This is a genomic window from Thiohalospira halophila DSM 15071 (assembly GCF_900112605.1).
Classification (GTDB): Bacteria; Pseudomonadota; Gammaproteobacteria; order Thiohalospirales; family Thiohalospiraceae; genus Thiohalospira; species Thiohalospira halophila.
In genome coordinates, this window is the sequence record NZ_FOMJ01000007.1 from 107,320 (window position 1) to 158,184 (window position 50,865).

54 protein-coding genes, 2 tRNA genes and 1 other RNA gene (1 of these 57 only partly in view) are annotated in these 50,865 nt (G+C 69.7%); 15 read left to right on the plus strand and 42 right to left on the minus strand.

Annotated elements, in window-relative coordinates:
• Both ffh and BM272_RS10535 read right to left on the minus strand, forming a co-directional pair.
• A protein-coding gene (gene ffh / locus BM272_RS10530) for a signal recognition particle protein (RefSeq protein ID WP_093428757.1) crosses the window boundary here: on the minus strand, positions 1–304 show its 5' end (the start). 1,049 nt of this gene lie to the left of the window's left edge; the window shows 304 of its 1,353 coding nt (coding positions 1–304); the start codon lies at positions 302–304; its stop codon lies beyond the left edge, outside the window.
• Between the two features lie 27 nt (positions 305–331).
• Complete coding sequence (locus tag BM272_RS10535) at positions 332–1,093, minus strand: 3',5'-cyclic-nucleotide phosphodiesterase (RefSeq protein ID WP_159433070.1); 762 nt, start codon at positions 1,091–1,093, stop codon at positions 332–334.
• A 162-nt stretch (positions 1,094–1,255) separates the two neighbouring features.
• Between BM272_RS10535 and BM272_RS10540 the strand changes: the two genes are divergently transcribed.
• From BM272_RS10540 to BM272_RS10550, 3 genes are all read left to right on the plus strand, one after another.
• On the plus strand, positions 1,256–2,056 hold the full coding sequence (locus BM272_RS10540; protein WP_093428759.1) for a cytochrome C assembly family protein: 801 nt from the start codon (positions 1,256–1,258) through the stop codon (positions 2,054–2,056).
• A gap of 3 nt (positions 2,057–2,059) precedes the next feature.
• A complete protein-coding gene (locus BM272_RS10545; RefSeq protein WP_093428760.1) occupies positions 2,060–3,331 on the plus strand; it encodes an HlyC/CorC family transporter in 1,272 nt (423 codons plus the stop codon).
• A gap of 83 nt (positions 3,332–3,414) precedes the next feature.
• Positions 3,415–3,855 carry a PilZ domain-containing protein gene (locus BM272_RS10550; protein WP_093428761.1) on the plus strand — a complete coding sequence of 147 codons (441 nt, stop codon included), beginning with the start codon at positions 3,415–3,417 and terminating at the stop codon, positions 3,853–3,855.
• On the opposite strand, the gene radA is transcribed toward BM272_RS10550, so the two are convergent.
• On the minus strand, positions 3,852–5,204 hold the full coding sequence (gene radA / locus BM272_RS10555) for a DNA repair protein RadA (RefSeq protein WP_093428762.1): 1,353 nt from the start codon (positions 5,202–5,204) through the stop codon (positions 3,852–3,854). The two genes, BM272_RS10550 and radA, sit on opposite strands and share 4 nt — an antisense overlap.
• 93 nt (positions 5,205–5,297) lie before the next feature.
• Between radA and BM272_RS10560 the strand changes: the two genes are divergently transcribed.
• Positions 5,298–5,729 carry an RrF2 family transcriptional regulator gene (locus BM272_RS10560; RefSeq protein WP_093428763.1) on the plus strand — a complete coding sequence of 144 codons (432 nt, stop codon included), beginning with the start codon at positions 5,298–5,300 and terminating at the stop codon, positions 5,727–5,729.
• Here the strand turns inward: BM272_RS10560 and BM272_RS10565 are convergent.
• The 11 genes from BM272_RS10565 to rnr form a co-directional block, all read right to left on the minus strand.
• Positions 5,726–6,532 (minus strand): NUDIX hydrolase, encoded by an 807-nt coding sequence (locus tag BM272_RS10565; protein WP_093428764.1) that lies wholly within the window; start codon positions 6,530–6,532, stop codon positions 5,726–5,728. The genes BM272_RS10560 and BM272_RS10565 overlap by 4 nt on opposite strands.
• Positions 6,529–6,837, minus strand: a complete 309-nt coding sequence (locus BM272_RS10570; RefSeq protein WP_093428765.1) for a BolA family protein — start codon at positions 6,835–6,837, stop codon at positions 6,529–6,531. Before BM272_RS10570 ends, BM272_RS10565 begins: the two co-directional genes overlap by 4 nt.
• An 81-nt stretch (positions 6,838–6,918) precedes the next feature.
• Complete coding sequence (gene alr, locus BM272_RS10575; protein WP_093428766.1) at positions 6,919–7,998, minus strand: alanine racemase; 1,080 nt, start codon at positions 7,996–7,998, stop codon at positions 6,919–6,921.
• Positions 7,995–9,380, minus strand: a complete 1,386-nt coding sequence (dnaB, locus tag BM272_RS10580; RefSeq protein ID WP_093428767.1) for a replicative DNA helicase — start codon at positions 9,378–9,380, stop codon at positions 7,995–7,997. Before dnaB ends, alr begins: the two co-directional genes overlap by 4 nt.
• 18 nt (positions 9,381–9,398) lie before the next feature.
• Positions 9,399–9,848, minus strand: a complete 450-nt coding sequence (gene rplI, locus BM272_RS10585) for a 50S ribosomal protein L9 (RefSeq protein ID WP_093428768.1) — start codon at positions 9,846–9,848, stop codon at positions 9,399–9,401.
• Between the two features lie 34 nt (positions 9,849–9,882).
• Complete coding sequence (locus BM272_RS10590; protein WP_093428769.1) at positions 9,883–10,803, minus strand: DUF2232 domain-containing protein; 921 nt, start codon at positions 10,801–10,803, stop codon at positions 9,883–9,885.
• 6 nt (positions 10,804–10,809) lie between these two features.
• Positions 10,810–11,040, minus strand: a complete 231-nt coding sequence (rpsR, locus tag BM272_RS10595) for a 30S ribosomal protein S18 (RefSeq protein WP_093428770.1) — start codon at positions 11,038–11,040, stop codon at positions 10,810–10,812.
• 16 nt (positions 11,041–11,056) lie between these two features.
• Positions 11,057–11,416 carry a primosomal replication protein N gene (gene priB / locus BM272_RS10600; RefSeq protein ID WP_093428771.1) on the minus strand — a complete coding sequence of 120 codons (360 nt, stop codon included), beginning with the start codon at positions 11,414–11,416 and terminating at the stop codon, positions 11,057–11,059.
• Between the two features lie 3 nt (positions 11,417–11,419).
• A complete protein-coding gene (rpsF, locus tag BM272_RS10605; protein ID WP_093428772.1) occupies positions 11,420–11,791 on the minus strand; it encodes a 30S ribosomal protein S6 in 372 nt (123 codons plus the stop codon).
• A 105-nt stretch (positions 11,792–11,896) separates the two neighbouring features.
• A complete protein-coding gene (rlmB, locus tag BM272_RS10610) occupies positions 11,897–12,613 on the minus strand; it encodes a 23S rRNA (guanosine(2251)-2'-O)-methyltransferase RlmB (RefSeq protein WP_093428773.1) in 717 nt (238 codons plus the stop codon).
• A complete protein-coding gene (gene rnr, locus BM272_RS10615) occupies positions 12,610–14,898 on the minus strand; it encodes a ribonuclease R (protein WP_093428774.1) in 2,289 nt (762 codons plus the stop codon). The genes rlmB and rnr overlap by 4 nt, the downstream gene beginning before the upstream one ends.
• A gap of 214 nt (positions 14,899–15,112) precedes the next feature.
• On the opposite strand from rnr, the gene BM272_RS10620 reads away from it, so the two are divergent.
• A tRNA-Leu gene (locus BM272_RS10620) sits at positions 15,113–15,199 on the plus strand.
• 104 nt (positions 15,200–15,303) lie between these two features.
• On the opposite strand, the gene BM272_RS10625 is transcribed toward BM272_RS10620, so the two are convergent.
• From BM272_RS10625 to htpG, 9 genes are all read right to left on the minus strand, one after another.
• Entirely contained in the window at positions 15,304–16,596 is a 1,293-nt protein-coding gene (locus tag BM272_RS10625; protein ID WP_093428775.1) for an adenylosuccinate synthase, read from the minus strand.
• Positions 16,597–16,623: 27 nt separating this feature from the next.
• A complete protein-coding gene (locus BM272_RS10630) occupies positions 16,624–17,811 on the minus strand; it encodes an ATP phosphoribosyltransferase regulatory subunit (RefSeq protein WP_093428776.1) in 1,188 nt (395 codons plus the stop codon).
• Between the two features lie 14 nt (positions 17,812–17,825).
• Positions 17,826–18,014 (minus strand): DUF2065 domain-containing protein, encoded by a 189-nt coding sequence (locus BM272_RS10635; RefSeq protein ID WP_093428777.1) that lies wholly within the window; start codon positions 18,012–18,014, stop codon positions 17,826–17,828.
• A 5-nt stretch (positions 18,015–18,019) separates the two neighbouring features.
• Positions 18,020–18,892 (minus strand): protease modulator HflC, encoded by an 873-nt coding sequence (gene hflC, locus BM272_RS10640; protein WP_093428778.1) that lies wholly within the window; start codon positions 18,890–18,892, stop codon positions 18,020–18,022.
• On the minus strand, positions 18,893–20,086 hold the full coding sequence (gene hflK, locus BM272_RS10645) for an FtsH protease activity modulator HflK (protein WP_093428814.1): 1,194 nt from the start codon (positions 20,084–20,086) through the stop codon (positions 18,893–18,895).
• 115 nt (positions 20,087–20,201) lie between these two features.
• Entirely contained in the window at positions 20,202–21,476 is a 1,275-nt protein-coding gene (hflX, locus tag BM272_RS10650; protein WP_093428779.1) for a ribosome rescue GTPase HflX, read from the minus strand.
• A 20-nt stretch (positions 21,477–21,496) separates the two neighbouring features.
• Positions 21,497–21,760: an RNA chaperone Hfq gene (gene hfq / locus BM272_RS10655; protein ID WP_093428780.1), complete on the minus strand. Its 264-nt coding sequence runs from the start codon at positions 21,758–21,760 to the stop codon at positions 21,497–21,499.
• Between the two features lie 137 nt (positions 21,761–21,897).
• Positions 21,898–22,806: a tRNA (adenosine(37)-N6)-dimethylallyltransferase MiaA gene (miaA, locus tag BM272_RS10660; RefSeq protein ID WP_093428815.1), complete on the minus strand. Its 909-nt coding sequence runs from the start codon at positions 22,804–22,806 to the stop codon at positions 21,898–21,900.
• Positions 22,807–22,873: 67 nt separating this feature from the next.
• Positions 22,874–24,796, minus strand: a complete 1,923-nt coding sequence (gene htpG, locus BM272_RS10665; RefSeq protein ID WP_093428781.1) for a molecular chaperone HtpG — start codon at positions 24,794–24,796, stop codon at positions 22,874–22,876.
• A gap of 169 nt (positions 24,797–24,965) precedes the next feature.
• Here htpG and BM272_RS10670 point away from each other — a divergent pair, with 169 nt between their 5' ends.
• Complete coding sequence (locus BM272_RS10670) at positions 24,966–26,597, plus strand: alpha-D-glucose phosphate-specific phosphoglucomutase (RefSeq protein WP_093428782.1); 1,632 nt, start codon at positions 24,966–24,968, stop codon at positions 26,595–26,597.
• A 21-nt stretch (positions 26,598–26,618) separates the two neighbouring features.
• Here BM272_RS10670 and BM272_RS10675 read toward each other — a convergent pair whose 3' ends face one another.
• Positions 26,619–27,422: a pyruvate, water dikinase regulatory protein gene (locus tag BM272_RS10675; protein WP_093428783.1), complete on the minus strand. Its 804-nt coding sequence runs from the start codon at positions 27,420–27,422 to the stop codon at positions 26,619–26,621.
• Positions 27,423–27,563: 141 nt separating this feature from the next.
• Here BM272_RS10675 and ppsA point away from each other — a divergent pair, with 141 nt between their 5' ends.
• Positions 27,564–29,909 (plus strand): phosphoenolpyruvate synthase, encoded by a 2,346-nt coding sequence (gene ppsA / locus BM272_RS10680; protein WP_093428816.1) that lies wholly within the window; start codon positions 27,564–27,566, stop codon positions 29,907–29,909.
• Between the two features lie 22 nt (positions 29,910–29,931).
• Here ppsA and BM272_RS10685 read toward each other — a convergent pair whose 3' ends face one another.
• Complete coding sequence (locus BM272_RS10685; protein ID WP_093428784.1) at positions 29,932–30,675, minus strand: Crp/Fnr family transcriptional regulator; 744 nt, start codon at positions 30,673–30,675, stop codon at positions 29,932–29,934.
• Positions 30,676–30,759: 84 nt separating this feature from the next.
• On the opposite strand from BM272_RS10685, the gene BM272_RS10690 reads away from it, so the two are divergent.
• Positions 30,760–31,485 carry a cyclic nucleotide-binding domain-containing protein gene (locus BM272_RS10690; protein ID WP_093428785.1) on the plus strand — a complete coding sequence of 242 codons (726 nt, stop codon included), beginning with the start codon at positions 30,760–30,762 and terminating at the stop codon, positions 31,483–31,485.
• 21 nt (positions 31,486–31,506) lie between these two features.
• On the opposite strand, the gene BM272_RS10695 is transcribed toward BM272_RS10690, so the two are convergent.
• Positions 31,507–31,908 carry a NifU family protein gene (locus tag BM272_RS10695; RefSeq protein WP_093428786.1) on the minus strand — a complete coding sequence of 134 codons (402 nt, stop codon included), beginning with the start codon at positions 31,906–31,908 and terminating at the stop codon, positions 31,507–31,509.
• Between the two features lie 134 nt (positions 31,909–32,042).
• Here BM272_RS10695 and BM272_RS10700 point away from each other — a divergent pair, with 134 nt between their 5' ends.
• Complete coding sequence (locus BM272_RS10700; RefSeq protein WP_093428787.1) at positions 32,043–32,879, plus strand: sulfurtransferase; 837 nt, start codon at positions 32,043–32,045, stop codon at positions 32,877–32,879.
• A 21-nt stretch (positions 32,880–32,900) separates the two neighbouring features.
• On the opposite strand, the gene BM272_RS10705 is transcribed toward BM272_RS10700, so the two are convergent.
• The 3 genes from BM272_RS10705 to orn form a co-directional block, all read right to left on the minus strand.
• The gene (locus BM272_RS10705; RefSeq protein ID WP_093428788.1) at positions 32,901–33,617 is read right to left on the minus strand and encodes an RNA polymerase sigma factor FliA; all 717 of its coding nucleotides are present in this window, start codon (positions 33,615–33,617) and stop codon (positions 32,901–32,903) included.
• Between the two features lie 90 nt (positions 33,618–33,707).
• Positions 33,708–33,899, minus strand: coding sequence for a uracil-DNA glycosylase (locus BM272_RS10710; RefSeq protein ID WP_093428789.1), 192 nt, complete (start codon positions 33,897–33,899; stop codon positions 33,708–33,710).
• A gap of 6 nt (positions 33,900–33,905) precedes the next feature.
• Positions 33,906–34,454 carry an oligoribonuclease gene (gene orn, locus BM272_RS10715; RefSeq protein ID WP_093428790.1) on the minus strand — a complete coding sequence of 183 codons (549 nt, stop codon included), beginning with the start codon at positions 34,452–34,454 and terminating at the stop codon, positions 33,906–33,908.
• Between the two features lie 81 nt (positions 34,455–34,535).
• Between orn and BM272_RS10720 the strand changes: the two genes are divergently transcribed.
• Entirely contained in the window at positions 34,536–34,919 is a 384-nt protein-coding gene (locus BM272_RS10720; RefSeq protein WP_093428791.1) for a hypothetical protein, read from the plus strand.
• A 3-nt stretch (positions 34,920–34,922) separates the two neighbouring features.
• Here BM272_RS10720 and motB read toward each other — a convergent pair whose 3' ends face one another.
• On the minus strand, positions 34,923–36,002 hold the full coding sequence (gene motB, locus BM272_RS10725) for a flagellar motor protein MotB (protein ID WP_093428792.1): 1,080 nt from the start codon (positions 36,000–36,002) through the stop codon (positions 34,923–34,925).
• A gap of 27 nt (positions 36,003–36,029) precedes the next feature.
• Positions 36,030–36,887 carry a flagellar motor stator protein MotA gene (gene motA / locus BM272_RS10730; protein ID WP_093428793.1) on the minus strand — a complete coding sequence of 286 codons (858 nt, stop codon included), beginning with the start codon at positions 36,885–36,887 and terminating at the stop codon, positions 36,030–36,032.
• A gap of 167 nt (positions 36,888–37,054) precedes the next feature.
• On the opposite strand from motA, the gene BM272_RS10735 reads away from it, so the two are divergent.
• Positions 37,055–38,707, plus strand: a complete 1,653-nt coding sequence (locus tag BM272_RS10735) for an HDOD domain-containing protein (protein WP_093428794.1) — start codon at positions 37,055–37,057, stop codon at positions 38,705–38,707.
• Here BM272_RS10735 and recR read toward each other — a convergent pair.
• The 4 genes from recR to ffs all read right to left on the minus strand — a co-directional run bounded on the left by recR (position 38,704) and on the right by ffs (position 41,865).
• Positions 38,704–39,300: a recombination mediator RecR gene (gene recR, locus BM272_RS10740; protein WP_093428795.1), complete on the minus strand. Its 597-nt coding sequence runs from the start codon at positions 39,298–39,300 to the stop codon at positions 38,704–38,706. The two genes, BM272_RS10735 and recR, sit on opposite strands and share 4 nt — an antisense overlap.
• Before the next feature lie 4 nt (positions 39,301–39,304).
• Positions 39,305–39,628: a YbaB/EbfC family nucleoid-associated protein gene (locus BM272_RS10745; protein ID WP_093428796.1), complete on the minus strand. Its 324-nt coding sequence runs from the start codon at positions 39,626–39,628 to the stop codon at positions 39,305–39,307.
• 5 nt (positions 39,629–39,633) lie between these two features.
• Positions 39,634–41,733 carry a DNA polymerase III subunit gamma/tau gene (gene dnaX, locus BM272_RS10750; protein WP_093428797.1) on the minus strand — a complete coding sequence of 700 codons (2,100 nt, stop codon included), beginning with the start codon at positions 41,731–41,733 and terminating at the stop codon, positions 39,634–39,636.
• A gap of 35 nt (positions 41,734–41,768) precedes the next feature.
• Positions 41,769–41,865: signal recognition particle sRNA small type (gene ffs / locus BM272_RS10755), an RNA gene on the minus strand.
• Between the two features lie 158 nt (positions 41,866–42,023).
• Here ffs and BM272_RS10760 point away from each other — a divergent pair.
• On the plus strand, positions 42,024–42,284 hold the full coding sequence (locus BM272_RS10760; protein WP_093428798.1) for a helix-turn-helix domain-containing protein: 261 nt from the start codon (positions 42,024–42,026) through the stop codon (positions 42,282–42,284).
• A 164-nt stretch (positions 42,285–42,448) separates the two neighbouring features.
• On the opposite strand, the gene BM272_RS10765 is transcribed toward BM272_RS10760, so the two are convergent.
• From BM272_RS10765 to BM272_RS10775, 3 genes are all read right to left on the minus strand, one after another.
• Positions 42,449–42,940, minus strand: coding sequence for an RES family NAD+ phosphorylase (locus tag BM272_RS10765; RefSeq protein WP_205407798.1), 492 nt, complete (start codon positions 42,938–42,940; stop codon positions 42,449–42,451).
• The gene (gene parS, locus BM272_RS10770) at positions 42,937–43,353 is read right to left on the minus strand and encodes a type II RES/Xre toxin-antitoxin system antitoxin (RefSeq protein WP_093428799.1); all 417 of its coding nucleotides are present in this window, start codon (positions 43,351–43,353) and stop codon (positions 42,937–42,939) included. Before parS ends, BM272_RS10765 begins: the two co-directional genes overlap by 4 nt.
• A gap of 332 nt (positions 43,354–43,685) precedes the next feature.
• Positions 43,686–43,773, minus strand: a tRNA-Ser gene (locus tag BM272_RS10775).
• A gap of 98 nt (positions 43,774–43,871) precedes the next feature.
• On the opposite strand from BM272_RS10775, the gene BM272_RS10780 reads away from it, so the two are divergent.
• From BM272_RS10780 to BM272_RS10790, 3 genes are all read left to right on the plus strand, one after another.
• Positions 43,872–44,747 (plus strand): diiron oxygenase, encoded by an 876-nt coding sequence (locus tag BM272_RS10780; protein ID WP_093428800.1) that lies wholly within the window; start codon positions 43,872–43,874, stop codon positions 44,745–44,747.
• A 75-nt stretch (positions 44,748–44,822) separates the two neighbouring features.
• Positions 44,823–46,244, plus strand: a complete 1,422-nt coding sequence (locus tag BM272_RS10785) for a DUF945 family protein (protein ID WP_093428801.1) — start codon at positions 44,823–44,825, stop codon at positions 46,242–46,244.
• Between the two features lie 6 nt (positions 46,245–46,250).
• A complete protein-coding gene (locus BM272_RS10790) occupies positions 46,251–47,147 on the plus strand; it encodes a CPBP family intramembrane glutamic endopeptidase (RefSeq protein WP_093428802.1) in 897 nt (298 codons plus the stop codon).
• Positions 47,148–47,151: 4 nt separating this feature from the next.
• Here the strand turns inward: BM272_RS10790 and BM272_RS10795 are convergent, their stop codons facing one another.
• The 4 genes from BM272_RS10795 to BM272_RS10810 all read right to left on the minus strand — a co-directional run.
• A complete protein-coding gene (locus BM272_RS10795) occupies positions 47,152–47,385 on the minus strand; it encodes an HP1242/YdcH family protein (RefSeq protein WP_093428803.1) in 234 nt (77 codons plus the stop codon).
• 73 nt (positions 47,386–47,458) lie between these two features.
• Entirely contained in the window at positions 47,459–48,451 is a 993-nt protein-coding gene (locus tag BM272_RS10800; RefSeq protein ID WP_093428804.1) for an LLM class flavin-dependent oxidoreductase, read from the minus strand.
• A 104-nt stretch (positions 48,452–48,555) separates the two neighbouring features.
• The gene (locus tag BM272_RS10805) at positions 48,556–50,520 is read right to left on the minus strand and encodes a copper-translocating P-type ATPase (protein ID WP_093428805.1); all 1,965 of its coding nucleotides are present in this window, start codon (positions 50,518–50,520) and stop codon (positions 48,556–48,558) included.
• Positions 50,521–50,652: 132 nt separating this feature from the next.
• On the minus strand, positions 50,653–50,865 hold a 213-nt coding region (locus BM272_RS10810; RefSeq protein WP_143613241.1), incomplete at its 5' end, for an integrase core domain-containing protein.

The following is a 50,865-nucleotide window of genomic DNA, read 5'->3' on the forward strand; positions in this document are numbered from 1 at the left end:
CCGCCGGCGGACGGGTGTTGAGGTTGAGCCCCTCGCCGTCGTCGCCCATGAGCCGGACCAGCTCCTCGCGGACGATCTTGATGAGCGCCTGGCCGGGAGTGAGGCTGGTGGAGACCTCCTCACCCAGGGCGCGGCTGCGGACGTGCTCGATGAAGTCCTTGACCACCGGGAGGGCGACATCCGCCTCCAGCAGCGCCATGCGCACCTCGCGCAGGGTGTCGCGGATGTTGTCCTCGGTGAGTCGACCCTGGCCGCGCAGGTCCTTGAGGGTCTTGTTGAGCCGTTCGGTAAGGCTGTCGAACATGCCGCCTCCGTGGGGTTGCGACTCGTATTATAGCGTCAGGCGGGTGCCGCTCGACAGGCCGTGCACCGTCCGATCCGGCAGGGCGGCCCGACACTCGGCGAGGATGCGGTCCTCGTCCCCGGGCTTGCGGTGGGAGATGTAGACCGGCGGGTGGTGCTCCAGGGCCGCCATGTCCGCCGCCAGCAGCCGGGGACAGTAGTGGCGGGCCAGTTCGCACAGCCCGGCATCCTCGTCGGCGAAGGCCGCTTCCACCAGCAGGGCATCGAGGCGCGGCCGGGCGTTCAGGGCCTCCCACAACCCGCCGTTCGTGGTGGTATCGCCGCTGAAGGCGAAGGCGCGCTCGCCGTCGTCCACCCAGTAGCCCTGGGTGGGCACCACGTGGTTCACGCCGATGGCCCTGACCTCGAGGCCGGCGATGGTCCGGCTCTCGCCCGGCTCCAGCGGCTCCAGGGAGAAGACGGGGCGCTCCGGCGGCAGGCGCGTGAAGTCGGGCCAGAGCACACCGTTGAAGAGGTGGTCGCGCAGGCCCTGGAGGGTCTCGCTGCGCCCGTAGACCGGGATGGTGCGCTGGATGCGGCCGTGGAGGCTGTCGGCCAGATAGGCGAGGTAGGCGGTGTGGTCCAGGTGGGTATGGGTGACGACGATGGCCTCGATGGCCTCCATGTCGGCCAACGTCAGCGCCTCCACGCCGGTGCCGGCATCGATGAGCAGGCGCCCGTTTACCCGGAAGGCGGTGGTCCGCTCCCCCGTGCCGATCCCGCCACCACAGCCCAGAACATCCAGCTCCATGTGCCCCTTCCCGGTTCTTGTTCCGACCTTTCGCGCAAGCATACTAGACCCCCGCCGCCCGGGGCCACGATCCCCGTTCCTCCCGGACGCAGGGGGCACTCTACCGCTTCAACACCCCACAAGGATGTGCGACCATCCGCGTTTTCAGGCATTGGAAGGCCCATGTTCACCACCGTCACCGGCCTGCTGGCCGTGGTGCTCTACCTGGCCACCGCCGTACTGCTCGTCCGCCGCCTGATCCGTGCCACCGGCGAACGGCTGGCCCTGCTGGCCCTGGGGCTCGCCGCGGTCGCCCTGCACGGCGCCGTCCTCGGGCAGGATCTCCTGGGCAGCGGGGCCCTCGACCTCTCCTTCTTTACCACCGTTTCTCTGGTGACCTGGCTCATGGCGGCGCTCATCCTGCTGGGCGCGCTCCGGGCGCCGCTGGAGAACCTGGGCGTGGGGGCGCTCCCCCTGGCGGCCCTGGGGCTGGGGCTGGAGCTCTCGCCGCTGGCGGACCAGCGCACCATGCCGGCGATGGACAGCGCCATGCAGGCGCACATCGTCCTCTCCCTGCTCGCCTTCAGCCTCCTGGCCATCGCGGCCTTCCAGGCGGCCCTGCTGGCCATCCAGGATCACTACCTGCGCGAGCGCCGGCCCGGGGGCTTCGTCCGGGCCCTGCCGCCGCTGGAGACCATGGAGCGCCTGCTCTTCCGGATCATCGCCCTGGGCTTCATCTTCCTCACCGCCGCCCTGCTGCTGGGCTGGGTGGCGCTGGACGATCTCTTCGCCCAGCACCTGGTCCACAAGACCGCGCTCTCCCTGGTGGCCTGGGCCGTCTTCGGCATCCTCCTCTGGGGTCGCTGGTACTTCGGCTGGCGGGGGCGCACGGCGGTGCGCTGGACCACCGGCGGGCTGACGGTGCTGCTGCTGGCCTACTTCGGCAGCAAGCTGGTACTCGAACTCATCCTCGGTATCGCCTGACTCGTGGACTCCATACCGACCTGGTTGCTCTTCGCCTCCCTGGGGCTGCTCATCGTCCTCTCGGGCTTCTTCTCCAGCTCCGAGACGGGGCTGATCAGCCTCAACCGCTACCGCCTGCGCCACCTGGCCGACGAGGGCCACGCCGGGGCCCGGCGGGCGAACCGTCTGCTCCAGCGTCCGGATCGTCTCATCGGCGTCATCCTCCTGGGCAACAACTTCGTCAATATCCTCGCCTCGTCGGTGGCGACCATCATCGCCATGCGGCTCATGGGCCAGGCGGGGATCGCCGTGGCCACCGGCCTGCTCACGCTGGTGATCCTCATATTCGCCGAGGTGACCCCCAAGACCCTGGCCGCGCTGCATCCCGAACGTATCGCCTTCCCGGCGAGCTGGGTCCTGGGCCCGCTGCTCCGGGTGCTCTACCCGCTGGTCTGGGTGGTCAATGCCATCTCCAACAACCTGCTGCGGCTGCTGGGCGTCTCCCCGGAGTCCAGCGGCGACCAGCCCCTCTCCCGGGAAGAGCTGCGCACGGTGGTGAACGAGGCCGGGGCCATGATCCCGCAGCGCCACCAGCGCATGCTGCTCTCCATCCTCGACCTGGAGAAGGTCACAGTGGAGGACATCATGATCCCCCGCAACGAGATGGTGGGCATCGACCTGGAAGAATCCTGGGAGGCCATCCTCGAACGGATCAGCCGCAGCCACCATACGCGGCTGCCGGTCTCGGAGGGGGGCGCGGAGAACATCATCGGCATCCTCCACCTGCGCAACCTCGCCCATCGCCTGGCGGCCGGCGACCTGGACCCGGAGAGCCTGCGCAAGCTGGTCCGGGCCCCCTACTTCGTCCCCGAGGCGACCCCGCTGCACACCCAGATGCTGAACTTCCAGCGCGAGCGCCGCCGCATCGGCCTGGTGGTGGACGAATACGGCGATATCCGCGGGCTGGTGACGCTGGAGGACATCCTCGAGGAGATCGTCGGCGAGTTCACCACCGACCCCGGCGAGACCATGCAGGAGGTCCATCCGCAGGAGGATGGCTCCTTCCTGGTGGAGGGCAGTGCCTACGTGCGGGACCTCAACCGGCTCATGCAGTGGGAACTGCCCACCGACGGACCCAAGACCCTCAACGGGCTCATCCTGGAACACATGGAGACCATCCCCGAGCCCGGCACCAGCTTCCGACTGGCCGGCTACCCGGTGGAGATCGTCCATGTGGGCACCAGCGCCGTGCGGACGGTGAAGATCATGCCCGACCTGCGGCGGCCGCCGGAGTGAGCGGACAGGGCCCGGCCCGCGTTCTCGCATCACCGGCCGGGTTGCTATGATGAGGGGGAGAGGATGACCAGCGGAAGGCGCCAATGACCAGCAACGACGACTCCAGCCAGACCGGGACCCCGGATCCCTCCGAGGGTTCCGGGCACGAAAAGCGCCACTTCACGCGTATCACCTTCGGTGGTCAGGCCACGGTGGACTGCCCCGGCGGCCCCTGCACCGGCCAGGTGGCCGACATCTCCCTCAAGGGTGCCCTGGTGCGCCGCCCCGGGGGCTGGCCCGGCCTGGTCGATCGCACGACCCCGGCGGAGCTGGACATCGAGCTGGAGAGCGGCCTGAGGCTCACGGCCTCTGCCCGGGTCTCCCATGTCCAGGGCGAACTCGCCGGCTTCGAGTTCGTCCAGCTCCCGCTGGAGACCGCCAGCGAGCTCCGGCGGCTGGTCGAATTCAACCTCGGGGACGAGGCGCTCCTGGAACGGGAACTCGCGGCCCTCGTCGAGAACCACGAGGCGGCGGACCGATCCTAGAGGGCGTCCAGCGCCTCGTGGAGGCGATCGACCCCCACCACCTCCAGCCCCGCCGGCGCCTGCTTCGGTGCATTGCCACGCGGCACGATGGCGCGGGTGAAGCCGTGGCGGGCCGCCTCCCGCAGTCGGTCGGGGCCGTTGGGCACCGGCCGGATCTCGCCGGCCAGACCCACCTCGCCGAAGGCCGCCAGGTCCGCCGGCAGGGCGCGGTCCCGCAGGCTGGAGAGCACGGCGAGGAGCACTGGCAGGTCCGCCGCCGTCTCGGTGACCCGCACCCCGCCGACCACATTCACGAACACATCCTGATCCCCGGTCATCACCCCGCCGTGGCGATGGAGCACCGCCAGGAGCATGGCCAGGCGATTGCCGTCCAGGCCCAGGGTCACGCGGCGCGGGTTGCCCAGCTGGCTCTCGTCCACCAGCGCCTGGACCTCCACCAGCAGCGGGCGGGTCCCCTCGCGGGTAACCAGGATGAGGCTGCCGGGGATGGGATCGCCGTGGCGGGAGAGGAAGATGGCCGACGGATTGCTGACCTCGCGCAGCCCGTGCTCGGTCATGGCGAAGATCCCCAGCTCGTTGGCGGCGCCGAAGCGGTTCTTCATGGCGCGGATCACGCGATAGGGGCCGGAGCCATCCCCCTCGAAGTAGAGTACTGCGTCCACCATGTGTTCCAGCACCCGGGGCCCGGCGAGCTGCCCCTCCTTGGTAACGTGGCCCACCAGGAAGAGCGCGGCCCCGGTCTCCTTGGCGAAGCGGACCAGGGCGGCAGCCGCCTCCCGCACCTGGGCCACGGAGCCGGGGGCCGAGGTCAGCGCCTCGGTGAAGATGGTCTGGATGGAGTCCACCACCAGGACCCCCGGGCGCTCGCCGCGCGCCGTCTCGGTGATGGCCTCCACCCGGGTCTCGGCCAGCAGCCGCACCGCATCGGCCTCCAGTCCCAGCCGCCGGGCACGGAGCCCCACCTGCTGCGGCGACTCCTCGCCGGTGACGTAGAGCACGGACTGCTCCCGGGCCAGGGAGGCCACGGTCTGAAGTAGGAGGGTGGACTTGCCGATCCCCGGATCACCGCCCAGCAGCGTCACCGAGCCGGGGACGAGCCCGCCGCCGAGGACATGGTCCAGCTCCGCCGAGCCGGTGGCCCAGCGCGGATTCTCCGCCCCCACCGCGACCTCCCCCAGGGCGGTGACCTGACCGTCGGCGCCGCCGGTCATCCCGCCGGTGCGGGTATCCCGGGTCTCCACCGTGGCGCTCAGGGTGTTCCAGGCCCCGCAGGCGGGGCACTGGCCGGCCCACTTGGGCGTCTGCCCGCCGCACTCGTTGCAGACGTAGAGGGTGCGGTTCTTCGCCATTCCATTTGCTCCGTGGGTGAACTTTCCGGCCCTTGTGGCATCCGAGAAGGGAATTACTACTCCAAGAACTCGGCAAGACCACTCCGGACTACCATGCAACTGACGCGCTACACCGACTACGCCGTGCGGGTCCTCATCCACCTCGCCCTCCACCGGGACCGGCTGGTCACCATCACCGAGGTGGCCGACGCCTACGACATCTCCCGCAACCACCTGGTCAAGGTGGTCCACGCCCTGGGTCAGCACGGTTTCGTGGCCACCTTCCGCGGCAAGCGGGGCGGCCTGAGGCTCGCCCTGGAGCCGGAGGCCATCGCCCTGAACGAGGTGGTCACGCAGCTGGAGGAGCGCCTCACCCCTGTCGATTGCCAGCACTGCCCCATCCAGGGTCAATGCGTCTTCGAAACGGCGCTGGAACGCGCCATGGCGGCCTTTATGGACACGCTGGCCGACTACACCCTCGCCGACCTGGTGGAGGGTCGGGCGGAGGATCTACGCCGGGCTCTGGAGCCGAAAGCGGCCAGCTAGGCCGCGGTGAACCCCTGGCGGCGCAGGATCCGCCGGGTCTCCCCGTCCACCGGCAGGTCGGCCAGCTCGGCCGGCGTGACCCAGCGAGCCTCGGCGGCGTCCGAGGCCGCCACGACCTCACCCTCGAGGTAATCGGCCGTGAGATCCACCACGACGTAGTGGAAACGAAGCCGACCCTGGTCGTCCCGCTCCATGAGGTCGAACGCGTGCACCGGGGCGCCGGCGCGGATGGTCAGCCCGGTCTCCTCGTGGATCTCGCGCTCCGCCGCCTCCTGCAGGCTCTCCCCCGCCTTGACCATGCCGCCGGGGATGGCCCAGAGGCCGGCCCGGGGCGGATGGGCGCGCCGCACCAGCAGTACCGACCCCTGATGCACCACCACGGCCGCGGCCGCCACTCGCGGCGCCTCCACCTCGGGCGCGGGGGAGGCGGCAGGGGCCGCTTCCGGCTCGGCGTCCACCGCACGCCCCTCCTCACGGACGTCCACGAGGGAGGGCGGCTCGGGCCGGGCCTCCGGGATCTCGAGCCCCTGCTCGCGCGCCCGCTCGAGGAGCGTGTGGGCGCTGCCATGGACGGCCCGGACCTCGACGTAGTCGTAGTAGCCCAGGCGGGTGCTCTCGTCGCGCCGGGGCTCGCCGACGTCGAGGAAGCCATCGTCTCCCAGCTGGCAGAGAGTCTCCACGATGGGCTGGAAGGCACCCAGCGCCTCCAGGGAATCGTCCGCCGGCCGGAACTCCCGCTCCCCGGCGATGGCCCGGGAGAGGGCCTCGATCACGGGATCCGGCTGCTCGCCCACCCCGCTCATGCCTTGCCGCCCCCCAGGCAGGGCGGCGAGGCGGGATCGGCCTCACCGCTCCATTCGGAGGGGGCGTGGGTGTGCAAGGCCAGGGCATGGAGCCCCTGCTCGAATTCCGCCGCCAGGGCGCGGTTCACGGCGCGGTGGCGCCCCACCCGGGACTCCCCTTCGAAACTCGGGGTCACGAGGGTCACCCGGAAGTGGGACTCCGCCCCCTCCGGTACGTTGTGCATATGGCTCTCGTCCTCCACCGCCAGGTACTCGGGCGCGAGTTCCTCGGTGAGGCGCTGTTCGATGCGCTGCTTGCGCGACATGGATGGTCCTCCCTTGCGTTAACCGGCGGGGCAAAAGATACGCGGCGCCGCAATCGAGGCACAAGCGTACCCTGCGTGGGGTCATGCGATGCTGTCGCGCGGCACCCGGCGGGTGACGCCGCACAGGAGCTCGTAGCCGATGGTGCCCGCCGCCGTGGCCACCCGCTCCACCGGCAGGCCGTCGCCCCAGAGGGTCACCGGGGCGCCCGGCTCCGCCGCCGGGTGACCGCGCAGGTCGACGGTGATCATGTCCATGGAGACCCGGCCGATGAGCGGCACCTCCACCCCGTCCACGAGCACCGGCGTCCCGCTGGGCGCGTGCCGCGGATAGCCGTCGCCGTAGCCGATGGCCACCACCCCCACCGGCATGGCCTCCGGGCAGGTCCAGGTGCCGCCGTAGCCCACGGCATCCCCGGCGGCCAGCCTGCGGACGGCTATGAGCCGGGAGTGCAGGGTCATCACCGGCACCAGCCCGTGGTCCCCCGCCACCTCCTCGGGGAAGGGCGAGACGCCGTAGAGCATGATCCCCGGGCGCAGAAGGCCCCGTCGAGCCCCGGGCCAGCCCAGGATCCCGGCCGAGTTGGCGATGGAGACCGCCCCGGGCTGTTCCAGCGTATCGAAGGCTCGAAGCTGGTTGGTGGTCGCCGGCTCACTCCGGTCATCGGCGCGCGCCAGGTGGGTCATCAGGCCCGGCTCCCCGGCCACGGCGGAGGCCGCCCGAAGCCGGTCCCGGACCGGCCCGACCTCCTCGGGGTGGAAGCCGATGCGGTGCATGCCGGTATCCACCTTCACCCAGGTGGTAAGCGGCCACTCCGGTCGCGCGACCTCCAGGGCGGTGAGCTGCCACGGGGCGTGGACCACCACGGCCAGCCCGAGAGCGGCGCAGCGCGGGATCTCGGCCGGCTCGAAGAAGCCCTCCAGCAGGAGAATGGGGGCATCAATACCGCCGGCCCGCAGCGCCTCCGCCTCCTCCACGGAGGCCACGCAGAGGCCGTCGGCGCCGGCGGCCACCAGCGCCCGGGCGGCCGTCACCGCGCCGTGGCCGTAGGCGTCGGCCTTGACCACCGCCCAGAGCGGCTCGGCGGGTGCCCGCGAGCGGGCCACGGCGAGGTTGTTCGCCAGCGCCCGGGTGTCGATGGCGGCGCGGACCGGGCGCGTCATCCCCAGCCGTCGCCGCCGTCGCGGACGTAGTTGCGAAAGCGCGTGAACTCGCCCTGGAAGACCAGCATGTCCTGGCCGGTGGGGCCGTTACGCTGCTTGCCGGTGATCACCTCGGCCAGCCCCTTGTATTCGCTGTCCTCGTTGTAGACCTCGTCGCGATAGATGAACAGGATGACGTCGGCATCCTGCTCGATGGCGCCGGACTCGCGCAGGTCGGACATTATCGGCCGCTTGTTGGTCCGCTGCTCCAGGGAGCGATTGAGCTGGGACAGCGCCATCACCGGCACGTTGAGCTCCCGCGCCAGCGCCTTGAGGCCACGACTGATCTCGGAGATCTCGTTGGTCCGGTTCTCGCGCGCGCCGTTGGGGGACTGCATGAGCTGGAGGTAGTCCACCACCACCAGCCCGAGGTCGCCCTTCTCCCGTTTCAGGCGGCGGCAGCGGGCGCGGAGGTCGGTGGGGGTCAGCGCCGGGGTGTCGTCGACGAAGATCGGCGCGCCCTGGAGCAGGCTCACGGCAGAGCTCAGGCGCGACCAGTCGGTATCGTCCAGCCGGCCGTTGCGCAGCCGGCCCTGCTCGATCTGCCCCAGGGAGGAGAGCAGGCGCATGGTGAGCTGGTCGGCGGACATCTCCATGGAGAAGACCGCCACCGGCCGCTGGTGCTTGATGGCCGCGGTCTCCGCGATGTTCATGGCGAAGGTGGTCTTGCCCATGGAGGGGCGGGCCGCGACGATGACCAGGTCCGACGCCTGAAGGCCGCCGGTCTTGTTGTCCAGGTCGGTAAAGCCGGTGGGCAGGCCGGTGTATTCGTCGTCCTGATCGATGAGCCGCTCGATGCGGTCCACCGTCTCCGACAGTAGCTCCGGCATGCCCCGGAAACCCTGGCGCCCCCGTGCACCGCGCTCGGCGATCTCGAAGACGTAACTCTCCGCCTCGTCCAGCAGGGTCTCGGTGGTACGACCTTCGGGATTGTAGGCGCTATCGGCGACCTGGGTGCCCACGTGGACCAGCTCCCGGAGGATGGAGCGGTCCCGGACGATCCGGGCGTAGGTCTGGATATTGGCCGCGCTGGGGGTATTGCGCGCCAGGGTACTGAGGTAGGCAAGGCCGCCCACCTCCTCGAGCTGGGCGCGGCGGTCCAGGGATTCGGAGACCGTGACCACGTCGAAGGGGGAATTCATTTCCGCCAGGTCCCGCACCGCCGAGAAGATCAGCTGGTGGTTGCGGCGGTAGAAGTCCCCCTCCGAGACCCGGTCGGCCACCTGGTCCCAGGCGTCGTTGTCCAGCATGAGGCCGCCGAGGACGGCCTGCTCCGCCTCATCGGAGTGGGGCGGGATGCGCAGGTCCCCGGCGTCGCGGTCGGCTGCGACGAGCTCGGCCATGTCGCCGACCCCGAGGCGTTACTCGGCCTCCACCACCAGGGTGACGGGCTGGACCACGTCGAAGTGCAGGTGGATCTCCACCTGGTACTCGCCGGTCTGGCGGATGGCACCCTCGGGGAAGACAACCTCCTTGCGCTCCACGTCGGCACCGGCCTCGGACAGGGCCTCAGCGACATCGGTGGCGGCGATGGAGCCGAAGAGCCTGCCCTCGTCGGCGGACTTGCGCCGCAGGGTGATGGGGCCCACCCCGGCAATGGCATCGGCCCGCTTCTGCGCCGCCTGACGGGCCTCCGCAGCCTGCCGCTCCAGCTCGGCGCGGCGCTCCTCGAACGCCTTGATATTATCCGGCGTGGCGCGGACCGCCTTGCCCTGCGGCACGAGGTAATTACGGCCGTAGCCGGGCTTGACCTTCACCTGGTCACCCAGGGTGCCCAGATTGCGGACATTATCGAGCAGGATCACTTCCATCGTTGCAACCTCCGATTCGGCGCGGACTCCGCGCTCAACCATCTTGAGGGCCGTCGCCCGACGGCGCCAGTCGCCGACGGACATCCAGCCACGTATCCAGAAAACCCAGCGCCGCCACCACCGGAATGGTGTACGGCACCAGGAGCAGCAGGGCATAGAGCAGGGCCAGCCACTGCCAGCCCAGCCCCCGCGCACCCGCCGTGCCATGGACCACTGCGATCCCCTGGAGCAGGTAGAGGACCACCAGCACCAGGGTGAGGTGGCCGGCGACCACACCGGCCCCGCCGGGCGCCACCGCGCCCCCCACCGCGATCGCCAGGGCCACCCAGGCCAGCCGATCGTCCAGCCGCAGGGAGTGGAACTCGGCCCGGAACCCCCCCGGCTTCTGCAGCATCGCCTGCAACCAGCGCGCCAGGAACAGCGTCAGTGCCAGACTCAGCGCGACCCCGGCACCCAGGGCCCCGGTCATCACCCCGGCCAGGGCCCGCATCGCCTCCTCGGCACTGGGGTCGAGGCCGCCGCCCTGCTGTTCCAGGGCGGAAAAGACCTGCTGTAGCTGCCCCTCCCACAGGGCCGCCGGATCGGCGACGAACGCATGAATGCCGAGGATGAGCAGCACCCCCAGACCCGCAGCGGTCATCACCGCCATGGGGAGGGAGACCGTTTGCCGCAGCACGCTGGCCACCAGCCAGGCCGGCAGCCAGATGGCGACGGCGAAGCCGACACCGATGGCGATCTCGCCAACCGCCGCCAGCCCCACCAGCATGGTCACGCCCGCAGCAATCGCGACCACTACCAGGCCGCTGGTCGGGCCGGCCACCAGGGTCATCAGGGCCACGGCGGCCCCGCTGACATAGCCCAGCGGGGCAAAGAAGAGCGCCGCGGCGGCCGCCGCCACCGCTACCAGGGCGGCCGAGAGATGGCCGCGCGTGATGTAGGCGGCGAGGGCCTTCACCGGTCCTCAGCCCTCGTGGTGGTCCGAGTAGGGCAGCAGCGCCAGGAAGCGGGCCCGCTTGATGGCGCGGGCGAGCTGGCGCTGGTACTTGGCGCTGGTGCCGGTGATCCGGCTGGGCACGATCTTGCCGGTCTCGGTGACGTAATTCTTCAGGGTGTTCACGTCCTTGTAGTCGATCTCCTTCACCCCCTCGGCGGTGAAGCGGCAATACTTGCGACGACGGAAGAACTGGGCCATGTCGAAACTCCTCGTTTCAGTTTTCCGGCGGCCCGCCGGTCTCGGCGGGGGCCGCCTGAATATCGATGGTGCGAGCGTGGAGGACCAGGCGGTAATCCCCCTGGCGGTATCCGGCGCGGCTCACAAAGCCCGTGACCCGCGCCTCGCCCCCCTCCTCCAGCTGGTCCACCGCCGCCTGGATCGCTTCGCCGGCGGCGATGACCTGGATGCGGAAGCGGACCTCGCGGGGCCGGTCGCCCTCTTCCTGAACGGAGTAGTGCTCCAGGCGGAAGCGGGCGATGGGGATGCCGGCGGGGTTGTACCGCCGCTCGGGGGCCTGAATGACCCGCCCCCCCACGCTCAGGTGGTTGTCGGGTGGCGGCGCGGCCGCGACCACGTCCTAGGCGTTCTCGCCCTCGCTGCTCCGCTCCCGGTCCTTCTCCTTCTCCTTTTCCTTCTCCTTGGCCATGGGGGAGGCCTCGGTAACGGCCTCGTCCCGGGAGAGGACCATGTGCCGGATCACGGCATCGTTGAAGCGGAAGGCGCCATAGAGCTCGTCGAGGGCGTCATTGCTGCACTCGATGTTGAGCAGGACGTAGTGGGCCTTGTGGATCTTGTTGATGGGATAGGCGAGCTGGCGCCGGCCCCAGTCCTCGTGGCGGTGAATGGCACCGCCGTCGGACTCGATGATGGACCGGTAGCGGTCCACCATGGCGGGGACCTGCTCGCTCTGGTCCGGGTGGACCAGGAAGACGACTTCGTAGTGACGCATGGGACCTCCTTACGGTTTGCGACAGCCGCGCCCGAAGGCGGCGGCAAGGGGTCTGGAAAAGCGCACCATTCTATGGGGTCAACGCCCCCTTGCCAAGGGCGAACTTCAGCGACGCTGGCGCACCGCCTCGAACAGGGCGACCCCGGCGGCCACGGAGACGTTGAGGCTCTCGGCCGCCCCCGCCATGGGGAGGTGCGCGACGGTATCGCAGGCCCGGCGAGTGAGGCGACGCAGCCCCTTCTCCTCGGCACCGAGGACGAGGACCAGGGGGCCCCGCAGGTCCACGTCCCACAGGGTGGACGCCCCCTCTCCGGCAAGGCCCACGGAGAAGAGCCCCATCTCCCCCAGCGCCTCCAGGCTCCGGGCGAGGTTGGTCACGGTATAGAAGGGGAGGCGCTCGGCGGCGCCCACGGCGACCTTGCGGACGGTGGGGGTCAGGCGGGCGGCGCGGTCGGCGGGGACGATGACCCCCTCGCAACCGGCGGCCTCGGCACTGCGCAGGCAGGCGCCGAGGTTGTGGGGATCCTGCACGCCGTCCAGGGCGAGCCAGAGGCCGCCACCGGCAGCGGCGGCCTCCAGCTGGGGCCAGCTACGGGCCACGGCGGCGCCGGAGGCGACCACCCCCTGGTGGCGACCGCCGCCGGCCAGCTCATCCAGACGTCGGCGGTCCACCTCCTCCACCGCGATCCCGGCGGCCCGGGCGGCGTCGACCAGCTCCCCCAGGCGGCGGTCCTTGCGGTTATCGGCCACCCAGAGGCCATCCACGGTGCCGGCCTCCAGCGCGGCGGCGACCGCATGGAGGCCGAACAGGCGCTCGCTCATTCCTCGTTCTTCTTGCCCTGGCCGCCCTTGCCGCTCCGGCGCCGGCCGGAGGGCGTCTTGTCCGCCGCCGGCTCGGCCAGTTCGAAGTCGATCTTGCGCTCGTCCAGGTCCACGCGGACCACCTTGACCTTCACGGTATCACCGAGGGCGTAGGTGCGGCCCGTGCGCTCACCGGTAAGACGGTGATGGGCAGCCTCGAAGTGGAAGTAGTCCTTGTCCAGGGCGGAGATGTGGAGCAGCCCGGTGACGTAGATGTCCTTGAGCTCGATGAAGAGCCCGAAGCCGGTCACGCCGGTGACCAGGCCCTCGTAGCTCTCGCCCACCTTGTCCTGGATGTACTCGCACTTCAGGGCATCCTCGGCGTCCCGGGTGGCCTCGTCCGCGCGGCGCTCGGTCATGGACGAGTGCTGACCGATGCGCTCCATGTCGGCCCGGGCATAGGGATAGTCGTTCCCGACGCCGCGCTTGAGCAGCTTGCCCAGGGCGTCGCGCACCGGCTTGCGCTGGCGCCACAGGAGATTGCGGATCCCGCGGTGGACGACCAGGTCCGGGTAGCGCCGGATGGGCGAGGTGAAGTGGGTATAGGCGTCGAAGCCGAGGCCGAAATGGCCCTGATTGTCCGGCGAATAGACCGCCTGGTTCATGCTGCGCAGGACCAGGGTCTGGATGAGGTGGAAGTCCTCCCGCCCCGCTGCCTGCTCCAGCAGCTTCGAGACGTGGTGGGCCTCCGGCTTGTCGCCCCCCTCCAGCTTGAGGCCGCGCTCGGCGAGGACCGTACGCAGATCGTCCAGCTTCTCCTTGCGCGGGCTCTCGTGGATCCGGTAGAGGGTCGGCAGGCGGTTCTTCTCCAGGAAGTCGGCGGCGCAGGTGTTCGCGGCCAGCATGAACTCCTCGATCATGCGGTGGGCGTCGGTACGCTCCACCGGGACGATGCGATCGATCTTGCGATTGTCGCCGAAGACGATCTTGGTCTCGGTGGTATCGAAGTCGATGGCACCCCGCTGCTGCCGGGCGGCATGCAGCGCCTGGTAGAGCCGATAGAGCTCGTCGATGTCCTTGACCACGTGGCGGTACTGGTCGCGGACCACCGGGTCGTTCTGCTGCACCATGCCCGCGACCTCGGTGTAGGTCAGCCGGGCATGGGAGCGCATGACCCCCTCCAGGAAGCGGTAGTCCAGGACCTCGCCGTCGCGATCGATCTCCACGGAGACCGCCATGCAGAGCCGGTCCACCTCGGGATTCAGCGAGCAGAGGCCGTTGGAGAGGACCTCCGGGAGCATGGGCACCACCCGATTGGGGAAATACACCGAGTTCCCGCGCTCCAGCGCCTCCGCGTCCAGAGCGGAGTCGGGCTGGACGTAGTGGGCGACGTCGGCGATGGCCACCACCATCCGCCAGCCGTTGCGGGTAGGCTCGCAGCAGACGGCGTCGTCGAAGTCCTTGGTGTCGGAGCCGTCGATGGTCACCAGCGGCATGTCCCGCAGGTCCTCGCGCCCCTCCTTGTCGGCCTCGGCCACCTCGGTGGAGAAGTGGCCGGCCTCGGCCTCCACCTCCGCGGGCCATTCGTAGGGGATGTCGTGGGCGCGCAGGGCGACATCCACCTCCATCCCCGGCCCCATGTGCTGGCCCAGGATCTCGACGACCTTGCCCAGCGGTTTGCGGTGGCGACTGGGCTGCTCGGTGATCTCCACGGTGACGATCTGGCCGTCGGTGGCGCCGTTCCACGACTCCGGCGCCACCAGGACCTCCTGGTTCAGCCGCCGGTTATCCGGCTCCACGACGCCGACACCACCCTCGTCGAAGAAGCGGCCCACCACCTGCTGGGTATTGCGCTCCAGCACCTCCACCACCATGCCCTCGGGGCGCCCGCGCCGGTCGACCCCGGTGACGGAGACGACGGCGCGATCACCGTGGAGGACCGGATGCATGGCCTTGGGGGAAAGGAAGACGTCGTCGCCCCCCTCGTCGGGGATGAGGAAGCCGAAGCCGTCTGCATGCCCGACGATCCGGCCCCGTTTGAGGTCCATGCGACTCACCAGGCCGTAATCGCCCTTGCGATTGCGGATGATCTGGCCATCGCGCTCCATGGCGCGCAGGCGGCGGCGCAGCGCCTCCAGCTGATCGTCGTCCTGGATGGACAGCGCCTCGGCGAGCTCCCCGTGGGGCATGGGTGCCCCGTGTTTATCCAGGACCTCCAAGATGAATTCCCGACTGGGAATGGGGTTCTCGTAGCGCTCGGCCTCGCGGTCGGCCTTGGGATCGCGGGGGGAATTATTCCGCGCCATGACGGCCTCCGTGAATGGCCGCGACAGACCGCGGGCGATGGGGGGCAGGGTTGACAGCTTGTTCGTTCATACGGGGAGTATACCGGCTCACCCCCCGGCCTGTCCCGCCCCTCGCTCTCCCGTCGGCAAGACCGAGGACCGCCGGCACTGGCGTTGACAGCGCCAACCCCGTCCGCTAGATTATTGCACTTGCAACGACGGCCCAGCCGTCCTTGCCGAGGTGGTGAAAGTGGTAGACACGCCAGCTTCAGGTGCTGGTGGGCGAAAGCCCGTGGAGGTTCAAGTCCTCTCCTCGGCACCAACACCGAAAGGCCCCGACCCGCAAGGGTTCGGGGCCTTTTTCGTGGGTACGCCGGGACAACCCCGACCGGGACGCAAATGCCCCCGGTCCCGCCGATTCCGGGCTCAGGCGTAGGGGTCGCGCAGGACGATGGTCTCCTCGCGCTCGGGACCCGTGGAGATGACATCGATGGGGGTCCCGGTGAGCTCCTCGATTCGCCGGAGGTAACGCTGGGCGTTGTCCGGCAGCTCGCCGAAGGCCTTCACCCCCTCGGTGGAGTCCGTCCAGCCGGGGAGCTCCTCGTAGATGGGCTCGCACCCCTCGTAGGCGTCCGCCCCCACCGGCGGGGTGGACTGCTCCACCCCGTTGCACCGATAGCCCGTGCAGATCCGGATGGTCTCCAGGCCGTCGAGGACATCGAGCTTGGTGATGCACAGGCCGGAGGTACTGTTGAGCAGGTTGGCGCGGCGCAGTGCCACGGCATCGAACCAGCCGCAGCGCCGGGCTCGCCCGGTAGTGGAGCCGAACTCGTGGCCCCGGGCCGCCAGGTGCTCGCCCATGGCGTCGTCCAGCTCCGTGGGGAAGGGCCCGGAACCCACTCGGGTGGTGTAGGCCTTGGTGATCCCCAGCACGTAGTCCAGGTGGAGCGGACCGACACCGGAGCCGGAAGCGGCGCCCCCGGCGGTGGTCGTTGACGAGGTCACGTAGGGATAGGTGCCGTGGTCGATGTCCAGCAGCGTCCCCTGGGCGCCCTCGAAGAGGACGCTCTGCCCCTCGCTCTGGAAGCCTTCCAGGATGGCCGGAACGTCGGCCACCATGGGCCGCAGCCGCTCGGCGTAAGCCAGCGCCTCGTCCAGGGTCTGCTGGAAATCCACCGTGGGCGCCTCGAAGTAGTTCTTCAGGACGAAGTTGTGGTAATCGAGGATGTCGGCGAGTTTGTCGGCGAAGCGCTCCTGGTGGAACAGCTCGCCCAGCCGCAGCCCGCGCCGACTAATCTTGTCCTCGTAGGCGGGGCCGATGCCCCGGCCGGTGGTCCCGATGGCCGATTTGCCCCGCGCCTTCTCCCGGGCGGCATCCAGCGCCGCGTGGTAGGGCAGCAGCAGCGGGCAGGCCTCGCTCACCCGCAGGCGCTCGGTGGCCGGTACATCCCGCGTCTCCAGCCGGTCGATCTCCTCCAGCAGGGCCTCGGGGGAGACCACCACGCCGTTGCCGATGAGGCAGAGGACGCCGGGACGAAGGATCCCAGAGGGGATCAGGTGGAGGACGGTCTTCTCCTCACCGATGACCAGGGTGTGGCCGGCATTGTTACCGCCCTGGAAGCGGACGACACCGCCCACCCGTTCCGTGAGCAGATCGACGATCTTGCCCTTGCCCTCGTCCCCCCACTGGGAGCCGACGACCACCACATTCTTGCCCATGTTCCGTTCCCTTGTCGTTGCGGTGGCCTACTCGGCGGCCACCGACTCGATTTCCCAGCCCGAATCGCGCTGGATCAGCGCACGGTCGCAGCCCATGGCAGCGGCGTCCCCGGCCTGGCCGGGCAGCTCGAACACCACGCGCTCGCCAGCGGCACGGAGCTCGGCGACGCGATGGACCAGGGCATCATCCTCGATGGCCGGGGCGAAGATCCCGCCCAGCGCCGCCGGCGGCCCCTGCAATGCGAGCAACTCCCGCAGGTCCGCGCTGAATCCGGTCGCCGGACGTGCCCTGCCGAAGACGCGACCGATGTCGTCGTACCGGCCACCCTGGGCCACGGACCGCCCCTGCTCCGGCAGGAAGGCAGCGAAGACGACCCCGGTGTGATAGTGGTAGCCCCGTAGCTCGCCGAGGTCGAAATGGAGGGTGACCTCGGGCAGGCGGCGTTCCAGCCCGTCAGCCACCGCTTCCAGGTGGTCGAGCGCCCCGGCGATGCCCTCACCGCCCCGTCCGAGCACCTCACGGGCACGAGCGAGGACGTCCCGGTAACCGTGGAGTTCCGGGAGCTCCAGGAACATCCGGCGTAGCTCGCCGGTCACCCCGGCCGCATCCAGGAGACCGGGCAGCTCGGGCATGGATTTGCGCTGCAAGGCGTCGAAGAGCGCCCGCTCGTCGGCCTCCGCCAGATCCGCCTCGGCGACGAGGCCACGGTAGATGCCGACGTGGCCGACATCCAGATGGAAGTCATCGATGCCCGTGGCCCGAAGGGTCTCCGCCATGAGGCCGATGACCTCGAGATCGCTCGCCGCCCCGGCATGCCCGAACAGCTCGGCCCCGACCTGCAGCGGCGCCCGGGAGCCGGCGAAGGACTCCGGCCGGGTCCGCAGGACCGTCCCGAGGTAGCACAACCGCTCCGGGACATCACGGCCCAGGCGGTGCGCATCCATCCGCGCCACCTGGGGCGTCATGTCGGCCCGCACCCCCATCATCCGGCCGGAGAGCTGGTCGGTCACCTTGAAGGTGTCCAGGTCCAGGTCGTTACCGGTCCCGGTGAGCAGGGAGTCCAGGTATTCGATGAAGGGGGGCATCACCAGGCGGTACCCCCAGCTGGCGTAGAGGTCCACCAGCTGGCGACGCATGGTTTCCAGTCGCGCCGCCTCCGGCGGCAACGCCTCTTCGATGCCCTCGGGGAGGAGCCAACGATCCGTGGGTTGCATGGGGAAATTCGCCGTCAGAGTCGAATGAACCAGACCAGCAGGGCGCCGACGGCCATGGCCGCCAGGCCGACCCCGCGCAGGGTGGCATCGCTGGTCCGGGAGATGCTTTCCACCGCCTGGCGGTAATTACGCGGACTCAGCGCCGGCAACAGGCCCTCAATGACCAGGACCAGCGCCAGCGCTGCCAGCAGATCCTCGGTCATGGACGCTACTGCCCGCCCCCGCTCTCGTTGAAGAAGCGGAAGAAGTCCGAACCCGGGTCGAGGACCATGAAGTTGTTGCCCTGGCGGAAGCTGCGCTGATAGGCCTCGAGGCTGCGGTAGAGCTTGTAGAAGTCCGCATCCTGGCCATACGCCTCGGCGAAGATGCTCGCCGCCCGGGCGTCACCGCGACCGCGGATCCGCTCGGCCTCGCGGAAGGCCTCGGCGAGGATGATGGTCCGCTTGCGGTCGGCCTCGGCGCGGATCCGCTCGGCGGCCTCCGCCCCCCGGGCGCGCAGGTCCTTGGCCACCCGCGCCCGCTCGGCACGCATGCGCTCGAACACCGAGCCGCTGACCTCCGGCGGGAGGTCGATGCGGCGGACGCGGACATCCTGGATGGCCACGCCGAAGATCTCGGCCTCGTCGTTGGCCCGCTCCTGCATCACCCGCATGATCTCGGTGCGCTCGCCGGAGACCACCTCCTGGATGGTCCGCTTGGCGAACTCCGAGAGCAGGCCGTCGTTGATGACCCGCTGCAGCCGCTGGGTGGCCTGCGCCTCGACACCACCGGTGGAACGGTAGTACTGGACCGGATCCACGATCCGCCACTTCACGTAGTAGTCGACGATGACGTTCTTCTTCTCGCTGGTCAAAAACTGCTGCGGCCGCGCATCCATGGTGAGGACACGGTTGTCGAACTTGCGCACGTTATTGACCAGCGGGGTCTTGAGGTGGAGGCCCGGCTCGTAGTCGGACTCCACGATCTCGCCCAGGCGGAAGAGCAGGGCGTGCTCGCGCTCATCCACCGTGAACAGGGAGAGGGAGACGACGATGAGGCCGATGACGACGACCACGCCGATGATGGATGTCAGGCGGCCCATTTAACGCACCTCCCGGCTACGCTGCTGGTTGGGGTTGCGCTGGCTGGTATTGCCGGAGCTCTCGTTCCCCGTGGGGAGCTTGGGCATGGAGGAGCCGAAGACGCTGCCCCCGCTGCCGGAACCGGAACCACCACTGCCCTGCATCATCTTCTCCAGGGGCAGATACATCAGGTTGCCGCTGCCCTCGACGTCGACCATGACCTTGCCGACCTTCGTCATGACCTCTTCCAGGGTCTCGATATAGAGCCGCTCCCGGGTGACCTCCGGTGCCATCTGGTACTCCTCGAGGATGGCGAGGAAGCGATCGCTCTCACCCTCGGCCTCGGCGATGCGCCGCTGGGCATAGCCCTCGGCCTCCTCGATACGGCGGGAGGCCGTACCCCGGGCCTCGGGGACCACGCCGTTGGCGTAGACCTCGGCCTCGTTGATGAGCCGCTGCTGGTCCTCGCGCGCCTTCACGGCGTCGGCAAAGGCATCCTGGACCTCGTTGGGCGGCTGGGCGCTCTGCATGTTGACGTTGGTCACCAGCAGCCCGGCGCCGTAATCATCCAGGCTCTTCTGCAGGAGTTCCGAGGCGCGCCGGGCGATCTCCGCCCGGCCGGTGGTGATGACCATGTCCAGGGTGCTCTTGCCGATGACCTCGCGGATGGCACTCTCCGCCGCCTGGCGCAGGGTCTCGTCGGGCTGGCGGACATTGAAGACGTAGGCCTGCGGGTCCCCCACCTGGTACTGGATGGAGAACTTGGCGTCCACGATGTTCTCGTCCTGGGTCAGGATGAGCGACTCGCTGGAACGGGTCCCGATCTCGATGTTGCGGATCTGGTCCACGTCCACCGTCTCCACCGCCTGGATGAAGCGCGGGTGCCAGTGCGGGCCGGGCTCCACAGTCTTGGCATAGGCGCCGAACTGGGTCACGACGCCGCGCTTGCCCTCATCGATGATGTAGATGCCGGACAGCGCCCAGACCACCACCACGGCCAGCGCGACCAGGCCGATAGTCCTGGGCGAGGCACTGGGGGCGTTCATCCCGCCCCCACTGCTGCCACCATCTCCTCCGCCCCCGAAGAGGCCGCGGAACTTGTTCTGGGCCTTGCGGATGACCTCGTCGAGGTCGGGCGGACCCTGATCGTTGCTGGGACTGCCCCAGGGGTCGCGGTCGCGTCCCCCGGAGCCGCCGGGCTCGTTCCACGCCATGTCGGACTCCATTGCGGTGTCGGTGCGGACTGGTTCATCCGAACCGACAGATTCTAGGTAGCCTGGCCCCGCACCGCAAGGCGGAACGCGGCCAGACCGGTAATCGAATCGGTATTCAGGCGCCGGTCTCCAGCCCCTCCTGACGACCCAGGCGCTCCAGCTCCCGCCGCGGGAGCTCCACGTCGAGCTGGAACCGGCCATCGTCATCCACCTGCTCACTGCGCACCACGCCCACCTCGTAGAGGCGGGAGCGCAGACGCCCCTGCTCCGGCCCCAGGGTAAAGGCACGATGGACCCGGTCGCCGGCCAGGCGTTCGGTAAGCGCTGCCCGCAGCGCCTCCAGACCGGCGCCCGTGGCCGCGCTCACCCGGACCCGCACGGGCCGGCCGGCATCGTCCCGCTCGATGGCGGGCCGGTCAGCCTCCGCCGGGGCCAGGTCGATCTTGTTGATGACCTCCAGCTGCGGCACCTCGTCCGCGCCGATCTCGTCCAGGACCTCGGCCACGTCGGCGCGGCGCTCGTCCTGCTCCGGGTCGGCGGCATCGATGACGTGGAGCAGCAGGGTGGACTGGCGCGTCTCCTGGAGGGTGGAGCGGAAGGCCGCCACCAGCTCGTGGGGGAGCTGGCGGATGAAGCCCACGGTATCCGCCACCACGGCCTCCGGCCCCTCGGGCAGATCCAGCTTGCGCAGGGTGGCGTCCAGGGTGGCGAAGAGCTGATCGGCGGTAAAGCCGCCGGCATCGGTAAGGGCGTTGAACAGGGTCGACTTGCCGGCGTTGGTATAGCCCACCAGGGAGACCACCGGCAGTTCCGCCCGCTGGCGCCCCCGACGGCCTTCCGCCCGCTGCCGGTCCACCTTCTCCAGCCGCCGTTCCAGCTGCTTGATCCGGTCGCCCAGCAGACGGCGGTCGGTCTCCAGCTGGGTCTCACCGGGCCCGCGTTGACCGATACCCCCCTTCTGCCGCTCCAGGTGGGTCCAGCCCCGCACCAGGCGCGTAGCCAGGTGTCGCAGCTGGGCCAGCTCCACCTGGAGCTTGCCCTCGTGGGAGCGGGCCCGCTGGGCGAAGATGTCCAGGATGAGGCCGGTGCGGTCGAGGACCCGGCAGGAAAGGGCCTGCTCGATGTTGCGCTCCTGGGCCGGCGAGAGGGCGTGATCCACCAGCACGAGCTCCACGGCATGGTCGACCACGAGTTCGCGGATCTCTTCCAGCTTGCCCGAACCGACAAAGTAGCGCGGATCGGGCTTGCGACGGCGGGCATGGATCTCGGCAACGGCCTCCGCCCCGGCGGAGCGGGCCAGCTCGGCAAATTCCTCGCTGGTATCCGGCTCCCCCTCCAGGATGACCTGTACGAGCAGGGCGCGCTCCCCGGCGCGCGGGCGCTCAAACAAGGGCGTCCCCCTGGGCGCGGTCAGGCATTGTCTTCCCCGACCTCGGCCTCCTCCTCACCCGGTGCACCGGTGTTGAGCTTCACCGCCCGGGCGGGGACGATGGTGGAGATGGCGTGCTTGTAGACCATCTGGCTCACGGTGTTGCGCAGCAGCACCACGAACTGGTCGAAGGACTCCACCTGGCCCTGGAGCTTGATGCCGTTGACCAGGTAGATGGAGACCGGCACCCGCTCCTTGCGCAGGGCGTTGAGGAAAGGATCTTGCAGCGCTTGGCCCTTACTCATTCTGACAGGCTCCGTGTTGTTGTTGAAATCGGGGTACTGAGGATGGACCACAGCTCGAGGTCGCGGTTCCATCGGGTCCACTTTCCGTGTGGCCCCTCCGATACTAGCACACTCCGTGCCGGCCAAATCGGTACTTCCTACGGGGTGGCGTCGGCGGCCATCCATTTCAAGGCCCGCTCCACCGCATCACCCGCCTCCGGGTCCAGCCAGTGGACATCGGGCTCCCGGCGCAACCAGGTAAGCTGGCGCCGAGCCAGCTGCCGCGTGGCCGCCACGCCCTGCTCCACCATGGTCGAATGGTCCACCTCGCCTTCAAGATAGGCCAGGACCTGGCGGTAGCCCACCATCCGGAGCACCGGGTGTTCGGGTCCCAGGTTCCCGCGAGAACGCAGTGCCGCCACCTCCTCCTCCAGGCCCGCCTCCAGCATGGCGTGGAACCGGGCCTCGATGCGCCGGTGCAACTCGGAACGTTCGCCGGGTGCCACTGCAATCTTTATCGGCGTCACCGGCAGCGGCTCGGCGGCGTTCTCGGCATACCAGGCCGACGGCGGCCGGCCCGTGGTCTCCAGGATCTCCAGGGCGCGCTGGATGCGCTGGGGGTCGTTGGGGTGGATGCGCCGTCCCGATTCCGGGTCGGCGGCCGCCAGGCGGGCGTGGAGGGCTCCCCAGCCCTGCTCCGCGGCCTCGGCCTCCAGCCGCTGGCGCACCTCGGGGTCCCCCGGTGGCAGGGGGTCGAGGCCGTGGAGCAGGGCCCGGAAGTAGAGCATGGTCCCGCCCACCAGCAGGGGACGCTGCCCCGCCGCCGCCACCTCGTCCATGGCCGCCAGGGCGTCACGCCGGAACTCGGCGGCGGAGTAACCCTCCGCCGGGTCGCGGATATCCAGCAGGCGATGGGGGGCCTCGGCCAGGGTGGCGGCATCCGGCTTGGCGGTGCCGACATCCAGGCCGCGATAGACCTGGGCGGAGTCGACGCTGATGATGGCGCCGACCCCGCGCCGGACCAGCTCCACCGCCAGCCCGGTCTTGCCGGAGGCGGTGGGCCCCATGAGGAAGAGGGGCCGCAGGGCCGGGTCGGTCTGCCAGGCCTGACGGCCTACCGACCCGGGACTGCCGCTACTGGCGGTCACCGGCCTGGTTACCCCCGCTCTGGAGCTCCATGAGCAGGGCGTTGAGCCGGCCCACGAAGCCGGCCGGCTCCTCCAGCTGCCCGCCCTCGGCCAGCACCGCCTGGTCGAACAGGACGTGGGTCCAGTCCTCGAAGCGCTTGCCCTCGGGCTCGTCCGCCAGCCGCTGCACCAGCGGATGGTCGGGATTGAGCTCGAGCCACGGCGGGGTCTGCGGGACCTCCTGGCCGGCGGCCTTGAGCATCCGCTCCAGGTTGGCGGAGAGCGCGTTCTCGTCGGCGACCAGGCAGGCGGGCGAGGTGGTCAGGCGGTGGCTGGCGCGCACCCCCTTCACCTGGCCCTCCAGGACCTTTTCCACGCGCTCGCCGACCTCGCCCAGCCGCTGCTGGGCCTCTTCCTTCTCCTGGGCCTCGTCGGTGTCGTCGTCGCCGAGGCCGCTGAGGTCGATGTCGCCCTTGGCAACGGAGACGAAGGGGATCTCCTTGTACTCGGTGAGGTGGGCCATGAGCCACTCGTCCACCCGGTCGGAGAGCAGCAGCACCTCCACGCCCTTCTTGCGGAAGACCTCCAGGTGGGGGCTGGCGGCGGCCGCGGCGTGGCTCTCGGCGGTGATGTAGTAGATGGACTGCTGCCCCTCGGGCATGCGCTGGATGTAGTCCTCCAGGGAGACGGTCTGCTCGGCGCCCTCCCCGTGGGTGGAGGCGAAGCGCATGAGCCCGGCCAGGCGCTCCTTGTTGGCGGTGTCCTCGCCGGGGCCCTCCTTCATCACCGGGCCGAACTGGCTCCAGAAGGTGGCGTAGTTCTCCGGCTCGTCCTTCGCCATGGACTCCAGACGGTCCAGGACGCGCTTCACCGCCCCGGCGCGGATGGATTCGGTGACCTTGCTGCTCTGCAGGATCTCCCGGGAGACGTTGAGCGGCAGGTCGGCGGAGTCCACCACGCCGCGGACGAAGCGCAGGTAGTGGGGCAGCAGCTGCTCGCTGTCCTCCAGGATGAAAACGCGGCGGACGTAGAGCTTGAGGCCGTGGCGCTGCTCCCGGTCCCAGAGGTCGAAGGGCGCGCGCTGGGGCAGATAGAGCAGCAGGGTATATTCGAGCTTGCCCTCCACTCGGGCGTGGATCCAGGTGAGCGGATCCTCGAAGTCGTGGGCCACGTGCTTGTAGAAGCCCTTGTACTCCTCCTCGCCGATCTCGTTGCGCGGCCGGGTCCACAGCGCCGAGGCCTGGTTCACCGTCTCCCACTCGTTGCGATCCGGCCCCTCCTCGCCCTGCTTCGGCATGCGGATGGGCAGGCCGATGTGGTCGGACCAGGTGCGGATGATGTGGCGCAGCCGCATGTCCTCCAGGAACTCGTCCTCGCCCTCGCGCAGGTGGAGGGTGATGCGGGTGCCGCGCTCGAGGCGGGTGATGTTATCCAGGGTGTATTCGCCCTCGCCGTCGCTCTCCCAGCGGACGCCGTGCTCGGCGCCCATGCCGGCGCGGCGGCTCTCCACCGTCACCCGGTCGGCGACGATGAAGGCGGAATAGAAGCCGACCCCGAACTGGCCGATGAGCTCGGCGTCCCGGGCCTGATCGCCGGTGAGCTGGTCGACGAAGGCGCGGGTCCCGGAACGGGCGATGGTGCCGATGTTCTCCACCACGTCGTCCCGGGACATGCCGATGCCGTTGTCGGCCACGCTGACGGTGCGCGCCTCGGGGTCGTAGTCCACCTCCACGCACAGCTCCTCGTCGCCCTCCCAGAGCGCCTCGTCGGAGATCGCCTCGAAGCGGAGCTTGTCGGCGGCGTCGGCGCCGTTGGAGATGAGCTCGCGCAGGAAGATCTCCTTGCTGGAGTAGAGCGAGTGGATCATCAGGTGGAGGAGCTGGCTCACCTCCGCCTGAAAGCTGTGGGTCTCCTGGTGTTCACCGGCCATGGTTCTCCCCGTGTCGGTCTTGTGGTTGGCGTGACGATTTCCGGCGGGGCGGGCGGACCGCCCCGGAACGTCGGCGATGTGGGGGCGGCCTCTCGGGAGTTCAACCCCTCTGACCCGACAGGCAGCCGCCTGCTAGGATGGAAGCATCATCAACGCCGAGGGAACGTCCATGGCCATCCAGACCGTCGCCACCCAGCCCTTCGACGACCAGAAGCCGGGGACCTCCGGCCTGCGCAAGCGCGTTACCCGCTTCCAGCAGCCGAATTATCTGGAGAACTTCGTTCAGTCCATCCTCGACGTCGGCGAGGGCCTGCGCGGGGGCACCCTGGTCCTCGGCGGCGACGGGCGCTACTACAACGAGACGGCCATCCAGACCATCCTGCGCATGGCCGCCGCCCACGGCGTGGGCCGGGTCCTGGTGGGGCGCGACGGCCTCCTCTCCACGCCGGCGGTATCCGCGATCATCCGCAAGCGCCGGGCCGACGGCGGCATCGTCCTCTCCGCCAGCCACAACCCCGGCGGGCCGGAGGGGGACTTCGGCATCAAGTTCAACACCGCCAACGGCGGGCCGGCGCCGGAGTCGGTCACCGAGGCCATCTACCAGCGCAGCCGCACCCTCGACGAATACCGGATCACCGACACCGGCGACATCGACCTCTCCCGGGAGGGGGCCGTGGAGATCCAGGGCACGACGGTGGAGGTCATCGACCCGGTGGCCGATTACGCCGCCCTCATGGAGGAGCTCTTCGACATGGAGGCCATCGCCGCCATGATCGCCGACGGCTTCCGCCTGCGCTTCGACGCCATGCACGCCATCACCGGCCCCTATGCCCGGCGGATCCTGGAGGAGCGGCTGGGCGCCCCGGCCGGCAGCGTGATCAATGCCGAACCGCTCCCCGACTTCGGCGGCGGCCACCCCGACCCCAACCTGGTCCATGCCCCGGAACTGGTGGCGCTCATGTACGGGCCCGACGCCCCGGACCTGGGCGCCGCCTCGGACGGCGACGGCGACCGCAACATGATCCTGGGCCCGGACTTCTTCGTGACCCCCTCGGACAGCCTGGCCTTCCTCGCCGCCAACGCCACCTGCGCCCCGGGCTACGCCGGCGGGATCCGCGGCATCGCCCGCTCCATGCCCACCAGCGCCGCCGCCGACCGGGTGGCCGAGGCGCTGGGCGTGCCCTGCTACGAGACCCCCACCGGCTGGAAGTTCTTCGGCAACCTCCTGGATGCCGACCGGGTCACCCTCTGCGGCGAGGAGAGCTTCGGCACCGGCTCCGCCCACGTCCGGGAGAAGGACGGCCTCTGGGCGGTACTCTTCTGGCTCAACATCCTGGCGGTGCGCCAGCGCGGCGTGGGCGACCTCCTGCGCGACCACTGGCAGCGCTTCGGCCGCAACGTCTACAGCCGCTACGACTACGAGGGGGTGGATGCCGAGGCCGCCGGTCGCATGGTCGAGGGCCTGCGCGGCCGTCTCGCCGACCTCCCGGGCCAGTCCTTCAACGGCCTGACGGTCACCGCCGCCGACGACTTCGCCTATACCGATCCCATCGACGGCAGCCGGGCGGAACACCAGGGGCTGCGGATCTTCTTCCAGGGGGGCGAGCGGCTGGTCTTCCGCCTCTCCGGCACCGGGACCGAGGGGGCGACCCTGCGGGTCTACCTGGAGGCCTTCGAGGGCAACCCCGAGCGCCAGGACCGACCCACCGCCGAGCTCCTGGCCCCGCTGACCGCCGCCGCCGAGGCCCTGGCCGGGATCCGCAGCCACACCGGCCGCGCGGAACCCGACGTCATCACCTGAGCCCGCTTAACCTGAGTCCGCCTATCCGCGCTGGAGGTGGGCGCGGATGCTGGCGGCGATCTCCTCCACCGACATGGGCGTGACGTCGACGCAGGGGATCCGTTCGCGCCGGAACAGCGACTCCACCTGGCGGACCTCCTGGCGGCACTGCCCCACGGAGGCGTAGCGGCTGCCCGGGCGGCGCTCCTCCCGGATGGCCGCCAGCCGGCGCGCCTCGATGGTCAGGCCGAAGACCCGGTCGCGATTGTCCCAAAGGACCGCGGGCAGGCGGTCGCTCTCCAGATCGTCGTCGGTGAAGGGGTAGTTGGCGGCGCGCAGCCCGTGCTGCAGGGCCAGGTAGAGGCTGGTGGGCGTCTTCCCCGCCCGGGAGACCCCGGCCAGGATGACATCGGCGTCGGCGTAGCTCTGGGTGCTGACACCGTCGTCGTGGCCCAGTGCGTAGTCCACCGCCCGGATCCGGCGATCGTAGGAGGCCGCATCGGAGACCCCGTGGGAGCGGCCCACCTCGGCGGCGGCCCCCTCGCCGAAGAGTTCCCGCGCCGGCCCGGCGAAGTGCTCGAAGAAGTCCAGCAGCGGCAGCCCCGCCTCGCGGAAGACGGCCCGGATGTCCTCGTCGAGCAGGGTGGCGAGGATCACCGGATGGCAGCCGCTATCCGCCGCCTCCCGCTGGATCCGGGCCACGGTGGCCCGCGCCGTGGCCGCATCCCGGACGAAGGGCAGGGTCACCCGGCGCGCCTCGATCCCCGGATACTGGCTGGTCAGCGCCCGCCCCAGGGTCTCGGCGGTAATGCCGGTGCCGTCGGAGACGTGAAAGATGCAGAACATGCACTCCTCCCGCGGGCTTGAGCGCCCGCCATCCGGGGGCCACTATAGCAGTCAGCAGGGGCGATCGCCCCGACCGTGGGCAGCACCAAGGAGGCAGCCGTGACCGACCGGGAATATGTAGTCCGCTTCGAGGACCTGGGGATGGGCGACGTGGAGCGGGTGGGGGGCAAGAACGCCTCCCTGGGCGAGATGATCAGCCAGCTCGGCGCCGCCGGCGTCCAGGTCCCCGAGGGCTTCGCCACCACGGCCACTGCCTACCGCGACTTCCTGGATACCAACGGCCTCACCGAGCGCATCCGCGAGGCGCTGGACGGGCTGGACACCAACGACACCCACGCCCTGGTGGAGACCGGTGAGCGCATCCGCGGCTGGATCATGGAGGCCCCCTTCCACCCGGAACTGGAGTCGGCGCTGAAGACCGCCTACGCCGAGCTCATGGGGCGCCACGACCACGACATCGAGCTGGCCGTGCGCTCCTCGGCCACCGCCGAGGACCTCCCCGACGCCTCCTTCGCCGGCCAGCAGGAGACCTACCTCAACGTCCGCGGCGAGGCCGACTTCCTCGCCGCCATCAAGGCGGTCTTCGCCTCCCTCTACAACGACCGCGCCATCTCCTACCGCGTCCACAAGGGCTTCGAGCACGGCCAGGTGGCCCTCTCCGCCGGCGTCCAGCGCATGGTGCGCAGCGACATCGGCGCCAGCGGCGTCATGTTCACCCTGGACACCGAATCGGGCTTCCGCGACGTGGTCTTCATCACCGGCGCCTGGGGCCTGGGGGAGACGGTGGTCCAGGGCTCGGTGAATCCCGACGAGTTCTACGTCCACAAGCCCACCCTGGCCGCCGGCCACTACCCCATCGTGCGGCGCTCCCTGGGGGAGAAGGCCATCCGCATGGTCTATCGCGACGAGGGCAATGACGACGAGGGCCACGCCACCCGCACCGAGGAGACGCCGGAGGCCGACCGCCAGCGCTTCTGCATCGATGACGAGGATGTGGCCAGCCTCGCCCGCCAGGCGATGACCATCGAGGAGCACTACGGCCGGCCCATGGACATCGAGTGGGGCAAGGACGGCCGCGACGGCCGGCTCTTCATCCTCCAGGCCCGCCCGGAGACGGTGAAGAGCCAGGACAGCGGCCAGTCCATCAAGCGCTACCACATGAAGGAGACCGGCGAGGCGCTCATCACCGGCCGCGCCATCGGCGGCGGCATCGGCGCCGGCCGGGTGCGGGTCATCGACACCCCCAAGGAGATGCACCGGGTCGAGCCCGGCGACATCCTGGTCACCGACATGACCGACCCCGACTGGGAGCCGGTGATGAAGCGGGCCTCGGCCATCGTCACCAACCGCGGCGGCCGCACCTGCCACGCCGCCATCATCGCCCGGGAGCTGGGGATCCCGGCGGTGGTGGGGGCCACCGGCGCCACCGACACCCTGCCGGACAGCAGCCCGGTCACCGTCTCCTGCGCCGAGGGGGATACCGGCTACGTCTACGCCGGGGAACTGGCCTTCGAGGTCTCCGAGGTGAGCCTGGAGAAGATGCCGGATCTGCCCTTCAAGGTAATGATGAACGTCGGCAACCCCGACCGCGCCTTCGACTTCCAGTTCCTCCCCAACCACGGCGTGGGCCTGGCGCGGCTGGAGTTCATCATCAACCGGATGATCGGGATCCACCCCAAGGCGCTGCTGAACCTCGCCGACCAGAGCCCGGCGGTGCAGGCGGAGATCGCCGAGCGCACCGCCGGCTACGAGGACGGCCCGGGCTTCTACGTGGACAAGCTGGCCGAGGGCATTGCCACCCTCGCCGCCGCCTTCTGGCCCAAGCCGGTCATCGTCCGGATGTCCGACTTCAAGTCCAACGAGTACGCCAACCTGCTGGGCGGCGAGGCCTACGAGCCGGACGAGGAGAATCCCATGCTCGGCTTCCGCGGGGCCTCGCGCTACGTCAGCGAGACCTTCCGCGACTGCTTCGAGCTGGAGGTGCGGGCGCTGAAGAAGGTCCGCGAGACCATGGGACTGACCAACGTCGAGGTGATGATCCCCTTCGTGCGGACGGTGGCCGAGGGCCAGGCGGTGGAGCGGCTACTGGCCGACAACGGCCTCAAGCGCGGGGAGAACGGGCTCAAGGTCATCATGATGTGCGAGATCCCGGCCAACGCCCTGCTCGCCGACGACTTCCTGGAGCACTTCGACGGCTTCTCCATCGGCTCCAACGACCTCACCCAGCTCACCCTGGGGCTGGACCGCGACTCCGGCCTGGTGGCGGAGTCCTTCGACGAGCGCAACCCGGCGGTGAAGCAGCTCCTGCACACCGCCATCCAGGCGGCCCGCGCGAAGGGCAAGTACATCGGGATCTGCGGCCAGGGCCCCTCGGACTACCCGGACCTGGCCAAGTGGCTCATGGACGAGGGGATCGAGAGCGTCTCCCTGAACCCCGACTCGGTGGTGGAGACCTGGCTCTACCTCGCCGGCGAGGGCAAGGGCTGAAGCCCCGGGCCCGGACGGGGGCTCAGTTGGCGTGGGTACCGGCCGCGTCCGACTCGTCCGGGTTGCCGGCGTCGGGGCGGGAGTCGGCCAGCCACTGCTCCAGCCGGGCGTAGTCCACCCGCGACCGGATCACGCCGCTGCTGTCGGGGTTCGGCGTGATGATCGCCCCCCGCCTGGCCAGCTCCCGGATCACCGCCTTGACCCCGGGCCGGGAGACGCCGGTATCGGTGCTGATCCGAGTCGGATCCAGGACGACCTCGGGGCCGACCCGCTCCCCCTGCTCCGGCCACTGGCGGACGATGGCGTAGGCCACCGCCCACCGGTCGCGCTGGGAGCGCAGGTCGGCGGCCAGCTCGTTGGCGGCCACCACCTTGTTGGAGAGCGACCGGATCACCCGGATGGTCAGCTCCGGCAGCTTGGTCACCGCGTCCATGAAGTCGTCGTTGGAGAAGACGACCACCTTCAGGGATTCCCGCGCCCGGATGGTGCCGGTCCGCCGCAGGTCGTGGAACAACCCCATCTCGCCGAACATCGATCCCGGTCCGACGGTGGCGATCACGTTCTCCTGCCCACCCTCGTCGGCGCGCAGGACCTCGGCCTCCCCGGCGAGGATGATGTAGACCCAGTGGGAGGTATCGCCCTCGTGGAAGACGACCTTGCCGGCATCGTAGATCCGGACCTTGCCATGTCGGGTGAGGAAGTCCGCCAGCTTGCGGCTGGGGCGCTCGGCCTCCCGGCCCGGGGAGGAATAGTCTTTCGGATTCATGGAATCAGAGTGTGAAGCCGTCGATGGAAAGCGGCAAGTCCGACACCCACACTGGGGGCGTTCCACTTCCACAAGGCCGCACCCATGGTCGCCAAAACCCAGAGCTCGCTGGCCAACGCCCGCTCCAGCCGCCTCAGCGACGAGGTCACCCGCTTCCTGACCCGGCACGGGCGCACCCGCCGCTTCCCCGCCGGGGCCGAGGTGGTGGGCGAGAACGAGCCGGCCACCACCGTCTTCGTCCTCCTGGACGGCGAGGCCGAGGTCCTCAAGGCCGTGGAGGGCAGCCAGCCCTCGGTGGTGGCGAACCTGGGGGTCGGCGCCATCTTCGGCGAGATGGGGCTCTTCCACGACCTGACCCGCACCGGCACCGTGCGCGCCGCCACGGAACTTACCGCCGTGGAGTTCGCCAATGACGACTTCCTGGACGCGGTGACCCAGCTACCGGAACTCACCTTCCGCCTCATGCGGTCGCTCTCCACCAAGGTGAGCAGCACCAACGAGATCCTGGCCGACAGCCACCGCGACCGCGCGCGCTGGGTGGTGGGCTACCACCTCCTGGCCGGCGGCGAGGGCCAGTCGTTCAAGCTGGATCTGCGGGCCCTGGCGGAGCAGAGCGGGATCCCGCGGGCGAGCCTGCGTTCGGTGGTGGACGAGCTGGCCGACAAGGGGGCCATCTCCCGCCTGGTCCATCGCGGTAACGGGGTCGTGGAGGTGGCGGTGGACCGGGAGCGACTCAATCGTCGCCTGGGCGCGGTCGTGCCGTCGGCGACCGACGACATCGCCGATCAACGGCGGGTGGTCAAGCGCTAGGCCGGATCGACGAATCGGGGTTCAGAAGACGTTCTCCACCCGGGCCACCCCGGGGACCGCCTCCACCACCATCCGCTCCACCACGTTGCGCAGGTCCAGCGGCGCGCTGGGGCAGCCCACGCACGCCCCCTTGAGGCGCACCCGGACCACCCGCTCCTCCACTGCCACCAGCTCCAGATCGCCGCCGTCGCGGTTCAGGATGAGCCGTGCCTGGTCGACGGCCTCGCGCACCGGCCCCTCCTCCGGCAGGGGATAGGCCTCGGCGTCGTGGCCCCAGCCGCCGGTGGCGCGGCTGCGCTCCGCCAGCGCCTGAGCCCGGGCCAGCTCGAAGGCGCGATCGGGATCCTCCTCCTCGATGGCGTCCAGCTCCTCCTCGGTATAGAAGCGCACCGCGCGGGTCCCGGATTCCTGCTCCTCGCTCATGATTCACCCTCTCGAAGGCCGCGCCGGCACTCTACACCGCCGTCGGACGACAGACCACCGACCACTAGCGGGGAAACACCGGAAGCCGCTAAGGTAGCGGCATCGCCGGACGCAGCAACAATGCAAGGAGACCCATGATGAATCGCGACCACCCCTGGATCATCTCTCCCGAGGAGCTGTCCCGCCGGCTGGAGGAAGGATCGGACCTCCGGGTCATCGACCTGGGCGATGCCGATACCTTCGCCCGGGGGCACATCCCCGGGTCGGTGCAGATCCCCTTCCAGGCCCTGGTCCACGGCGATGGCGTGGTCAAGGGGCTGCTGGCCGATGCGGCCGAGCTCTCCCGCCACCTGGAGGCGGCCGGGGTCACCCCGGAGACCACCATCATCGCCTGTGACGACGAGGGCGGTGGTCGCGCCTCCCGGCTGCTGTGGACCCTGGCCACCGCCGGCCACACCCGCGCCGCGCTGCTGGATGGCGGTCGCGATGCCTGGATCGCCGCCGGTCTGCCCACCAGCACCGAGCTGGCGACCCCCGAGGCGGGCCACTACCCCGTGCACTACACGGCGCGGGAGGAGACCGTGGCCACCCGGGACGAGATCCTGCGCCACCTGCGGGACCCCCACTACGCCCTCTGGGACGCGCGCTCGCCGGCGGAATTCAGTGGCGAGGACGTACGGGCCGCACGGGGCGGACACATCCCCGGGGCGATCAACCTGGAGTGGACCTGGCTCATGGACAATGCCCACGACCGGCGCCTGAAGGACGAGGCGACCATCCGGGAGAAGCTGGACTTCCTCGGCTTCACGCCGAACCGGTGCGTGGTCACCTACTGCCAGACCCACCACCGCTCGGCCCTGCCGTGGCTCGTCCTGAAATGGCTGGGATACCCGGAGGTGAAGGGCTATCCGGGCGCCTGGTCGGACTGGGGGAATGCGGAGACGACGCCGGTGGCCACCGGCTCCGCCTGAATCACCTACGCCTGAACCGCCTCAGGCCTTTGCCCCCCAGTCGGTGAGGCGGGCGCGCAGCCGCTTGTGCGCCTGGCTGAGGATCTGGCTGACCCGCGACTCGGTCACCCCCTGCACCTCCCCGATCTCGCGCAGGTTGAGCTCGTGGTCGTAATACATGGCCATGATCAGCCGTTCGCGCTCGGGGAGATTGCGGATGGCCTCGGCCAGCCCCTCGCGGAACGCCTCATCCTCCACCCCTTCCTGGGGCGTCGGCGTCTGGGCCGGCATGGCCTCGGTTATATCGCCGTCGGCGGAGAGGTCCTCCAGGCTGAAGACCCGGGCCGAGGAGGTCTCCCGCAGGAGCTGGTGGTACTCCTCCTGACTGACCCCGAGCTCGGCGACGATCTCCTCGTCGCGGGCATCCCGCCCCTCGCGCTGTTCCACGGTCTGGATGGCCTCAGCGAGATCGCGCGCCTTACGGTGGATCGACTTGGGCGCCCAGTCGTACCGGCGCAGCTCGTCGAGCATGGAGCCGCGGATCCGGATGGTGGCGTAGGTCTCGAAGGTGGCACCCTGGGTGGCGTCGTACTGCCGCGCGGCGTCCAGCAGCCCCATCATGCCGGCCTGGAGCAGGTCATCGAGCTGGACACTGGGCGGCAGCCGCCCCATGAGGTGATGCGCCAGGCGCTTTACCAGGGGGGCATAGCGCTCGACGAGGTCATCCTGCTGCCGGGCATTCTCGATCTGGGAATACATGGACTCCGTGGGCTCGCGGACAGCACTGCGACCGGGGTTCGTCAGGCGAGCATACACAAGGGCCGAGTTGGTGAAAAGCCGCTCAGGCCGTCAGCCTTTCCCCTCCCTGGGGGAGAAGTAGAGGCAGTCGTGACCGGAGGACTCGCGCACATCGAAGACCGGCAGGCGCCGGGACTTGAAGCCCAGGGCGCGGCAGCCGTAGGGGAAGCTCTCCTCCCAGGTGATGTAGTGGTGGCGGCACTTCCAGCAATCCGCCCGGTTAATGTCCTTATCGCGGTCCATGGGCCATCAGACCAGCGCCAGCAGGTTTTCCTTGTAGTAGGCCAGTTCGCGGATGGAGTCGCGGATGTCGTCCATGGCGCGATGGGAGCCGCCCTTGTCGAAGCGGTGATAGACATCCGGCGCCCACCGCCGCGCCAGCTCCTTGAGGGTGCTGACGTCCAGGTTGCGGTAGTGGAAGAAGGCCTCCAGCTCCGGCATGCAGCGGGCCAGGAAGCGGCGATCCTGGCAGATGCTGTTGCCGCACATGGGCGAGGTCCGCGGCGGCACGTACTGGCGCAGGAAGTCCAGGGTCCGCGCCTCGGCAGTGGCCTCGTCGATGTCACTGGTGCGAACGCGCTCGGTGAGGCCGGACTCGCCGTGCTGGTTGGTGTTCCACTCGTCCATGCCGGCGAGGATGGCGTCGCTCTGGTGGATGGCCAGCTCCGGCCCCTCGGCAAGGACGTTGAGCCTTCCATCGGTGACGATGGTGGCGATCTCGATGATGCAGTCGTTATCGGTATCGAGCCCGGTCATCTCCAGGTCGATCCAGATCAGATTCTCGGGGTCGGCCGCCATGGGGCGCCTCCTCCGTTGCAGCGATACGGGCAACTAGTGTATCAGGGAGATGGACCCCTGCGCCGCCATCGAGGTATCGCGATGCTGTCTCCACTCCCGTGGCCGATTCGCGCCCCGCGGCCCTGGCTGGCTGCCGCGGCGCTGTCCGTCCTGGCAGCGCCTGCCGGGGCCGATGCGCCGGACCCGGTCCACGGTCGCGACCTCCACGAACGCCACTGCATCGACTGCCATGCCGACATCATGGGCGGCGACCCCACGGCCATCTATGATCGGGAGAATCAGCGCATCGGCAGCCTCAACGAGCTGTATGAACAGGTCGGTCGGTGCCGGAACAGCTACGGCGAGGCGTGGCCCCGCTCCTGGGTGGAGGATGTGACCACCTGGCTCAACGGCCACTTCTACCACTTCGAACCCTTCGATCCCGTCCGGCAAGAGCGGAGCGACGGGGGAGTCGCAAGCGAGTAGGAGCTACTGGAGGGCGCGTCGCAGGCGGCGGTCGAGCTCTTCGGGATCGAACTCTTCATCGCCCCGGGTCGCGGCCTCGGACTCTGCCCCCGTCCGCGAACCGCTCTCGCCGGAGCCGCCCTGCGATGCGCCCTCATCGCCCTGCGCCGGAGTGTTATCGCGCTTGACCACTCCGCTCTGGCCATCGGCCGAACCGCCATCGAGCATGCCGGAGCCGATGTCATCGAGGAAGCTCTCGCCCTCCGGCTCTTCCAGCCGCCGGGACTGTACCTCGCGCGGGGTCACCAGCACGCTCACCCGGCGATTGGAGGGATCCAGGGGATAACGGTGGTTGTACAGCTCGCTGGCCGCCAGCCCGGTCACCCGCTCGATGTGGGTCTCCGGGAGACCGCCGTCGAGCAGCGCCCGGCGGGCGGCATTGGCGCGATCGCTGGAGAGTTCCCAGTTGGTGTAGTCCTCCTTGCTGCCGCTGTAGGGGGTGGCATCGGTATGGCCGGAGACCACCAGCTTGAAGGGGACCCGGGAGAGGGTCCGTCCCAGCGCCTCCAGGATGTCGCGGGCGTAGTAGCGCAGGCGATCGCCGCCGGCGGTGAACATGGGCCGGTCCGACTGGTCGATGACCTGGACCCGGAGGCCGTCCTCATCGATCTCCATGACGATCTGGTCCTCGAACTCCCGCAGGGACTCGTCCTGCTGGATCTTCTCCTGCATTCGGGCCATGAGGTCGGCCAGGCTCTGCTTCTGCTCCGACTCCTCGGTGGGCGAGGGCTCTTCCTGGGGATTGCGTTCCTGCACCTCGCCGCCCTCCCCGCGCGGGGCATCCATGGCACCGCCCATGTCGATAAGGGAGGTGCTCGCCCCGCCCGGCCCCTGGACGGCCGAAGGGTTCTGGAAGTGATCGGCGATGGCCTTCTTGCTCTCGAAGTCGGTGGTCTCGAGGATCCAGAGCAGGAGGAAGAGCGCCATCATGGCGGTGACGAAGTCGGCGTAGGCGACCTTCCAGGAGCCGCCGTGGTGGCCCCCCTCGACCTTTTTCGGCCGCTTGACGACGATGGGCCGAACGTTATTGTCGTTCTCCGCCATGGCTTACCGCCCGCGCCGCGGCACGAGCTAACCGCCCTCGCCGCGAAGGTGCTCTTCCAGTTCCACGAATCCGGGGCGGTGCGTATGGGCGATGGCCTTGCGGCCGAACTCCACGGCCACCTGGGGTCCGTAGCCATTGAGAGTGGAGAGGATGCACATCTTGGCGCACTGGAGGAACTGCCCCTCCTCCTCCGCCTGTTCCGTGAGAGCGTGGCCGATGGGGCCGACGTAGCCGTAAGCGAGCAGGATACCCAGGAAAGTCCCCACCAGCGCCGCCGCGATCTTGTGGCCGAGCATCTCCGGGCCGGCATCGATATAGCCCATGGTGATGATGACGCCGAGCACCGCCGCCACGATGCCGAAACCGGGAAGGCCGTCCCCCATGGTCGTCACCGCCTGACCGGGCTTGGTAGCCTCCTTTTCATGGGCCTCCAGCTCCACGTCCATGAGGTTCTCCATCTCGAAGGCATTCATGTTGCCCCCGACGATCATGCGCAGATAGTCGGCGATGAACTCCCGAACCTGCTCGTTCTTGTGGACGGTCGGATACTTGGCGAAGAGGTCGCTGTTCTCGGGATCCTCCACGTGGGGCTCCAGCGCCATGAGCCCCTCCTTGCGCGCCCGGGTGAATAGCTCGTACATGAGCGCCAGTAGCTCCATGTAGGCGGCCTTGTTATACGGCGACCCCTTGAGCAGCAACGGGAGCCCGCTGGCCACCCGCTTGATGACGTGGCCCGGATTGGCCACCACGAAGGCACCGATGGCAGCACCGCCGATGATGACGAACTCCGCCGGCTGGAAAAGTACCGAGAGCTTGCCCTGGGCCATCAGGTAACCGACGATGATGCTCGCCGTTACGGTAATGAGTCCGATGATGAGCTTCATGGCTGTTCGAGCTCCCTGGCGCGGGGGAGGCCCCGGCGCGGCTGCGGTAATGGGGACCATTATAGAGAGGAGCCCTACCGGGATCAGTACCCCGACGGGGATTTTTGACGCAGAATGGGCAGTGCGTCCCCTTTTTCGATGCCGCAAGGACGCTAGGGAGGCCGACAATGAGTGAGGCGGATACACTGCGGATGACCATCGCCCGGGCGGACATCGAGCAGTTCCCGGTGCTCGACCGCGCTGCCGACGAGCTGGATCGCCTCTTCGAACGGGATGACGACCATCTCGACCAGGGGGCGCTGGCGAATACCATCCTGCGCGACCCCGGCCTCACCCTCCATCTTCTCGTCAAGGTCAACGGGATCCCTCATCGCCACCTGGGCAGCCCCGTGGGCGCCGTCCAGCACGCCACCATGATGCTGGGGCTAGACCGCATGCGACGTCTGCACCAGGGGCGGCCGCGCCTGAGTGATGTCGCCACGCCCCAGGCCCATTCACGGCTGCTGGAGAGCTACAGCCGCGCCCACCATGCCGCCGTCCAGAGCGCCGGGTGGGCCGGCCGGCGGGCCGACATGAACCCCGGCGAGGTCTACGTCGCCGCCCTCCTCCACCGGCTGGGCTGGTTCTACCTCTGGCTGAACAAGCCGGAGCGCGCGGCAGCCGTCGCCACGGCCCTCTCCGCGACCCCCGACCGCCCGCCGGAGGAGATCGAGGCCGAGCAGCTCGGCTACCGCGTAACGGCGCTGACCCGGGACCTCCTGACCCGATGGGGATTGCCACCCTTCCTGGCCGAGAGTGTCGATCCCGACCGGGAAGCCGATCGGCGGATCCGCGGGATCCGGGTCGCCGACCGCCTGGCCTTCTCGGTGGACTGGAACTGGTACGACACCCCGATCTCGGCGCTGCTGTGGGAGGTCGCCGAGTTCCTCCAGATCCCCTACAGCCGGGCCGCCTCCATCGTCCACGGCGATGCCGCCCTGGCTGCGCGCGCCTGGCGCACCTACGGCGTCGTCCCGGACGCCGCCATGCTCCTGGATACCGGCCACCCGCGTGTGGTGGCGCCACCGCAGGAATCGGACCCGCTGCTGGAGGACCACGGTCTCAGCTCCACCAGCTACGCGGATGCTGCCTCCGCCGTCAGTCGCGGTCCGGATCCCGATGAGCTGGACGCCGCTGCCCGCCGCTTTCTGGATGGCGGAAAGGAGGAGCAGGAGGCGGACGAAAGTATCGATCTGGCGGAGAGCGAGGCCGAAAAGGGCCCGATCTTCTTCGATGACCAGACCGAACCGGAGGCCGGGACGGCAGGCCAGCACGAGGCCGTGGAACGGCTTTTCGAATCCATCGACGGCAGCCACACCCTGCCCGATGCCATGCACCTGGTCCTGGAGGGGCTCCACCACCACGTGGGGCTGGAGCGAGTGGTCTTCGCCATGCTCAACCCCGACCGCAGCGCCCTGCGTGCCCGCGCCACCCTGGGGGGACACGGCACCGAGGAGCTGGCCCGGGAATCCCTGGCCATGGAGCCGCCCCACCTGTTCAGCAAGCTCATGGAGGAGCCCCGGGCGCTCTGGTGCAACCCGGACAACGCCGAAGAGCTGGCCCCCTACCTGCCGCAGGCGCTGGCGGGCAAGCTGGATACGAAGAACTTCATGGCGATGTCGGTCTTCGTCCACGACCGGCCGGTGGGGCTCTTCTACGGCGATTGTGCCGGCCAGGACTGCCGCCTGGATGTGGAGCAGTACACCCTCTTCCGCCAGCTCTGCGACCGGGCCGCACTGGCCATGACCGAACTCTCCGCCCACTCGAAGGAGCCGGGCTAGACCTCCCGCCGCCCGCTGAAGGCGTGAGAGAGGGTGTCGCCGTTGACGTACTCCAGCTCCCCGCCCAGGGGGACACCGTAGGCGATCCGGGTGATGGTGATCCCGCGCGGGCGGACCAGCTCGCCGATGTAGTGGGCAGTGGCCTCCCCCTCCACCGTGGGATTGGTGGCGAGGACCACCTCGGCCACCTCGCCCTCATCCAGTAGCGCCTCCAGCCGGTCCAGGCCGATGGCCTCCGGGCCGATGCCGTCCAGGGGCGAGAGGTGGCCGCCGAGGACGAAGTAGAGCCCCCGGTAGTCGGTGTACTGCTCCATGGCCTCCACGTCCGCCGGCGACTCCACCACGCAGAGCAGGCTGCGGTCCCGGCCGGTATCGGCGCAGAGGGTGCACAGCTCGGTCTCGGAGAGCGTCCGGCAGCGCTGGCAGTGGCCGACCTTGTCCACTGCCGCCGTCAGCGCCCCGGCCAGGTTGCGCGCACCCTCGCGATCACGCTCCAGCAGGTGGTAGGCCATGCGCTGGGCCGACTTCGGCCCCACGCCGGGCAAGGTCCGCAGGGCCTCCATCAGGCCGCTGATGAGGGGGCTGGCCGCCATGGGCTCAGAAGGGGAGCTTCATGCCGGCGGGGAGATTCAGCCCCTCGGTGAGGCCGGACATCTTCTCCTGGCTGGTCTCCTCCACGTGGCGCACGGCGTCGTTCACCGCCGCGGCCACCAGGTCCTCGAGCATCTCGCGGTCGTCGCCCATGAGGCTGTCGTCGATGTTCACGCGCTTCACGTCGTGGCGGCCGGTCATGGTCACCTTCACCATGCCGCCGCCGGCCTCGCCGGTGACTTCCATCTCGGCGAGCTCTTCCTGGGCCTTCTGCATCTGCTCCTGCATCTGCTGGGCCTGCTTCATCATGTTGCCGATACCGCCTTTCATGGGTCTTACCCTCCTGTTCCGGTTGTGTCGGAGTCCGGGGCGCTCTCCCCGGAGTCCAGCGGGCGGATCGTGGCGGGATCCACCCGGGCATCGAAAGTATCGCAGAGTTGCTGGACCATCGGATCGGTCTGGATGGCCTCCCGCGCCGCCTCCGCCTGTTCCTGTTCGGCCCGCTCGGCCAGCGCCGCCGGCGTTTCCGGCCCCTCCTCGGGAACCAGTTCCACCTTGACCTTCTCGCCCAGATAGAGGGCCAGCGCCTCGGCGATGCGCTCGGCGTAGCGGTCGCTGTCCGGCGGCTGGCGCGACGCCTCCAGGGCCAGGGTGACGCGGTTGCCGTTGCGCCCGCGCCAGGCGGTGTGGCGCAGCAGCTCCCGGGTGAGCCCCTTGGTCGGCATGGCGGCGACCCAGCTACGCCAGGTCTCGGGATCCGGATCACCGGCGCCGGCCCCGGGTGCCGAGGGCTCCTCCGGCGGCGGCGTACTGCCCAGGGCGGAGGTATCCAGCCCCGGGGGCTCGGTACTGCCCGCGTCGGCCGGGGCGGGCTCCGAGCCGGGCTCGCTGGCCTCGCCGACCTCGTCGAACAGCGGTGCCGCTGCCGGCGGCTCGGCCGCTTCGGGCGCGGGAGCCGAGTCCGGTGGCATCGCCGGCTCCGGCTCGGGGGCCTCCGGGGCCGGCGCGCTCGTCTCCATCGGCGCCGGTTCCGGTGCGGACTCCGGCTCAGGCTCGGGTACTGATTCTGGTTCAGGGGCCGGCTGTTCGCCCGCCGGCGCCTCCGGACCCTGATCCAGCAGGGCGCGGAGCCGACCGCGCGCCTCGTCGCTCGGGGGCTGGGCCGGATTCGGCTCGCCGGCACTCGGCTCGCTGGGGGCCGGTTCACTGGCCGGGGCCTCAGCAGCGGGCGCTACGGCCTCGCCACTCGGGGCACCCTCGCCCGACGGAACGGCCCCCTGGGCGGCCGGCATTGCAGGGGCCGGACTCCCGACCGCCGCCCCGCCGGAGCCCGACGCGGGGGCGGCGGTGGCATCATCGGGGCGGAAGGCGATCATCCGCAGCAGCGTCATCTCCAGCCCGCCCCGGGGATCCGGGGCCAGGGGCAGGTCGCGCCGGCCGTGGAGGGCAATCTGGTAGTAGAGCTGGATGGCCTCCGGCTCCAGGCTCGCCGCCAGCTCGCGCAGGCGCGCATCCTCACCCAGGCCGTCATCCACCGCCTCCGGGGCGAACTGCGCCACTGCCAGCCGATGGAGGTAGCTCACCAGCTCCGTGAGCAGACCCGAGGGGTCGGGGATCACGGCGGTCATCTCGGCCACCGCGGCCAGGGTCCCGGGGGCATCACCGGCGTGGATCCGCTCCAGCAGTGCCGCCACCCGCTCCCGGCCCACGGTGCCTAGCATGGCCGCCACCTCGTCCTCGCGCAGGCCGTCGCTGAAGGCGATGGCCTGATCCAGCAGGCTCAGGGCGTCGCGGACGCTGCCCTCCGCCGCCCGGGCGATGGCGGCCACCGCGCCGCGTTCGGCGGGGAGCCCCTCGGCCTCCAGGATGGTACTCAGGTAGTCCGCCAGCTCCCGCGCCGGCAGCGGCTTGAGGTTGAAGCGCAGGCAGCGGGAGAGGACCGTCACCGGCAGCTTCTGGGGATCGGTGGTGGCCAGCAGGAACTTCACGTGGGGCGGCGGCTCCTCCAGCGTCTTCAACAGGGCGTTGAAGCTGTGCGTGGAGAGCATGTGGACCTCGTCCACCAGGTAGACCTTGTACCGCCCCCGGGCCGGCGCGTACTGGACGTTGTCCAGCAGCTCCCGGGTGTCGTCCACCTTGGTGCGGGAGGCGGCGTCCACCTCCAGCAGATCGGGGAAGCGCCCCTCGTCGATGGCGCGGCAGGACTCGCAGACCCCGCACGGCGAGGCGCTCACGCCCTCGTCGCAGTTCAGGGACTTGGCCAGGATCCGGGCGATGGTGGTCTTGCCGACGCCGCGCGTGCCCGTGAGCAGCAGGGCGTGGTGGACGCGGTCGCGATCCAGGGCGTTGGTCAGCGCGCGTACGACGTTCTCCTGTCCCACCAGTTCGGGGAAGGAGCGCGGACGCCATTTTCGGGCCAGGACCTGATAGCTCACCGGCGGGCCTCGGCGAGGGGAAATGGGGAGGTGACCCACGCCAACCCGACCCCGGCACACGAGGAGACTGCTGCCGCTGCTCCCTTCCGGGCCTGACGGGGTTCACAGCCACTCGTTGCGGGGAGGCCGACGCGGGCCACCATGGAACTCGCGCTCCGCCGCAGCGGACCGTTCGAGAAGAGATACTCTACCACCGGGGCCGGGACCGAATCGACCCCGGGTGGTCGGGTGACGCTGGTCCCGGGCTGACATACCCTGTCTGTCATGCCCTCTGACCCGGAGGAAATGAGATGAGTGACTACCAGAAGGCGAAGACCCGGGTCGAAGTTTCCCCCGGCGACTCCGTCCGGATCCTCCGTGAGTTGCAGGAGATGAGCCAGAACGACCTCGCCGCCGCCACCGGGATCCCGCAGTCGACCATCTCCGCCATCGAGAATGATCGGGTACGCCTCGGCGTTGAGCGCGCCAAGGTGCTGGCCCGCGCTCTGCACTGCCACCCGGCGGTGCTCGTCTTCCCTGGGTGGGAGGTGGATGGCGACTCCGCCGCCTGATCCGGCTTTCGTTCTTGGTAGCCGCTTCGCACATCCGAACCGCAGCGCTCTACCTCAACATTGCTCCTAAGGCCACCGACAAACAGACACGCTACCCACACAGAGCTGGATAGAGCCGGCAGGAACGCCGATTCATCGAGGTCGCCGACTGCCGGCAGGCGGCTTCAGGCCGTGCCGCCAGGCGACGGGCTCAGAAGCCGGTGGTCCAGGCTCGTCTCCCGCTCCACGGCTTCGGCGACGACCTCGCCATAAACCGGATGGAACGGGTTGAGCAGGAAGGCTCGCTCACTGGGCACGACCACGCTGGGAAGGGCCAACGCCAACGCCTCCCCGCGTGCCAGCCAGTCGTCCCCGATCACGGCCGTCTCCCGCGGAGCCGGGCTGTCCTGCCAGTTCGACGGCAGCGGCTCATGCGGCAGCCATTCCACCTCGTCCTGCGGCAATGCCAGCTCGAACACCGTGTAACTCGGCAGCACCGAGGTCCGATCCAGGTGGACCAGGATTTCCAGGATGGCCAGCGCCTCGGAGCCTGCCGCATAGGTCGCCGCCCTACCCCGACTGTTCCAGCGTCCGCCGTAGAGCCGGGCGCCGGTCCCGTCGAAGGCCACCGACCGCCACCGGCGCTTGACCATCCGATAGGCCGGTACGGTGCTCACGCAATGACCCCGTGCTCCAGTTGGCCGATGAGATCCAGAACCGCCTGGCTCTCCGCCGAAGTGGTGAGCATGTCGATGGGACGCTCCCCACCCAGCCCGCGAACTGGCTGACGGATCCAGTGAATGGCCGCCTCCGCATCCCCCTCGAACAGACCCACGGCGGCCTCATAGAGCTGGGCGAAGCGGAACAGGCGGTCGCTCTCCTCCGCGCTGAAACGGCCCTGCCGGGCACGGCGGCTCAGGGTCGCCGGCGAAATCGCCACCGCCCTGCGCAGGGCCGCACGATCCAGATCCGCGGCCTCCGCCAGCGACTGGAAGGTCGCGTAGGGCAAGCCTTCGTGCAGCGCCTGGTGCAACGCCGGTCCCCGGGGCGGGATCCCCAGCTCCTCCCAGAGGGAAGTCGATCCAGTCATAGCGCTCTCCTCGATTGATAGACCAAGAATCTATCACATGGAACGCTGATGCAAGGACGACATGATGGCCGTGGCGGCCATCGACCGGCTGTTCCACCGCGCCTGGAGATTGAGTCTACGGCTAGGCGCTGGGTGGCCGGGCGCTCACAGGCTCGCGGGAGGTTTTGGTCATAGGCGAACGCGCTCCGCTTTGCGGAGCAGCGGTAGGCAGGGAAGCAAGGGGTACGACGAAAGTCAGCAACTTACAAAATGGCTAGTAACGCCAAAAGGTGTGGGACACAGCGTGGGGCGCGGAGGGCGCGCCCGGTAACGTGCTGACTTACAAGATTAACTGGCGGAGAGGGAGGGATTCGAACCCTCGGTACCTTTCGGTACACACACTTTCCAGGCGTGCGCCTTCGACCACTCGGCCACCTCTCCGGATTGTCCTGCTGCGCGGGTCGACCGCGCCACAAGAAGCCGCTAGGATAAACGACCGTTTTCAGGCGTGCAATGAAGATCCCGGGGAGCCCTTCGGCATGACCGAACCATCGGCAGACACCTCCGCCCTCGCCGATCAGTTGAGCCGCAACTCGACTCCCTATTCCGATCCCCTCGCCCGGGTCGACTGGGAGCAGCTGTCGCTGGACACCTTCTGGCTGCCGGAGCGGGCGCTTTCGCTCTACGGCCTGCCGGGCTACGAGCGCCTCACCGAGGGGCAGCGGCGCTCCCTCTCCCACTTCGAATTCCTCAACGCGGTGGAGGCCGGCCTCTGGCTGGAGGGGATCTTTATGCGCCGGATCGCCGCCTCGGTCCACCGGGACGACGGCGATACCGGCGACCTCCTCTACCACCTTCACGAGCTGCGCGAGGAGGCCGGCCACAGCCTGATGTTCGTGGAGCTGTATCAGCGCAGCGGCCTGCCCCGGCCGCCCACCGCCTTCCCCCGCCTGCGCCTGGGCAATCTCGTGGGCCGCGTGGCGCCCTTCGATTCCGCCGCCTTCTGGGTGGCGGTGCTCATCGGCGAGGAGGTCCCCGATCGGCTCAACCGGGCCATCCACAAGCACCGCAGCGAGGTGGACCCCGCCGCCCACGCCATCGCCCGCCTCCATACGCTGGACGAGGCGCGCCACATCGCCCACGCCAAGGACCGGCTGGAACAGCGGCTGGGCCGGCTCCCGGCATGGCGTCGGCGGGTGCTGAACCTGCCGGTGCAGCGCGTCTTCCGCCAGTTCGTGCGCGCCCTCTACCTGCCCGAGCCCGGCCTCTACGAGCTGGCCGGGCTGGAACAAGGCAGAAAGTGGGCCCGGGCCGCGGCCAGCAACCCCCACCGCACCGCCTTCATCGACGAGTGCGTGCGCACCACCCTCTCCACCCTGCGCAGCCACGGCTTCCGCCTGGACTGGCGCCGCTGATCCTGCCTCCGGGGCTGGTCTGTACGGCCGGGAAATCCTAGAGTAGGCCCCCTGAACCCCGGGGGAGCCAAAGGAATGCAGAAGAAGAAGGTGATTCTCGGCGCCGCCGCTGCCGCGGTGGTGCTAGCGGGCGCTCACTACGGCGGCGCGACACTCATTGGTCCGAAGGTGGAGGATCGCTTCCGCGCCGAGATCCAGCGGCTGGACACCCTGGACCAGCGCGCCACCATCCGCATCTCGGACTATCAGGCCGGGCGGCTGACCTCCACCGCGGAGGTCATGGTCCGCCCCGCCGCGCTGGCATCCAGCGCGAAGGGCGCAAAGACCAAGAACGCGGACCAGGGGCCCCTCCCCGGCATCCGCTTCGACGTGACCCTGGAGCACGGCCCGCTCCTGGCCCGTCTGCCGCTACCCTTCGGCGCCGTGGGCTTCGAGGCCACCGCCCACCCCGACGAGGCGCTGCGCCAGGCCCTGGCCGACGAGATCGCACCGGCCCCCGAGACCGACACCACGCTGCTCACGGTCTCCGGCCGCGGCGGCTTCACCGGCACCATCTCCGGTGACTTCCACTCCGCCCCCTTCTCCGCCAGCGTCGTGGAGGAAGAACTCTCCCTGGACTGGGGCGGCATGACCGGCTCCTTCAGCACCGACCGGGACTCCCTCGGCCTGACCGCCGATGCCCCCAGCGGCGAGCTGCAGGAGGGCACCGGCAACCGCTTCCGGCTCACCGACCTCCACCTCGAGGCGGAGGGCACCACCACCGACGGCCCCTACCTCCTGGGCCACCAGTCCCTCACCGCCGGCTCCGTGGAGGCCCTCGCCCCCGAGGGCGAGATCGGCATCGAGGAGCTGATGGTCACCAGCCACCTGGACCGGGAGGAAGGCGGCCTGCGCGTGGGCTTCGAGACCGAGGCCACCGCCCTGCGGCTCCGGGGCCGGGACCTGGCCAACCCGGTGGACTGGAAGGACGTGCGGCTGGAGGCCGCCCTCGCGGGCGTGGATGCCAATGCCTACGGTGAGCTGGCACAGGTGGTCCAGGACTACCCGGGCCAGGTCCCCGAGGCGGTGCTGCGCGGCCGGGTGCTGCCGGCGGTCCAGACCATCCTTGCCGGCCGTCCCCACCTGACCCTGGAGGAGGCCCGCGCCACCAATGCCGAAGGCACGCTGGAGGCGACCGGCGAGGCCTCCTTTAGCGACGGGTCCCGCCCCGATATCAACCGACCGCGCACCCTGGTGGAGGCGCTGGACGCCCGGCTGACCCTGGATGCACCGGCCGCCGCAGTGAAGGCCAACCTGCGCCGGAGCCTGACCAGCCAGGGCCGCTCCGAGGAGCTGGCCACTCGCCAGGCGGAGATGCTGGTGGATGCCCTGGCCGCCGATGGCTACCTCAAGGCGGAGGGCGAAGACCGCTACCGGACCGAGATCACCTTCCGCGGCTCGCAGCTCCTGGTGAACGGCCAACCGGCGCTGGGACTCATGGGGGTCCTGATGCAGTAGACGGCAGTGACCGTGCGATATCTGCTGGCCGGCCTCGCCCTGCTCCTGGGCACCGCGCCGGCCGCCGCCACCTCGCCGGCGCTGCTGGCCACGGGCAGCTTCTTCGTCCCCGGCGTGGGCCAGTTCATCAACGGTGAACCGGTAAAGGGCAGCCTCCACCTGGCGACCTACGGTACCGCCGCCGGCATCGCCACTCACTACCAGACCCGGGACGACTACATCGAGCGGGAAGACCGCTACGATGAAGACGACCTGACCATCACCACCAACCGGACCAGCGAGCGCGCCGACCTCTTCGCGTCGGTCGCCAGCAATACCCGCTTCTACTCGGCCTACGACGCCTACCGTGAGCGCCGGGCGATGCGGGGGAACCTCGGCTACAGCACGCCGATCTCCGACGAGGGCTTCCAGGACCTGGCCACGGCTCCCTTCGCGGCTCGTTACCTCAGCCGGCCAACGACCTTCATCCCCATCGCCATCGCCGCCTCCGGCCTGCTGCTCCCGGCGGAGGATTCCTGGGTTACCCGCACCCGGGGCGGGCTCACCCGCACCGAGGCGGGAGCCATGTTGCTCCCCCGCCACGGCGCCGTTGCCCTGGGGGAGGAGGCCTTCTTCCGGGGGATCCTCAACAACGAATTCCACCACCAGTTCGGCCCGTGGTGGGGGACGACGGCATCCTCGGTAGGCTTCGGCCTGGCCCACTCCGGCAATGGCCTGTCGGCCAATGCGGCCGTGGCCACCGCCTACGGGGCCTACCTCGGCTGGCTGCACCAGCACAACGACTACCGACTGGGGGAGAACGTGGCCGTCCACTTCTGGTGGAACGTCCTGTTATCCGCCGCGGCCCTGCGGCACGACCCGGAAGAGCGCACGGCGGTAGTGCGGTGGGAATTCCGCTTCTGAGGGGCTACTTCAGGTACTCGTAGAGCTCGTCCTTCAGCTCCAGCCGGCGCTTCTTGAGATCTTCCATGCTCTCGTCGGTCAGCGGCTCACCCTCCTGCTCCAACCGCTCGACCTTCTTGGTGAGCTCGTCGTACTCCTCCATCAGGCGATGGAAGTGGTTGTCCGAGACCTTGAGCTCGTGGATGCGATCCCGCTGCTCCGGGAATTCGAGGACGAGGGTATGGTGTTCGCCAAGCATGGGCGGCTCCTGACTGGGTACGTGGATAGCCTACCACTCTGCCACCCTGCCCCGGGCAAGGAAAGGTCGCGCCCTACCCGGCGTCGCGGATCGTCGCCAGCCGGCGCACCGTCTCCAGGGTCACTGCCGGGTCGAAGGTCTGGGCGGTGACCATGATCTCGTCGGCGGCCGTCTTCGTCAGGAAATCGGCGAATTGCTGGCGGGCCGTCTCCGGGCTGCCAACCACGGAGGCCGTGAGCCAGGCCCGGATGCGGTCGCGCTCGTCCGGCTCCCAGAGGGCGTCCATGTCCTCCACCGGCGGCGGCATCGGGCCCGGCGTCCGCCCCCGCGCCATGCCCAGGAACTGCTGCTCCACCGAGCTGAAGTAGTAGCGCGCCTCGGCGTCGGTCTCCGCCACCACGGCGTTCATGGCGACCATGGCGTAGGGCTCGGCCAGGGTCTCCGACGGCTGGAACTCGTCCCGGTAGCGCGCCAGGGCCGTGAAGAGTTCCGCCGGGGCGAAGTGGGCCGCGAAGGCGTAGGGCAGCCCCAGGCTCGCCGCCAGCCCGGCGCTGGCCGGGCTGGAGCCCAGCACCCAGACGGGGATGTCCAGCCCGGTGCCCGGCACGGCCTGGACCGGCCGCCATCCGTCCAGCGGCCGGAGATAACCGCGCAGCTCCTCCAGGTCCTCGGCGAAGCGCTCCGCCCCCTCCACGCTGCCGCGGCGCAGGGCGCGGACCGTCCGCTGGCCGGAGCCCGGCGCCCGACCCAGACCCAGGTCGATGCGGCCGGGATGGAGGCTCTCCAGGGTCCCGAACTGCTCCGCCACCACCAGCGGCGCGTGGTTGGGCAGCATCACCCCGCCCGAGCCCACGCGGATGGAGTCGGTGTGCTCGGCCACGTGGCCGATGAGCACCGCCGTGGCCGAGCTGCCGATACCGGTCATGTTGTGGTGCTCCGCCAGCCAGAAGCGGCGATACCCACTGGCCTCCGCCACCTGCGCCAGCTCCGTGGTGGCCCGGTAGGCAGCGGCGGCATCACTACCCTGGCGGATGGGGGCGAGATCGAGGAGGGAAAGGGGGACCATGGATATCTCCGGACGCGGGAACGGGCGACCACAGGAGACTACGGCCACCCCTCCCGCTTCAACCGGTAGCGCATCGGGCCATTTGGGCGCTCAGACCGCGAGGCTCAATGGGCGACGGCCGCTCCCCCGGGCCGGAACCGCTCCAGCAGCTTGGCGTTGATGGCCACGATGACGGTGGAGACCGACATCACCGCTGCCCCCACCGCCGGCGGCATGAGGAAGCCGACGCCGTAGAGGACCCCGGCGGCCAGGGGGATGGCGACGATGTTGTAGCCGGCCGCCCACCACAGGTTCTGGATCATCTTGCGGTAGGTGGCGGCGGAGAGTTCGACCACCGCGGCCACGTCGCGCGGATCGGAGTTGACCAGAATGATGTCCGCCGACTCCACCGCCACGTCGGTGCCGGCGCCGATGGCGATCCCCACGTCGGCCTCCACTAGGGCCGGGGCATCGTTGACGCCATCGCCCACCATGGCCACTGCCAGGCCGCGCTCGGCCACCTCGCGGATCTTCGCCGCCTTCTGGTCGGGGAGCACCTCGGCGAAGAAATCGTCCAGGCCCAGTTCCCCGGCCACGGCGCGGGCCACCGGCTCGGAATCGCCGGTGAGCATCATGCACTGGATGCCCATGGCCTTGAGCCGGTCGATGGCCGCCCGCGACTCCTCGCGCACGATGTCCGCCAGGGCGACGGCGCCCACCGCCTCGCCGTCGCGCACCACGTAGACCACGGTCCGGCCCTGACCGGCCAGCTCGCCGGGCCGCTCACTGCCGACCTCAAGGCCCTCGCGCTCGATGTAGCCGGGGCTGACCACGCGGACATCGGCCCCGTCCACCCGCGCCTCCACGCCCTCACCGGGCAGGTTCCGGAAGTCGTCGGCCCGGGGTACCGATAGTCCGCGCTCCTCTGCCGCCTCCGCGATCCCCCGCGCGATGGGATGCTCCGACTGACCCTCCAGCGCGGCCGCCAGGCCCAGGACCTCGTCCTCCCCCGCCTCGCCCAGGACCACCACCTCGCTGACCCCGAAACGGCCCTCGGTGAGGGTGCCGGTCTTGTCGAAGACGATGGCGTCGACGTCCCGGGCGCGTTCGAAGGCGGCCCGATCGCGGATGAGCAGCCCGTGCCGGGCGGCCCGGGTGGTGGACACGGCCACCACCAGCGGCACCGCCAGCCCCAGGGCATGCGGGCAGGTGATGACCATGACCGTTACCATGCGCTCCAGGGAGAAGTCGAAGGGAAAGCCGGCGGCCCACCACACGGCGAGGGTGGCCACGCCCACGGTGAGGGCGATGTAGGTTAGCCAGGCGGCGGCGCGGTTGGCCAGGTCCTGGGTACGGGAGCGCGAGGACTGGGCCTGGCGCACCATGTCGATAACCTGGGAAAGGTAGGTCTCCGCCCCCGTCTTCTCGATGCGGAGAGTAAGCGCCCCCTCACCATTCACCGCGCCGCCGATGGTCTCGTCGCCCGGGCCCTTGCGCACGGGGGTGGACTCGCCGGTGAGCATGGCCTCGTTGACGCTGGAGGTGCCCTGCTGGACCACGCCGTCGGTGGGCACCTTCTCCCCGGGTCGTACACGCACCCGGTCCCCGGGCTGCAGCTGGTCCACCGGCACATCCTCGGTCTCCCCGTTGCCGGTGAGCCGGTGCGCCGTGGCCGGCAGGAGCTTGACCAGCGCCTCCACGGCCCCGGAGGCGCCCATCACCGAGCGCATCTCGATCCAGTGGCCCAGGAGCATGACGTCCACCAGGGTAGCCAGCTCCCAGAAGAACATCCGGCCGGCCAGCCCGAACACCACCGCCGAGGAGTAGAGGAAGGCCACCCCAATGGCCAGGCCGATGAGGGTCATCATGCCCGGCTGGTGCTGCTTGATCTCAGAGGCCAGGCCCGCCAGGAAGGGCCAGCCGCCGTAGACGAACACCACGGCGGAGAGCCCGAACAGCACATAACGGGCCCCCGGGAAGGCAAGGGCCCCGGTCAGAGCCAGGAAATCCTGGATCATGGGCGAGAGGGCGAGGATCGGGACGGTCAGGACCAGCGATACCCAGAAGCGGCGCCGGAAGTCGGCGATCATGGCCCCGTGATCGTGGTGCGCGTGCTCGTGGTGCGGTTGGCTGCCGGCAGGGTCGTCGGACTGGGGTGGACCCCGATCGCTGGACCACGGAGGGGCGCTGAGAAGTAAAGACCGGAGGCCTCTCCATCGGGTTCATGGGTCCGGCTGAGAGGTCCAGTGGACCTCGGCCGGGGTTCGGCGGTCAAGGGCACTATGCGGCCGCTGCTCGTTGTAGAAGCGGAAGTAGCGGTGCAGGCCGGCTTCCAGCTCGGCGGGCGTCTCGTAGCCCCGCAGGTAGATGTCCTCGTACTTCACGGTCCGCCACAGCCGCTCCACGAAGACATTGTCCAGCGCCCGGCCACGGCC

Excerpts from the sequence above, each read along its gene's own strand:
- BM272_RS10535 (WP_159433070.1), bottom strand. The coding sequence starts at position 1,093 with ATGGAGCTGGATGTTCTGGGCTGTGGTGGCGGGATCGGCACGGGGGAG.
- BM272_RS10540 (WP_093428759.1), top strand. The coding sequence starts at position 1,256 with ATGTTCACCACCGTCACCGGCCTGCTGGCCGTGGTGCTCTACCTGGCC.
- BM272_RS10550 (WP_093428761.1), top strand. The coding sequence starts at position 3,415 with ATGACCAGCAACGACGACTCCAGCCAGACCGGGACCCCGGATCCCTCC.
- radA (WP_093428762.1), bottom strand. The coding sequence starts at position 5,204 with ATGGCGAAGAACCGCACCCTCTACGTCTGCAACGAGTGCGGCGGGCAG.
- BM272_RS10560 (WP_093428763.1), top strand. The coding sequence starts at position 5,298 with ATGCAACTGACGCGCTACACCGACTACGCCGTGCGGGTCCTCATCCAC.
- BM272_RS10565 (WP_093428764.1), bottom strand. The coding sequence starts at position 6,532 with ATGAGCGGGGTGGGCGAGCAGCCGGATCCCGTGATCGAGGCCCTCTCC.
- BM272_RS10570 (WP_093428765.1), bottom strand. The coding sequence starts at position 6,837 with ATGTCGCGCAAGCAGCGCATCGAACAGCGCCTCACCGAGGAACTCGCG.
- alr (WP_093428766.1), bottom strand. The coding sequence starts at position 7,998 with ATGACGCGCCCGGTCCGCGCCGCCATCGACACCCGGGCGCTGGCGAAC.
- dnaB (WP_093428767.1), bottom strand. The coding sequence starts at position 9,380 with ATGGCCGAGCTCGTCGCAGCCGACCGCGACGCCGGGGACCTGCGCATC.
- rplI (WP_093428768.1), bottom strand. The coding sequence starts at position 9,848 with ATGGAAGTGATCCTGCTCGATAATGTCCGCAATCTGGGCACCCTGGGT.
- rpsR (WP_093428770.1), bottom strand. The coding sequence starts at position 11,040 with ATGGCCCAGTTCTTCCGTCGTCGCAAGTATTGCCGCTTCACCGCCGAG.
- rpsF (WP_093428772.1), bottom strand. The coding sequence starts at position 11,791 with ATGCGTCACTACGAAGTCGTCTTCCTGGTCCACCCGGACCAGAGCGAG.
- rlmB (WP_093428773.1), bottom strand. The coding sequence starts at position 12,613 with ATGAGCGAGCGCCTGTTCGGCCTCCATGCGGTCGCCGCCGCGCTGGAG.
- rnr (WP_093428774.1), bottom strand. The coding sequence starts at position 14,898 with ATGGCGCGGAATAATTCCCCCCGCGATCCCAAGGCCGACCGCGAGGCC.
- BM272_RS10625 (WP_093428775.1), bottom strand. The coding sequence starts at position 16,596 with ATGGGCAAGAATGTGGTGGTCGTCGGCTCCCAGTGGGGGGACGAGGGC.
- BM272_RS10630 (WP_093428776.1), bottom strand. The coding sequence starts at position 17,811 with ATGCAACCCACGGATCGTTGGCTCCTCCCCGAGGGCATCGAAGAGGCG.
- BM272_RS10635 (WP_093428777.1), bottom strand. The coding sequence starts at position 18,014 with ATGACCGAGGATCTGCTGGCAGCGCTGGCGCTGGTCCTGGTCATTGAG.
- hflC (WP_093428778.1), bottom strand. The coding sequence starts at position 18,892 with ATGGGCCGCCTGACATCCATCATCGGCGTGGTCGTCGTCATCGGCCTC.
- hflK (WP_093428814.1), bottom strand. The coding sequence starts at position 20,086 with ATGGCGTGGAACGAGCCCGGCGGCTCCGGGGGACGCGACCGCGACCCC.
- hfq (WP_093428780.1), bottom strand. The coding sequence starts at position 21,760 with ATGAGTAAGGGCCAAGCGCTGCAAGATCCTTTCCTCAACGCCCTGCGC.
- miaA (WP_093428815.1), bottom strand. The coding sequence starts at position 22,806 with ATGGGGCCCACCGCCTCCGGCAAGACCGGGCTGGCGGTGGAGCTGGTC.
- htpG (WP_093428781.1), bottom strand. The coding sequence starts at position 24,796 with ATGGCCGGTGAACACCAGGAGACCCACAGCTTTCAGGCGGAGGTGAGC.
- BM272_RS10670 (WP_093428782.1), top strand. The coding sequence starts at position 24,966 with ATGGCCATCCAGACCGTCGCCACCCAGCCCTTCGACGACCAGAAGCCG.
- BM272_RS10675 (WP_093428783.1), bottom strand. The coding sequence starts at position 27,422 with ATGTTCTGCATCTTTCACGTCTCCGACGGCACCGGCATTACCGCCGAG.
- ppsA (WP_093428816.1), top strand. The coding sequence starts at position 27,564 with ATGGGCGACGTGGAGCGGGTGGGGGGCAAGAACGCCTCCCTGGGCGAG.
- BM272_RS10685 (WP_093428784.1), bottom strand. The coding sequence starts at position 30,675 with ATGAATCCGAAAGACTATTCCTCCCCGGGCCGGGAGGCCGAGCGCCCC.
- BM272_RS10690 (WP_093428785.1), top strand. The coding sequence starts at position 30,760 with ATGGTCGCCAAAACCCAGAGCTCGCTGGCCAACGCCCGCTCCAGCCGC.
- BM272_RS10695 (WP_093428786.1), bottom strand. The coding sequence starts at position 31,908 with ATGAGCGAGGAGCAGGAATCCGGGACCCGCGCGGTGCGCTTCTATACC.
- BM272_RS10700 (WP_093428787.1), top strand. The coding sequence starts at position 32,043 with ATGATGAATCGCGACCACCCCTGGATCATCTCTCCCGAGGAGCTGTCC.
- BM272_RS10705 (WP_093428788.1), bottom strand. The coding sequence starts at position 33,617 with ATGTATTCCCAGATCGAGAATGCCCGGCAGCAGGATGACCTCGTCGAG.
- BM272_RS10710 (WP_093428789.1), bottom strand. The coding sequence starts at position 33,899 with ATGGACCGCGATAAGGACATTAACCGGGCGGATTGCTGGAAGTGCCGC.
- orn (WP_093428790.1), bottom strand. The coding sequence starts at position 34,454 with ATGGCGGCCGACCCCGAGAATCTGATCTGGATCGACCTGGAGATGACC.
- BM272_RS10720 (WP_093428791.1), top strand. The coding sequence starts at position 34,536 with ATGCTGTCTCCACTCCCGTGGCCGATTCGCGCCCCGCGGCCCTGGCTG.
- motB (WP_093428792.1), bottom strand. The coding sequence starts at position 36,002 with ATGGCGGAGAACGACAATAACGTTCGGCCCATCGTCGTCAAGCGGCCG.
- motA (WP_093428793.1), bottom strand. The coding sequence starts at position 36,887 with ATGAAGCTCATCATCGGACTCATTACCGTAACGGCGAGCATCATCGTC.
- BM272_RS10735 (WP_093428794.1), top strand. The coding sequence starts at position 37,055 with ATGAGTGAGGCGGATACACTGCGGATGACCATCGCCCGGGCGGACATC.
- recR (WP_093428795.1), bottom strand. The coding sequence starts at position 39,300 with ATGGCGGCCAGCCCCCTCATCAGCGGCCTGATGGAGGCCCTGCGGACC.
- BM272_RS10745 (WP_093428796.1), bottom strand. The coding sequence starts at position 39,628 with ATGAAAGGCGGTATCGGCAACATGATGAAGCAGGCCCAGCAGATGCAG.
- BM272_RS10760 (WP_093428798.1), top strand. The coding sequence starts at position 42,024 with ATGAGTGACTACCAGAAGGCGAAGACCCGGGTCGAAGTTTCCCCCGGC.
- parS (WP_093428799.1), bottom strand. The coding sequence starts at position 43,353 with ATGACTGGATCGACTTCCCTCTGGGAGGAGCTGGGGATCCCGCCCCGG.
- BM272_RS10780 (WP_093428800.1), top strand. The coding sequence starts at position 43,872 with ATGACCGAACCATCGGCAGACACCTCCGCCCTCGCCGATCAGTTGAGC.
- BM272_RS10785 (WP_093428801.1), top strand. The coding sequence starts at position 44,823 with ATGCAGAAGAAGAAGGTGATTCTCGGCGCCGCCGCTGCCGCGGTGGTG.
- BM272_RS10795 (WP_093428803.1), bottom strand. The coding sequence starts at position 47,385 with ATGCTTGGCGAACACCATACCCTCGTCCTCGAATTCCCGGAGCAGCGG.
- BM272_RS10800 (WP_093428804.1), bottom strand. The coding sequence starts at position 48,451 with ATGGTCCCCCTTTCCCTCCTCGATCTCGCCCCCATCCGCCAGGGTAGT.
- BM272_RS10805 (WP_093428805.1), bottom strand. The coding sequence starts at position 50,520 with ATGATCGCCGACTTCCGGCGCCGCTTCTGGGTATCGCTGGTCCTGACC.